This window comes from Nitrospira sp. (assembly GCA_016715825.1).
Taxonomy (GTDB): Bacteria; Nitrospirota; Nitrospiria; order Nitrospirales; family Nitrospiraceae; genus Nitrospira_D.
Genome location: JADJXO010000011.1, coordinates 1 through 55760, shown reverse-complemented (window position 1 = coordinate 55760; position 55760 = coordinate 1). Strand labels below are relative to the sequence as shown.

Below are 55760 nucleotides of genomic sequence, written 5' to 3'. Positions count from 1 at the left end.
TTGATCGATTCGCTGGTTGATCCGATTCTGCGTCTTTCTCTCAGCACTATCGATGGCCCGATCCAGCATCTTGTCGAACAGGCCTTCTGCCTGCACCAGCGAGACTCCACAGAGCAGGCCAGCGAGCAGACCCATAGAGGACGCCAAATGTTTCATTATCCACCCCACATTTCCTTATGTCGTATTGCCGGGAAGCAACCCACAATTTTCCCACTCTAGCATAACGGCTGAGTAGACGCATACCGACTGAATGGAATCAGGAGGAGGCCGTTTGGGTTGAAGAATGAGCAGCCCTGATTTGGTATTTCCCTTCGAAAATGGGGTCCTTCGGGATAGGGTGGAGGGAGGTCCTGTTTCAGGGAGTACTCGAGATGAGTATTATCGTATGGGCTGTCCTCCTTGTCGCGTTCATGTGGGCCCTCGCCTCAGGAAGCAGGGTCCTCCGGTATCTCGCACGAGGTCTTGCCGTAGTCATTGCGTTGGTTGCTGCTGCAGCAGCTTTTGGGCTCATGGCTGTCGGTCATAAAGCGCATTGGACCAGCGACGGACCGGGCATGTTGTTGATCATGATCGGCATTCCGGTGTGCGGCATTGTTGCCTGGTTCTTCGGAATGCTGGCGTGTACTGCGACCTCGAGTCTAGAGGAAGGCGAATTCGAGAACCCTGCCCGCATCAGTTCCCTCGCACACGTCTGGGAACGCTACAAAGCACTGACCAAGCGACCTCACTAGCTGGATCCTCTCTCGATATGCAGGCTGGCAATTCCATAGCCTCTATCAAGGTTTCTATTCGTTTAGCCGATAATGAGGTTGCGGGCTACTTTATCTTTTGCAGAGGAGGGAGCATGTCAAACATCGCTGAGCAGATCGACAAGGCTGTTGGAGCCCATGGTCTCTGGAAAACGAAACTCAGGCAAAATATCGCGGGGACATTGTCACTGAATCCTGCAGACGTCAGTGTCGACAATCGATGTGAATTCGGCAAGTGGCTCTATGGCCTCTCCGGAAGCTCAGCGGCGTCTGACCCGCACTATAAAGAAGTTCTAGACTTGCACAAGGCCTTCCACAAAGCTGCTGCCGAGGTAGTGACCAAAGTGCAGGTTGGGGACAAAGCTGGCGCTGAGGCATCGGTCGGATTGCACGGTGAGTACACCGCCGCTTCCTCTCGACTGACTGCGAAAATGGTGGAGTGGAAGAGGAAAGCGGCCAAAGCGGCCTGATGAAGAACTGAATAGGGAGACCCCCACTACGCTCGTAGAGGGGGTCTCCCAGTCGATCGCGGTCAGCTATGGTGCTCAACTACCGCTAAGAGGCGACAGCACTTTTCCCATTAAGTCAACAGGTAGGGTCTCTCCCCTAACGGAGGCGATAAAGCTTTATCTTTGCGCACTGAGCATGGTTAGACAACCGACCAGTCTATTTCTTGCTCGTCGTTTGCTCGTGCTGTCGGGTGAGAGCCGATCGTAGTTTGTCCTCCTGTTCGGGACTGAGTGAGGTCTTGAGAATCGTTCCCTCGTGCTGTGACACCCTGCTCAGTACCTTCTCTTGATCAGCGCTGCGAATGAGGAGAAAGATCGCAGAGGCCCCTCGTCCGATGGTACTCCCCAAGGATCGAATAAAATTGTCCGGGATCCCATAATCACTGAGGAGGCCGAACTCACTGGCGGCGACGGTGATAGCCCCGCCACCCGCACCACCCGCGAGGCTGCCCAGTAGACCCGCCAGGGGATTCATAAACAAAAGTCCCATCAATCCTCCCCACAATACGCCGAGCGCCACGCCCTGAGTTGTGGCTCCTCCGAAGACATCGACGCACTGTTTCAAATGGACTTTGCCGTCCATATCACGAACGACGATGACCGCGTCCTCTAGATCCAGGATGTACTCAGTTTCCATTGCTCGAAGTTCGTTCAGCACCCGATCAGCCGTACTCGAGTCTTTGAATGCAATACAGACGAGATCACTCATAATTCTGCTCCTTGAAGGCTATAGATTTCAGCGTGAGAGATCAGAGTTGTCTTTCAACCTGGATATCGGAACGGCCTGCCGAAACACCATGAGAGTAGGCATTACTTAACAGTAGGATTGTCTTAAGAGCAAGATGGTTTTCGGAGGGAGCTGGACGAATAGTCATCGCCCCATCCATGTTCTTCGCCCCTTGTTTTTCAGCACCTTGTTCCCTTACTCTCGACCCGCCCTGTTGGAGTAGTCCATTATGTTGCAAGCGGTCACACTCAGTTGCCGACGTGGGGAACGTCGCCTATTTTCCGATCTCACTGTCAAAGTCGAGCCAGGAACGCTTCTGGCCATCGTCGGAGAGAACGGCAGCGGGAAAACCAGTCTGCTGCGCATCTTTTCCAGCCTTTTGCCGCCGGAAGACGGTTCGGTACTCTGGGAGGGCGAGGACATTCAGCAACTCAAGGAACTATACTCCGGGCAATTGACCTATATCGGGCATCTCAATGGGATTAAGGACGATCTCACGCCGCTGGAAAATCTGATGAGTGCCATGGCGCTAGCCGGTGAAGTCTGCTCGCAAACCGAGGCGCAAACAGCCTTGGAAGCGATCGGTCTCAAACGCCCCATTCATCGGCTCCCGTCAAAAGTGTTGTCGCAGGGGCAGAAGCGCCGGGTTGCCTTGGCGCGTCTTTGGCTTTCCACGAGACCGTTATGGCTGCTGGACGAACCCTTCACATCGCTGGATGCGGCCTCGACAGGCATCGTAACACAACGTCTTCACGCGCATTTGCAGCGGGGTGGACTCGGAGTCCTGGTCACGCATCAGGAGGTGGGTCTTCCAGCAGACCGGTTACAACGGCTGAGGCTGACTGGATGAGTCGTTCCAGCATGTGGGGTGCCATCGGCGGAATCGTCCGGCGGGATCTGTTGTTGGCTATGCGCCGTCGATCGGACGCTGCGATGTCGGTCTTCTTTTTAGTCATTGTGGTCAGCCTCTTTCCTTTAGGTGTTGGGCCGGAACCGGCGGTCCTGCGGACGATCGGCCCCGGAGTACTCTGGGTCGCGGCGTTACTGGCCTGCCTGTTGTCCTTAGCGCGGGTGTTTACGGCTGACTATGGGGACGGTACGTTGGAACAGATGGTCCTGGTCCCCCAACCGTTGGCGTTCTTGGTGGTCGGGAAAGTGTTTGCGCACTGGGTCATCTCCGGACTCCCGATCGTCTTATTGTCGCCGTTGCTCGGCCTTCAATTTGGTTTGAGCGGAGAATCGCTGGGAGTGCTCGTGATGTCGCTCTTGCTTGGGACGCCGACGTTGAGTATGATTGGTGCGATCGGCGCCGCGTTAGTCCTTGGCGTTCGTGGGAGTGGTCTACTGGTTGCCCTCCTGGTGCTTCCACTCTATGTTCCAGTCTTGATTTTTGGGGCCGGCGCCGTGACCAGCAGCATGGCCGGGATCGGCGGAGAAGCAAACTTGTCACTACTCGGGGCCTGCCTGGTATTGTCTCTCTTTCTCGCACCGTGGGCCACGGCGGTCGCGTTGCGTATCGCGTTGGAGTAAAACAGTTTCATGAGCACTGGTATCAATTGGGCCAAATATTCCTCTCCCCAGGCTCTCTATCCCCTAGCCGGACGACTCATTCCCTGGTTTTCTGTGGTGGCTGTGGCTCTGATGGGGGTGGGGCTCTACATGGGATTTTTCGTCGCCCCCACAGATTTTCAGCAAGGTGAATCGTATCGAATCATCTTTATCCATGTTCCAGCCGCCTGGATGTCGATGTTCTTGTACGTGGTGATGGCGGTCTGGGCTGGTATCGGGTTGGGGCTCAATGTCCGGCCTTCTTTTATGATGGCTCAAGCCATCGCCCCTACGGGCGCGATGTTTACCTTTCTGGCCCTGTTAACGGGAGCCATGTGGGGAAAGCCGACCTGGGGGGCCTGGTGGGTGTGGGATGCCAGGCTGACATCTGAGCTGATCTTACTGTTTCAGTATGCAGGGGTGATGCTCCTGCGGACCTCGATCGACGATGTGCGTCGGGCTGATCGGTCGAGTGCGGTCTTCGCCTTGGTCGGTGTCGTCAACGTTCCGATCATCTATTTTTCAGTGCAATGGTGGAATACGTTGCACCAAGGTGCATCCGTCAGCATGTCGACAGGGTCGAAAATGGCGGCAACCATGCTCATCGCTATGCTGCTCATGACTCTGGCATTTTGGATGTATAGCATAGCCGTCATTCTCGCTCGGGTGCGATGTATAATGGCTGAACGGGAATCGTTGCCGGCATGGGAAGAAAAGCCGGTCGCGATTCGGAAGGTAGCGGAGGCTCGCTGATGCAGTGGGGGAGCGCGTCGGAATTTTTTGCGATGGGCGGGTATGGAGTCTATGTCTGGACCTCGTATGTCGTCACGGCACTGTGTCTCTTGTGGGAAGTACTGGCTTTGTGGCGTCGACGGGCGGCGGCTCGTGCCGAACATCGTGCGATGTTGCTAGGAGGCAGTGATGAAACCGCGGCATAAACGTTTTGTTTTTATTGGGTTAGGGTTGCTCGCCTTGGGGGTCGCAACCATGTTGGTGTTGAATGCATTTCAAAAGAATCTTGTGTTCTTTTTCACACCCACCATGGTGGCGAACGGCGAGGCTCCGAAAGGCCAAAGTTTCCGGATCGGAGGCATGGTCGAAGACGGCAGCCTCGTCCGCGATGGCGACGGACTGACCGTCCACTTCGTGGTGACGGATACGGCAAAGGGTGTGCCGGTGACCTATAAGGGAATTCTCCCGGACCTGTTCAAGGAAGGAAAAGGCGCTGTGGCGCAAGGGCAGTTGGGAGTCGACGGAACGTTTGTTGCCAGCGAAGTGTTGGCTAAGCACGATGAAAATTACATGCCGCCTGAAGCGGCGGAGGCGCTGGCGAAGGCCAAGGCTTCCGGTGCTCAAGAAAGCAAGACGCTCGTTGTCCCAGAAAGCAAGAAAGATTCACTATGATTCCAGAAATCGGTCACTTTGCATTGATTCTCGCACTCTGCGTGGCCATCGTGCAGGGAAGCCTGCCCATCTATGGTGCCGCGGTCGGAAATTCAGCGCTGATGGCCATTGCCAGGCCTGCGGCGCGTGCCCAATTCTTGTTGGTCTTTATCGCATTTTGTAGTCTCGGGTACGCATTTGCCGAAAAAGATTTCTCCGTGCTGTATGTCGCAGCCACGTCTAATTCGCAGCTCCCGCTGCATTATCGACTCGCTGCGATCTGGGGCGCACACGAAGGATCGCTTCTTCTATGGACCTTCATCCTGACCTGGTGGATGTTCGCCGTTACGCTGTTTTCGAAGCATCTTCCTGAAACCATGCGCTCGCGCATTCTTGGTGTGATGGGCCTTGTCAGTGTCGGGTTTCTGTTGTTCATGTTGACCGTCTCCAATCCGTTTGAACGACTCATTCCTGCGGCAGTTGAGGGACGAGATCTTAATCCGCTCTTGCAGGACCCCGGCATGGTCGTGCATCCCCCGATGCTCTATATGGGCTATGTTGGCTTCTCGGTCGCGTTTGCATTTGCGATTGCCGCATTGTTGGGAGGCAATCTTGATGCCGCTTGGGCTCGTTGGTCGCGTCCGTGGACCACTGTGGCCTGGTGTTTTTTGACCGTCGGTATTGCCATGGGAAGTGGCTGGGCCTACTACGAGTTGGGATGGGGGGGATGGTGGTTTTGGGACCCGGTAGAGAATGCGTCATTCATGCCCTGGTTGGCTGGGACGGCGTTGGTTCATTCGCTGGCCGTGACCGATAAACGAGGCGGGTTCAAGGTCTGGACGGTGTTGCTGGCCATCATGGCCTTTTCCTTAAGTTTGCTCGGGACGTTTCTCGTCCGATCCGGTGTGTTGACGTCCGTGCACGCCTTCGCCACCGACCCAAAGCGGGGTACGTTCATCCTGGCATTCTTGGCCATTGTCATCGGGGGGTCGTTAGCACTGTATGCGTGGCGGGCTCCGCGTGTCGGATTAGGGGGAAGTTTTTCGATGCTGTCGAGAGAGGGTATGCTCCTCGCGAACAACGTATTGTTGATTGCGGCGATGGGGTCGGTCCTATTGGGAACGTTATATCCGTTGTTCTTAGATGCATTGGATCTCGGCAAGATCTCCGTCGGCCCTCCGTATTTCGACTCCGTCTTCGCCCCTTTGATGGCTCCCGCGATCTTTCTGATGGGGATTGGTCCCTTGGTCCAATGGAAGAAGGCCGAATTGCCTGATTTGGCACAGCGGCTCAAGTGGGCCTTTGGGGTGAGCGTGATTACTGCACTCGTGCTTCCGTTTGTCATGGGCAAGTGGACTCCGTTGCTGAGCCTCGGGCTCCTGCTGGCGATCTGGATCGTGACGACAGCCGTGGTCACGTTACGCGACCGGCTCTCTCATGTGACTGGCAATAGCCTTGCTGATCGCATGGGGGGTATCTCTTGTTCCTACTGGGGAATGCTTCTCGCGCACGTCGGGGTTGCGGTGTTTATCGTCGGGGTGACGATGGTGAAGGGGTATGAAACCGAAAGCGATGTGCGCATGAACGTTGGAGAGACGGCGATGATCGGAGGCTATACGTTCCGATTCGACGGAACCGAGGACGTGGTCGGACCCAACTATACGGCCGCCCGCGGCACCTTTCACGTCAGTCGCGATGGCCGTGATACGACGGTCTTGTATCCCGAAAAGCGTCGATATACTGTCCAGAATCAGGTGATGACCGAAGCCGCGATCGATCCGGGGCTCCTGCGCGACCTCTATGTCTCGCTTGGAGAACCGCTTGATGAGGGGGCTTGGAGCGTGCGGCTCTATCACAAACCGTTTGTCGATTGGATTTGGGGTGGGTGTTTCATTATGGCACTAGGGGGTGTTTTGGCTATCAGCGATCGTCGATATCGACTCGCATGGAGGAAAGAGAAGGAGCCCGAGGTTGCTCCAGTCACTCGAACGGCTAGGCGAAAAGTCGCATGAATCGATTTCTGTTACCATTGTCCATCTTTGTCGTGGTCGTCGGATTTTTGGGTGTCGGGCTCACACTCAATCCGCGTGAAATTCCCTCTCCCTTGATCGGGAAAGCGGCTCCCGAATTCTCTCAGCCTCAACTATACGAGCCGGAGAAAACATTCTCCCCAGCTGATCTCAAAGGCAAGGTTTGGCTGCTCAATTTTTGGGCCTCCTGGTGCAGTGGCTGTAAGACCGAGCACCCGGTGTTGATGGAACTGGCCAAGTCAGGGCAGGTGCCGATCTACGGAATAGATTATAAGGATCAACGGGATGAAGCGGTAGGTTGGTTGCAGCGATGGGGCAATCCCTATCCTGTGGTCGGTGTGGATGAGGCAGGACGAGTCGGGATCAACTACGGGGTCTACGGAGTTCCGGAAACCTATGTCATCGATAAACAGGGAATGATTCGGTATAAACAAATCGGTCCGTTGGATCCAGACACCGTAGCCAAGAAGATTCTTCCCCTTGTGCAGCAACTTGAATCGCAATGATCTGGTTGGCATTCATCATCGTATTAGCCTCTGGGCCAGGTTGGGCCGGTGAGGCTCAACCTTTGGGGGACGACCCTGCTGTTGAGACTCGGCTCAAGCACCTTGCCGTGGAGCTTCGTTGCTTAGTCTGTCAAAATCAAACGCTCGCCGACTCGAATGCCCCGCTTGCTGAAGACTTGCGTCGAGAAGTTCGAGAAATGATCGTGAAGGATATGACGGATCAGGAGATCGTCGATTTTCTTGTAGAGCGGTACGGCGATTTCGTCCTCTACCGTCCGCCGCTCAAGGCAACGACGACGCTGCTCTGGGTGGGGCCATTTGTCTTATTGGCGGTGGGTGCGACGGTACTCGTCATCACGTTGCGGCGCCGTGCGCAAAAGGTGGTTGACGCGCCTGTCACGGATGAAGAGCACCGACGGGTCGAACAACTTTTGACAGAGGGAGGCAAGCACTCATGACCGTGGCATTTTGGTCGATCGCGTCGGCCATGACGGTGTTCATTATCGGGCTGTTGTTGAGGCCTCTGTTGAAACGCCCTTCGGCCGTGTCGGTCGAACAGGAGAAAACGTTGTCGGTCTATCGACAACAGTTTGCCGAACTCGAACAAGATCGTGCCGCTGGATTATTGACGGACGTGCAGTACCAAGCGGCGCGGGGCGAATTAGAGCGGCGGGTGTTGGAAGAGACGGACGCGGGACAAGTTCTTGTCCCGAGCTCGGGAGGACTGCTGAATCTCAAGGTTGTCGCGCTCTCGTTGGGAATGATCATTCCAGCTGCCAGTGGGGTGTTGTATTGGACCTTGGGCAACCCAGCCGCGATGACCCACCCGGCGGTCTCTTCCGCAGGGGCTCAGGTGGGAGCCGGAGAAGATGCTCAAATGGCGGACAGCCTCAACGCGCTGATCGAGCAGTTGAGAGCAAAGCTCGAGCAGAGCCCCAATGATCCGATAGGGTGGGGTCTATTGGCGCGGTCCTACATGGCGATGGAGCGATATGCCGATGCGGTGCCAATTTTTGAGAGAGCGACGAAGCTTGATCCTGGTAATGCCAGTCTCCTGGCTGACTTTGCGGACGCTCTCGGGGTTCATCAGGGGCGTAAACTAGACGGAAGGCCTGAGAAGTTGATTCAACAGGCGCTGAAGCTCGATCCGCGTAACGTGAAGGCGCTCATGTTATCAGGGACGATTGCTTACAACCGAAAAGATTTTGCACGCGCCGCCAAGGAGTGGGAGGAGGCGCATCTCTATCTTCCAGCCGACGATCAGGAATCATCCGATCAGTTGAAGGCCAGTATTGCCGAAGCCAAACGGCGACTCGGTGGTGGTCCCAGCATGAACATGTTGGTCGCGAATCCGCCGATGGAAGAAGCCAAGCCTGCCAAGCCAGCGAAGCTGGCTGGCGCATCCCGGGCCATCACGGGAAAGGTGGTACTAGGGCCAAATTTTTCCGGCAAGGGGGCTCTGCCTGACACGTTGTTCGTGTTTGCGAAAGATGTTGCTGGCCCACCGATGCCTGTATCGATCGTGCGTGCATCAAGCAAAGATTTACCGTTCACATTCAGGCTCGACGATTCCACGAGCCCGATGCCCTCACGCAAGTTGTCGGATATCGACACGGTCGTCATCGTCGCGCGCCTCTCGAAATCCGGAAGAGCCATGGCTGAAAGCGGTGACCTCGAAGGCATGAGTCAGCCAGTCAAGCCTGGGGCAGAAAATATTACCGTCGTCATCGATCGAGAACGACCGTAAAGGCTGAAGCACAGGCAGAACTATTCCTGATACATCCAAGAAGTTTCCAGTGTGGTCCGTTCTTCACAAATGGGTAGAAATTTTCTTGACTCTCCCTTAGGCCTAAGCTATATTTTTGCGCCCAAGTGAAAAAACTTTTTTCAACGAGCACGAGCAATGATAAAACGAAACAAAGTGGTACGTAGTTGCTTTTATTTTGAAGGCCAGGGCGCGCTGGTCATCAAACGGAAGGAGTCGAAATGGTGAGCGTGAAGGATGTGCTGAAGTATGCGATGGTCGTCTGCGGCCTGAGTGTGCTGGCCGCACCGGTGGAGGCGAATTTTCCGTCGGTGCCGAAGGAGACGTACGAGGCGTTGAAGTTGGAGCGTTCGGCGTCGCCGAAGGAACTGTACGAAGCCCTGATTAAGCGGTACATGGACCCGGAGCAGGGCGTGGGCAAGGGGAAGTACGGGCAATATTGGCAGCCGATCTCCTTCAGTAAGTATTTCGACCCCCACACCTTCTACAAGCCGCCGCAAGCCGTCAAAGAAGTAGCGAGCCGGCAGGAATGTGTGAAGTGTCACACTGATGAATCGCCGGGGTGGGTCGTGGCGTGGAAGAAGAGCACCCATGCCAACCTGGACAAGATTCGGAAGTTGAGCCCGAAAGATCCGACATACTACAAGAAGGCCAAGCTGGAAGCCGTCGAAGAGAACCTGCGCTCGATGGGCAAGCTGGGGAAGACCGAAAAGCTGAAAGAAGTGGGCTGCATCGACTGCCACTTCGACATCAATACCAAGCAGAAAGCCGACCACCGCAAGGACATCAAGTTGGCCACCGCCGACACCTGCGGCACCTGTCACTTGCAAGAGTTTGCCGAGCGGGAGTCTGAGCGGGACACCATCACCTGGCCAAAGGATCAGTGGCCGAAGGGCCGGCCGTCGCACGCGTTGGACTACAAAGCCAACGTCGAAGTGGACGTGTATGCGGGGATGTCACAGCGGGAAATCGCCGATGGCTGCACCGGCTGTCACGTCAATCAGAACAAGTGCGACACCTGCCATGCCCGGCATGAGTTCTCGGTGGCGGAATCCCGCAAGCCGGAAGTCTGTGCGCAGTGCCATAGCGGGGCCGACCACAACAACTGGGAAGCCTACAACCTCTCCAAGCATGGGTTGAAGTACCAGCGGGATAAAGACCATTGGAACTTCAACGTGCCGATCAAAGAAGCGATGAAGAACGGGGCCGAGACCGCGCCGACTTGCCAATACTGCCACATGGAGTATCAAGGCAAGATCGCGCACAACGTCGTGCGGAAAGTGCGCTGGGCGAACTATCCGTTCGTGCCGGGTATTCGGGAGAACATCAAGACCGAATGGGCCGACAAGCGCAACGATGCGTGGATCAAGACCTGTACCAATTGCCACTCCGAAACCTATGCCCGAGCCTGGATGGAGTTCATGGACAATGGGACCTTCTCCGGCTTGGACAAGTACGACGAAGCGCATCATGTCGTGGAAGAGCAATACAAGGCGGGCCTGTTGACCGGGCAGAAGACCAACCGGCCGACCCCGCCGGCGCCGGTGCAAGACGGCTTTGAACAGTTCTTCCAGATCTATTGGTCGAAGGGGAACAACCCGGCGGCCAATGAGCTGAAGCTGTTCGAAATGGCCGAAGACCACCTGGTGCAGTTGCACGTGAGCTTGGCCCACCAGTACTGGGGCTACACCTATACGGTGGGATGGGCCGCGATGAACCGGGCCTATGTGGAAATCATGGACGACGATACGCGGCTGAAAGAGAAGCTGGAATTGCAGGCCCGCGTCGCGAAGCTGGAAGGGCAGATGAAGCACAGTCTGCTCGATCTGGATAGCGAGACCGGCAAGCTCTCCCTGGGGGGCATTGGCGGCGGCATGATGCTGGCGGGCACCCTGGCGATGGCCGGCTGGCGGCGTCGTCAGAAGTAACCGGCCGTGAACGCGACATCGTCAGTCCACAAGTCGATGTCGCGTCCGTCCCGGACCACCGTCCTCCCGTCACTAGGACTGCTCCTGGTGACGGGAGGGTTCCTTCTGCTCTGTTGGGTGCTCTACCTCTGGGTCAAACCGCTTCCCTCTCCCTATACCTATCGGCTCGTAGAAGAAAGAGTCGGGGCTCAGTTGTCAAATCTTCATCTTGAAGCCTGGCCGGATTTGAAGGTTGGTAAATACGAGCTTCACGTTGCATCCCTTGATAAACCTGTAGCGGTCGCCTACGAAACCAAAAATGCAGTCGGCAACTCCATTCTACTCAACTGGGAGAATCTCGTATCCGAGCCTATTGTGACGGCGTCCGTTGATTTTTCGGAATTGATCACCCTTGCGAGTGATATAGCAAAGCATGTCCCAAAGGACGCGATCATTTTGGGGTGGTGGGATACATCGAGACAGTTGAAGTTGCTATCTGGGCGGGACACGCTGTTCACGTCCTATCTTGCGCAACCGCTTATCGTGCCGTCGTACTGGAAAGATCGTTCAGATGTGATCGCTGAATATGAGCGTCAATTTTGGGGTCCACTCGGATCTGCCGAAGAACAGGACAAATTCAAAATGTTCGCCGATGCACTCTCATCAGAGGCTTCTAAGGGCGCCACCATGTTGAAGGCGGTTGCTGGCTCACGGGAAGCGTACATCATTGTCCATCCAGCGGATCTCTATAAGCTTGCAATGATGTATCCTGAGCGTATTGATCTGGCCTTTAAGGATTTTCCACTGACCGGTAATGTTCATGGGCTTGCGGGGCAGGTGAAAGGGTGGATGAAGGAGAACGGCTATAATACCTATACGCTGCAGTCACTGAATGAAAAATCCGTGCGAGCGTACTTCTTGAATGAAACAGAGAAAGGTAAAGTGTTGCTGTCTCATATGCTTCCTCTCATGAATTCGACGCCGGTTGACTTTGAGGCCTTGCAAGTTGTGCACAAACAAGGGGGGTATTGGGTTTTTAAGATTCCATCCGCTTAGACCTTCCGAGGCGTGTAATCCGAATGACGATGAGGAGGGTAGCAGTCGCGAGTTTCTCCATGGTAAACTATTGCTGCGCCGTTGGTGGAGGGACGACCAGGGTGACTATGCGATTGCAAATAAGGAATGGAAGAAAAGCAGTCGATATTCGTCAGACATTTATCGGAAAGGAGATGCCGTGACTCAACGAATGGTGTTTGCATTTGTCGCTGCAGCAGTCTTTCTAGCGGTCGCTGGAACAGCTTCAGCTCAAGGAACATTTGAAGGTCGAAAGAAATGTTATAACTGCCATAAAAGCCAGGGAGAATCATGGGATAAGACTCTTCACGGGAAGGCAATGGAGTCGCTGAAACCCAACACTCGGAAGGAAGCAAAGCTGAAGGCAAAGCTTGATCCAAAGAAGGATTATACGGCGGATAAAGATTGTGTCGGCTGCCACGTCGACGGGTTTGGACAAGAAGGTGGCTATGTGATTGAGGAGCCTGAGAAGTTCGTGACGAATGTCGGGTGTGAATCGTGCCACGGCGCTGGAAGTGCGTACCGAAAAACCCACCGAAAAGCAGGAGAGGCTTTCGAGAAATCACAGAAGACGATGGATCGAGAAAAGCTTGTTGAGGCTGGCCAGGAATTTGAATTTCAGGAAAAGTGCAATGCCTGCCATCTCAACTACGAAGGGTCAGGCTGGAAGGGTGTGAAGAAACCGTACACCCCATTCACGCCCAAGGTGGACAAGAAATACGCCTTTGATTTTGAAAAATCCGTTCGAAGTGATAAGGCCTTGCATGAGCATTTCAAACTGGCCGGCACCTTCACTGGTCCTCCCACCCCGAAGTTCCACGAGGAATTTCAGAAGACAGCGAAGCCTGCGGTCAAGGCTGACAACGGTGGAGATGACTAGAAATGGCTAAGACTGGGACGTTAATAGCTGGTGCCGCACTTGGGATCGGGCTCATCACCGTTGTCTTTGGTGGTGAGGCTGCGATCTCTCGAACTGAATTTTGCATAAGTTGCCATTCTGAAATCTATCCCTATGAAGAGTTGAAAAAGTCTTCACACTGGGGCGCATTGGGCATGGATCCTGGTTGTAAGGATTGCCATGTGCCTCAAGGATTGGCGAACTTCCATAAGGCGGTCTACACCCATGTGGTGGACGGTGTGCCATTCCTGATTAAGGAATTCACGACCGATTATTCAACTGTGGAAAAGTTTAATGAACATAGGCCGGAGGCTGCCTTTCGAGCTCGGATGAAACTTAAAGAATGGGACAGCTTGACGTGCCGAGCGTGTCATAAGAACACCAAGCCGCCGGGCGCTTCAGCGAAAGCCGCCCATGCGAAGATGGAGAGCGAGGGGGCAACCTGTATCGATTGCCATCAAAATCTGGTCCACAAGAAAGTTCCGGAAAACGACCTCAATGCAAGCCTCGCTCAAGGCCATGCAGTGCTAAAGGAGGTCAAGAAAAAATCAGACGATGACGAGGATGATGACGATTAAGACGTAAAAGAGTAACTTCTCGTTTTCGTAGTGGACAAGCAGCACGGGGCTGGGCCGGTCGTTAGGACGTGGCTCAGCCACGTGCTGCTTTAGGACTAGAACCGGAAATGAGCTAGCCTGGAGCGAAATCGACTATCCGATCAACCCGGCTCGCTTCTATATTCGATCCGGATGTGGTCCATACAGCCTGCCGGAATGGCTTTCCACCATGCCAGTGTCAGCGCGCCTGGCTAATTTCACCCGCCACCGAGATGAGAGGGCCGGGCAGTTTGCAAGATCACGCGCTGCATCTCTATCGTCAGTCTGATGGTGCATCAGAAGATTGGCTCTAGCGATCGTCCACTGTGGAAACGGACGGCCGAGTAGGACCGCTGACTGATTGACTTGCACCAAACCTTCTCGTAGCACACGAAAATACCATCCGGTCAGACCGCTTTTCTGGACACGCAGGGCTAAATCAGGTACGCCCCAGCGTCGGGCGAGCTTCCAGCATGGTTGCCGGGGTTGCGAGACTTCGACGAGAGATTGGCCGATCTCAAAGGTATCTCCGATACATACCTCACCTTCGGACAAACCTTCGGTCGTAAAATTTTCACCAAACGCGCCTGGTGCAAGCTCGGTCACCGAAAGGATTTGCAACCAATATGAGTAATGTTCGATAGGATATACATTGACCGCTTTGTCAATCCCGCCGTGATTCTCAAGGTCTGCCTGTCCATCCCCGTCAAGGTTAAGTCGACCGAGCCAAATGGGATCGTTGATTGGATGTTTAAAGAACCCTGTCGTCCAGGCCTGGCCTGAAGAAATGCCGATGCCTCGGCCCTGCATGGTGCACGGTAAGCCAACCTGAAGAGATGTAATCCGTGCCCGCAACGTCTTGTTCAGGATGTGCTCCGGATTAGTCTGTGAGTCAGTCACTAGATCGTTCCTCGCTGATGGATAAAGGAGCCCCTGGAACAGGTGTGACCCCGTATTCACTGCCCAGATCAAACTATGTTAAGTGGCAGGTATCCCGCTCACTTCTGGATCTGTTCCGACAGGAACCGTTCGAGACCTGCCTGAGCGATAGTTCGAAGTCGGGTCTCAAACCCATCGACATGCTCCTCTGAATCTTGAATCATGTGTTCCAGTAGCTGATGTGTCGTAAAATCTTCAACTTCCGTGCAACGCGCAATCGCGGTGCGGAGTAATTCAACGTCTCCACATTCACAACCGAGGTCCACCTGAAATAAAACTGCGACTTCCTTCCCCATGCGCTAGGCTATCGATCTTTGCTATCGCGGGGGTACCACTTAATATAGAGAATAGGATCGATAAGACCCACGGAGTGTTGAACCTCTTCACTTGCGAGATGACTGTAATGATCGTGCAGCCGTTCGCACCCCCAGTTCTTACACATGGCCGCATGCAGCAGATACTGGTGCACGGCTGTCAACTCAACTTTGAGGACCTGGTTGAGGTAGCCTAGGACTCCGTCTCCGGCTTTCATAATCGTCTCACTCAAGAGTCTTTCTTGATCTGTTCGGCAAGGTAGTTCTCCAATCCAACTTGCTTGACCGTTTCTAATTGAGTTTCAATCCAATCGATATGCCCATCGACATCCTTCGCCATGTCTTCCAACATATGGCGAGTCGTAAAATCAGAGACTTTGGCGCAGTGAACGATCCCTTCGTTAAGTAACGTCAGCATTTCTTGTTCAGCCTTTAAGTCCAGTTTCAACTGTTCGGGTACAGTCTCGCCCACCTGAACCGCGTTCATGCGCTGCACGTTCGGCACGCCTTCCAGATAGAGAATGTGACCGATGAGCTCGTCGGCATCTTTCATCTCGTCGATACTCCGTTCTCGAACTTTCTGTTGCAGTCGTTCATATCCCCAATTGCCACACATCTTGGCATGGACAAAATACTGATTGATGGCAGTTAAGTCAGCGGTCAGGATCTTATTTAAAAGAGTGACGACTCCCTCTTTTGCTTTCATGACTGGCCTCCTTTGCAAGTGGACCCACAAACCTATTCATATTATCAGCACGTCTGCTGATCAGGGTCAACTCGAGCAATAGATTCATTTCGAGTTTACTTCTCAGTTTCGTCACGACGAATTCTCCCGTTCTCAGATACAAAGTCGTACGACGATCGTAGCGCATCCCGCAAGACCGAGCCATCGCTGTGGCTACTTGAAAGAGCCGACCGCGGAATGGTAAATTTTAAAGGTTACCAACCCTCTGCCACCAGATACGGCCAATAACGTTATGATTAAATACGCCACCTATTTACGGTCATTCTTTCTCTTGCTCCTCAGTGTCGCGGGAATCAGTCCGGGTATCGCTGCCGCTCATGGCAATGTCACCATCGAAGAGGATCCTTGTGTGCGAAAAATCGGTGGGAGCATGGTGCATTTCAGCGCGTATCAGCCTCAGATTGAGCCAAAAGCGCAATACTGTACAGATATTCCGGATGTCGGTGATACCTTCCTCGTCGTGGACCTTGTCGATCCAAGCCTCCGCACGCTCCCGGTGGGGGTCAAAATCATTCGAGGCGTTAATGAAAACGAACAGGACGAGACGCAAACGGTCGCTTATTGGAGACCCACATCTCATCCCGATGGAGTTGTCCGGGGTGAGGCGAATCTGGATAAAGGCTTGTATAAAGTGATCATCACGGCAGAGGGCCTCAGCCCGTCTGCCTATTTGTTACGAGTGCAACAGGTTGACTACTCAAAAATTGGCCGGTCCGCCCTCGGCCCGTTAGCACTACTTCTAGTCTTGGGGATCATCGGATATGAGCTTTCCAAGTCAGGCCGATTCCGGGGCTGGTGGGCTGCTCGCCGTCGGTCATAAGCAGTATGTTGACCAATACGTAATCACTCATTATTCCAGAGAGGGAACACCCATGAAACCTTTTCTTTCCAAGAGGCCGACAGTTGGATGTGCGGTATTTGCGTTGACCGTTCTCTTGTCCTCACAGGCCTATGCGCACGGTGGGCTGTCGATGGCGGAAGATATGTGCAAGCTCACGGTTGGACCATACATGATGCACTTCAGTGGCTACCAACCTGAGAACACACAAGATAAACAGTTCTGCGAGGACATCCCGGCGACGGGCCAGACGATTGTCGTACTGGATTATATCGAACAGGAACTTCGTTCTCTACCTGCTGAAGTTCGTATCATCAAAGATACCGGATCCGAGGATGATCTGGAGGGTATTACGGTCCTTCATCTTCCCCCGAAAGTGTATGGAAATGGTTCTATCGACTTCACCCATACCTTCCCGAACCCTGGTAAATTCGTCGGTATCGTGACAGTAGGGGAAAACCATGAACATGTCTCAAAATTTCCCTTCTCGGTCGGCGAGCCGAAATTCTTTTCAAAGTTGCTGAACATTTACATGGTTCCTGTTGTGGCAACTCTGATCGTAGGGGCACTTTTCTATTTCATGCGCGATCGCAAGCCGGAGAAAAAGGCGGCCTCCTGAGCTGCGTGAGAGTCTTATATGATAACGAAGAGGTTAAACATGTCCCGTCACATTCTGATTCGTGCTTGGGTGTACTGTCTGTTTCTACTCGTTGCCGCTCCATTCACGGCGTTGGCTCAGCATGGACATGAATTGGCCCCAGATACCTGTGTCCTCCATATCGGCCCCTATAAGATGTACTTTCACTCCTATCTACCGGATACCTACTATGAGCGGCAATTTTGTCAGGAGTTGCCTGGTATGGGAAATGCCGTGTTGGTGTTCGACTATGTGGAAAAAGAGCTACGCTCTCTCCCGGTTGAAGTCCGTATCATTAGCGATACCGGATCGGAAGACAATCTTGAGGCCGTGACGGTTGCGCATCTCCCGGCCAAGGTCTACCCGACCGGATCCGTCGATGTGAAGCACAATTTTGATAAGCCCGGAAAATTCATCGGGTTGGTTTCGGTCGGCGACAATGGCGAACACGTTTCACGCCTCCCGTTTTCGGTCGGTGAAACGGGAATCATGTCACATCTCTCGCATTACATCATGGTCATTGTCCCTGTTGTGGTAGGTCTCGCGGTGGTCTTGTTCTTCTCCTTTCGAGATCGTCGTAAACCTTCAGCGGCCACGCGTCCTGCGGGAGGCTGATCCAGCTTAGGGCACTCCACGCTAGGCACCCGAGTAAGTACGTCTCTCTCGGGTGCCGTAATTGACATAGGGCGAAATGCGAATCAGGACCTGCCTGCCAAGGACTGGTTCGTTTCCAGGCCTTGCCTAGTTTTAAGGTGATCGCCTACATAGCCACCAGTTATCTAAGCCTCGGTGGTTATTCACATGCTCAGTCGTTCAAGTTGAAACCTCTTTATGGTCTGCTGCTACAGCTGCATATGATGCCCCTGGGCAGTTTTGCCGCGATGGCCGCTGCCAGCTTTGAGCATGTTGGAGACTTGCGTGCACGGCGGATTCTTGCTTCCGAGGCGTCAGGCTGGGCAGCTCGTGGCTTCCTCGTCCAGGAGATCATACGACTCGATTATGAGAGAGCTCCAGTCTCCGCGTGACAATGAGGTTCATTGAGTGTCCCCCTCTTTCGTAGCAGGTCAGAGCTATCATGAATTCAAAGTCGTGTTTTTTGGCGCAATCAGTCATCCATTAAGAAGAAGAAATGCCACGCAGCAGCTTGACCAATCTTGACTTTCTGTCCCTTGCAGGAGTATACGTGCGGACACTAGCCAAGCCAGTGTGGCTGCATTTTTCGTGGCTTTTGGTTGGTCTCACGCGTGATATTTTGCTTGACTCGTCTCGAATATTTGTCAGATACTTGTGCACCTTTTTCGGGTCCTGCCAGCAGGGTACAGGGTACTTAGTTTGCTGGTTGGAAGATCCTTTCGTGTAAATGTGGTATTCAGTGGTCGCGCTCTTTCATTCAACACAAGGAGGTAGAGGATATGGCTGCTGACAGTTCGGGGCGAGGGTATGACATTTCGCAGTGGTACGACTCGCGGCCAGCCAAGCTCGGCTGGTTTGGGATGTTGGCGATCGGCGTGTTTTGGGTCGTGTATCAACGGACCTTCGGGTACTCCCACGGGCTCGACTCCATGACCCCGGAGTTTGAGTCGGTGTGGATGGGGCTGTGGCGGTTTAACATCGTCGCCAACGCCATCTTCTTTGCCGTGGCGGTGGGCTGGATTTGGGTGACACGGGATCGCAACTTAGCGAACCTGGACCCGAAACTGGAGCTGAAGCGGTACTTTTATTTCATGGGGTGGTTGGTGTGCTACATCTGGGGCGTGTACTACGCGGGGAGCTACACCCTGGAGCAGGATGCGGCGTGGCACCAAGTGATCATCCGCGACACCAGCTTCACGGCGAGCCACATCGTGGCGTTCTACGGGACGTTCCCTGCTGTACATCACGTGCGGGGTGTCGAGCTACCTGTATGCGCAGACGCGGTTGCCGCTGTACAGCCAGGCGACATCGTTTCCGTTGGTGGCGGCGGTGGTGGGGCCGATGTTCATTCTGCCGAACGTGGGGCTCAACGAGTGGGGCCATGCGTTCTGGTTTGTGGATGAGCTGTTTGCGGCGCCGTTGCACTGGGGCTTTGTGACGTTGGGCTGGTGCGGGTTGTTCCGGGGCCGGCGGGGCGTGGCGGCACAGATTGTGAGCCGCATGTCGAACCTGGCGGACGTGGTCTGGAACAATGCACCGAAGAGCATCCTGGATCCGTTCCCCAGCCAGGTGGATCCGAATGCGAAGCCTGGCTACTAGGTGATGTTGCAGTCCATATGAATCATGGTCGGCATCCGGGGCTAACTTAGGGGGTGTGATAAAGAACTACCTAGGTTGGCCTCAACCGGCTAAATTGACGGAGGAGCTCAGTTATGTTTAGAACTGATGAAATTATTAAGGCCTCGAAATTGCCGCCGGAAGGCGTCGCAATGTCCCGGCACATTGACTACATTTATTTTATCCCGATTTTGTTCGTGACCATCGTCGGGACGTTTCACATGCATACTGCGTTGCTGTGCGGAGACTGGGATTTCTGGATAGACTGGAAAGATAGACAGTGGTGGCCGATCGTCACTCCAATCACCACGATCACCTTCTGCGCAGCTCTCCAGTATTATAATTGGGTCAATTATCGGCAACCATTTGGAGCTACGCTCTGTATCTTAGCTTTAGGCTTTGGCAAATGGGTCGTCGTCTACACGTCTTGGTGGTGGTGGTCGAATTATCCACCGAATTTCGTCATGCCAGCCACATTGATTCCGAGTGCGTTGGTCTTGGACATCGTCCTCCTGCTGACCAGAAATTGGACCCTGACTGCGGTCATTGGGGCGTGGATGTACGCCGCGCTGTTCTATCCGTCTAATTGGCCAATCTTCGCCTATAGCCACACGCCTCTCGTGGTTGACGGGGCGTTGTTGTCATGGGCTGACTACATGGGCTTCATGTATGTGCGAACCGGAACCCCTGAATACATCCGGATGATCGAAGTCGGATCATTGCGGACATTCGGCGGACACAGCACCATGATTTCTGCATTCTTCGCGGCATTCGCGTCGTCATTAACCTATATTCTCTGGTGGCAGTTCGGGAAGTTCTTCTGTACGTCCTACTTCTACCTGACGGATGACAGACAACGAACGACGAAGGTGCACGATGTTTTTGCATATGCAACATTAGCGCATGCAGATAAGGCTAAATTGTCTGGAGGAAAAGCATGAACGCCAAGCACGTCTTGAAACTATCAATACTGGGCCTCTGCGGGATAGCGACGCTGGCGTTTGCGCCGGGGTTGATTTCCTCCGCATCGGCTCACGGGGAACGGTCTCAGGAACCGTTTCTCCGTATGAGAACTGTGAATTGGTACGACACACAGTGGGTTGGAAAGTCCACTGCGATTAATGATATCGCCTATCTCAAGGGGAGCTTCCATTTATCAGAAGACTGGCCCCGAGCAGTCGTGAAACCTGAGCGGACCTTCCTGAACGTCGGATCACCGAGTTCGGTGTTCGTTCGTCTTAGCTCTAAGATGAACGGGACCCCGATGTTTAACTCCGGTCCATTGGAGATCGGTCGAGATTACACGTACGAAGTCAAGTTGAAAGCCAGGCTCCCTGGCCATCATCATATCCATCCAATGCTTGCGGTGGAACGGGCTGGTCCTGTGGCCGGACCAGGCGGGTGGATGGACATTACTGGTCGATATGAAGATTTTGTGAATCCGGTTAAAACTCTGACCGGTGAAACGTTCGATTCAGAGACCATGGGTTCGATGACCGGAATCATGTGGCACGTGTTCTGGATCTCGATCGGTATCTTCTGGGTGGCTTGGTTTGCCATCAGACCAATGTACCTAGTCCGTGCCAGAGTCTTGGCCGCGTATGGGGACGAGATTCTCCTAGATCCGATTGATCGGAAAGTGGGAACTGCGGTGTTGATCTTCACACTCGTCGTGGTGTTGGTTGGGTATCTCGCTGCAGAAGGACGGCATCCTGTGAGCGTTCCTCTGCAAGCCGGTGAAACCAAGATCAAGCCGTTACCGATTAAGCCGAATCCGTTCTCGGTGGAAGTTACCCATGCGGAGTACGATGTTCCTGGTCGTGCCCTGCGTCTGGTACTCCATGCGACAAACAACGGCACTGAACCGGTAAGTATCGGTGAGTTCACGACAGCTGGAATCCGGTTCCTGAACAAGACCGGCCAGCAACGGAACCTCGATCCAGAGTATCCTGCTGAGCTCGTGGCGCAGGAAGGATTGACCTCGGATCATGATGGACCAATCAATCCTGGCGAGACTGTCGACATCCATGTGGAGTCGAAGGACGTCCTCTGGGAGGTTCAGCGTCTCGTGGATATCCTTCATGACCCGGATCAGCGGTTTGCTGGGTTGTTGATGTCTTTCACCGAATCCGGTGATCGTCTCATCAACTCAATCTCAGCACCGGTCATTCCGGTGTTCACCAAGCTAGGGATGTAGTAGCTCCCTACGTGACGACGCCGATCCGCTCCTATCGAAAGATAGCCAAGCGGGTCGGCGTCTTCTTTTTTTAAGATCTTCCAAGCCTTATCTTTCCATCCGGACATGTGAGTAAAAGATCAAGCAGGTGTGATCTCTTGCCCGACGCTCACCGGTGCTGTATTATCGTGAACGAGCAATTCACCTCTTACGAGCTTACTGGTTGATTGCCATATAATCTACGGTAAGAGTGTCACGCCCTGGCATTGTTGATCCTCGTATGCATTCCTATACAAGCACCAATCGGACCGTGTCATGGTTCACCAATCTTGAACGAGTTGCCCTCCGTCATTTCCCAAAGGCGACGAATGCCGATGAGCATCGGACTCGTGATTACCTAATTGCCGGTATTACGTTTCTGTGCGTTGGGCTCAGTTCACTTTTTGAGATGAGCGCCAGCGTAGAACGACAATACGTATTAGGGACTCTCGCATGGGTATTTCTCGCTGCACTCTTGCTTGGTGAGAATAGAGAAACCAAGGTGCAAGTGATCATTGCAGTCGTATTTGCAACAGTGGGCGAGCATTTTGCCTCTATCTATATGGGTGGCTACACCTATCGGTTTGAGAATGTCCCTGCCTACGTCCCGCCTGGACATGGTATGGTTTACCTTACCGCCGTGGCCTTAGCACGTTCTGGGTTATTTGTGCGTCATCCCAAGAAGATTACCCTCTTCGTGATTGCTGTCTGGGGCACATGGTCGCTTTGGGGGATCAGCGGATATCCTGAGCGAGGGGATGCGGTTGGTGCGCTCTTGTTCTCCATTTTTCTGGTCTGGTTGCTGGTCGGTCGTTCCCCGATGGTCTATCTCGCGGCCTTTTTCATTACAACCTGGCTGGAATTACTTGGAACCGCGGCTGGTGCCTGGCACTGGGCGGCCATCGATCCGTTATTGGGTTGGCAGCAAGGAAACCCGCCGAGTGGCGTGGGAGCTTGGTATTGTCTAGTTGATGCCGTCGCGATCGGCGGTGCTGGTCCAACTTTACGCGCGACCCGGCGACTGTATGACAGGTTCCGCTATAGCGCAGTGTAACGATCGAGAGACGTATTGGCTTGATAGTGAGAATAGTCACCGACGATGACCGTACGAGACGCCTCCTATAATCGGGCAGACCATCAGTAATATACCCGATCCGCACTCCTTCCTTCGCCCTGATTGTACAGATCACCGCCAAGCAACGTCGTTTCCTTCCCTGCAAGTGAATTGATCAGTTTTCGATTAGCAGGAGAATGAGAAGCCCTGTCAGCGAAATTGAGAAACGAAGTCATAATGTAAGTATTTAGTAGTTGACGCGGGAAAGTGCACCTGGTGATAATCCAAAACGAAGCGATGAGATGGCGGCGAAAGGGGGATAATCATGAAGGCAAAGGATGGGGTCGTTAATATCCTAAATAAGATCTTGACGGCGGATCTGACCGCCATCAACCAGTATTTTGTCCATGCCAAGATGTGTGAGAACTGGGGGTATGAACGGCTTTATCATCAGGTGCGGGAGAGCAGTATCGATGAAATGAAAGATGCAGATGAACTCATCGGCCATATTCTCTATCTGGAAGGCGTGCCGAATGTGCAACGCATGAACACTGTTCAGGTCGGTGAGACGGTTGCCGAACAACTGAAATTAGACTTGAAAGCAGAACAGGAGATGCTGGCCCTCCTGAACGAAGGTATCGCGCATTGTAGCAAGGTGGCAGATTTTACAACGCGACACATGCTTGAAGACATGGCGAAAGATGTTGATGCCCATATCGATTGGATCGAAACGCAGCAGGAGACGATCAAGCAAGTGGGGCTGGAAAACTACCTGGCTGAGCAGATCAAGAAGGAATCCTGAGAGGGGAGGCTATGAAAGCAAAAGAAGGCGCTCTTGACATTCTCAATGGGGTACTCAGGGCTGAATTGAGCGCGGTACACCAGTACTTGCTGCATGCAGCACTTTGCAGGAATTGGGGATTCGAGCGCTTGCATGATCATTACAGTCACCTGGCGAACGAAGAAGTCCAGCATTCGAGTGGATTGATCGACCATATCTTATTTCTTGAAGGCACGCCGGACGTGCAACATCTGGATACTATCGCGCACGAAAGCACGGTCGAGGCGCTGTTCCGAGCGGACCTGGATTCTGAACGGGAAGATGCGGACTTGCTCCGAAAGGGAATCGTCCACTGTGCAAAAGCCGCCGATTTTACGACGAGGCATCTCTTGGAGCACATGATTGTGGACACGGAAGAACACATCGACTGGTTCGAAACTCAACTGCGGACGATTGATCAGGTCGGTGTAGAGCGCTACCTTTCAGAGCAGATTAAGAAGTAATCGATATTTTTCTAGGGGGTACCCAATAAAGAAAACTGAATGACTTGGTTGCTGTAGCTATGGGCTCTGGACTCCAAGTCATTTGATCGTATTAGTACTGATCGAAGACTCGACCGGTTATCTCTGATTTAGTTGCAGCCCATTTCGCTCACCCCATAGCGTTTTCAGCCATGCCTTAAGACGTCTGGTCTGCGCTCGGTGGCGCTGAAGACAGCGACACCGAATGCACCACAGCTGAGGATTGTGATGGCAGATCAGTCTGTGGCAGCGCTGGCAGGTCATGACGAATGAACCTGACGGAGAGAGTGATCTCATAGATCCTACCTCTCTCATTGGTATCTACGGGTCTGACAATTCGAGAAGGAGAGTTTATTGGTAGTCTTCATTCAGTGAATTGAGGAAGGCGATCAACGATGCCAGGTCGATCTCTTGGAGCGCGATGCCTTGCAGCTGTTCCGCGCCGTTTCGGAGCGTGCCTGCACGGGCTTGATCCGAAACATCTTTGTAAAACTCGATCACGTCGTCCAATGTGTCGAATTGACCGTTATGCATGAACGGAGCGGAGTGCCCCAGATCGCGTAGCCCCGGGGTCTTGAATCGGGCAATTGCTCGATTCAGGAGGTCGTGTTGAGATGCGGAACAGGGTTGTTCCTCCTCGCAGAGGATGTTTCGGATCTTCTCTTGCGGCTCAGGCATGTCGGGATTGGCGAAAACGTTCCACAAGCCTAGGTCGGTGAACGTTGTTCCGGCAGCAGGAACAGCTCGGAACCGTTCGCTTGCCGTCGGATGTTGTTCGGTCGCCGGGAGATCATCGGCGGTTCGTGCGGCAAGGGTGGGAATGGCCAAATTCAGAAAGGCGCCGTTCCCATGGCCCGGGATGTCATCATATTCCTTCTGGGTTGTCCCCGTGTTATGGGCCTTGAAATCAGTAAAGTTCGGTGCGCTATGACAGGCGACACAGTTGCCGATTTTTCCGGCCGTTCGTTCGGCCGGCGAGGCCGGCAGTGCCGCTGGCTCCGCAAGGAACATCTTCAAGCCGGCCAATTCCTGTGCTCCAAACGAGAACGGCTGAGTATGAAACTGGAATTGGCCATCTGTTCTGTTGGGATTCGAGGTCACAAATTGGAGCATTCCGGCCGATTCACGCGCGTTCACAAGTTGCAGGAGACGTCTGCTGTAGTCGATCGGAGATTCGTTGGAATCCGGAGTTTGAGGGAGGCCGTTGGCCTCCAGGAACACGTCAAACGGAGAGCGGATCGGTGCTCCACTGTCTTCGGTTTGAGAAAAGAGCAGGCCGTTGACATAGGCGGCGACGACTTTGACGACGGCATCGAACACCTCTTGGTCGGTCGCGGAGCTGATCGCCATTCGGAATTCTGTCGTGAGTTGAAACTCCTCTGGTATGGAGGCATCCGTCCCACCGAATAGCACTTGGAAGGGCGTTCCGTCGAACTCCTTGGCCAGATTCCCGGTGCCGTCATCCGAACGAACCACGCGAGCGATATGAGCGATAGCCTGTGCTCGTTCTCCAGGTAACCAGCCAAAATTTCTTCCTGTGAAGGTCGCGGCAACCAGGTCCTCCATGGAGTTGAATTCCGCATCGAAATGGAACAAGACGCCACCTGGTCGATCGAGCGCAGCATTGACGAGGGGAGGAGAATTGCGGACGGCAACTGTCTTGCCGTCCGCTCGGGCCGGGAGGGGGCTGCGGTGCGCCAAATCGGTATAGGTTCGCATGCCGCCTCCCGGCGCATCCAGGAGGTCATCGACAAAATGACACGCCCGGCAATTCATGGAGAGGCCCTTGAACGGCCCCGGGTCGATCGGCGCACCCAGGGTTTCGACCGTATCGACGACGCGGTCGCCGATATTCGCGTCATTGATATTGCCGCCGTTGTCCAGAGCTACTTTGAACGCCTGAGCGAATCGCGTTTCGAGAAACAGCCGTTCACCGACCGATTCCTCGGCGCCAGGCGTTCCCGTGGAGGCGAGAGGGGTCGAAGGGGGCTGGTTGTCGTCTCCGGAGCAGGCAACTGCTCCGATGAGGAAAAGCATCGAACATAAAAAGGCCAGAGAGGTCTGTGTGTGACTTGCCATAGTGATACGACTCATAGAGCACCATTCCTTTTGTTTGGATATTAAGACGGTCGAGCTGGGCGCATTTCTCCTCATGTGGAGAATCCTCGATAACCAGCGTTCCATACCGGTCCTGCTCGTCGGTCTCATCTCACCACGCCATTCAACCTAGGGGGCGGCAAGGGTCCTCGGGAGGCGAGGACCCTTGCCTGGTAAAGTGGGAGGGGTGGGCCTCCCACTTTGAGGCCGGCGCTGGGCGGACGCCGGCTGTGGATCCGATGAGATGAGACTTAGACATGTATGGCATGTCCCTCGGCAAACCGCGTCTCCAACGCACTGACGGCTGTGGGATCAAACTGCGTGCCTGAAGCGACGCGTAGGATTCGGAGTGCGATGCGATCGCGTAGAGATCGTTCCTGGACATGAGGCACCTGGATTGCGTCGAAGGCATCTGCGATGGCCAGGATTCTCGCTCCCAACGGGATCAACTCGCCTCTGAGACCATAGGGATACCCAGAGCCGTCCCACCGTTCGTGATGGTGGGCGATCATCACCGTGGCTTCACGGAGAAATGAAAACGGTTCCAGTAACATCGCCCCAAGGCGAGGGTGATTCTGCATCGCCACGTACGACTCTGGCTCAAGCCATTCTCGTTTGGTTTGTAAACAGGGAGGAAGCATGAGAATGCCGATATCGTGGAGTAGGGAGGCCAACCTGAGCTGATGCAAATTCTCGTCTGCGAGGTGGAGAGTCCGTCCGAGCTCCAGTGCGATCGCAGCCGTGGCCCGTCCATGCCCGGTTTGCCACGGTAGAAGCCGATCTAATTCGTGTGCTACTTGCTGAACGAGAATGCCCTCCAGATCATGACGAGAGGTCGATGGAAGACACAAACGGTCGATCTTCTTGAGCATATGTTGAAGCCTCATCACGGTCGTTTGGGTCACGTCGACCGCATCAGGATCGATATGCATCGCGCCACCTCCAAAAAACGAAGAGCCCAAGACCATCCATGTGATCCTGGGCTCTGGGTGAGAAACCGCTGGCCTCTACATAACACGAGAATTGGTATTGATAGTTACGATTCCCGGCTCTGTTTCCCCCCCATCAACGGTTGTTTGCGTATCCACATTTCATAGAGAGGAACCACCATCATGACCAAGAAGCTGATCGTCATGAGGGTGTCGCCGGCCAACATCGACAGGACAAAAATCGGTGAGACATAGCTGATCAGCCACGGTGATGCGAGATCGAGCATCACACCTCCGAACCCCGCCCAGGTCACGATCGCTTTGAGCGTATGGCTGACGTTGGTCAGGTACATCACGTGAATCAGGATCATGAAGACCACCGGCATCGTAAACAGATGAAAGTGCGTGATCTCCGCCAATTCCCGAAACGACATCGGCTCGCCGAATGTCGCGTCAGATCCACGGTAGTGCTCAGCGATACCTTGCGGTGATAGTTCGGTCATGCTATGTGCCCAAAAAAATGAAAAACAAAACCCAACGAGCATCAAGAACAGGAACAATGTGTATAACAGCCGTATATGGCGATCACTATCACGAAGCTTGAATTTCTGGTTGAAGTTTCGCATGCCGGGGACGCAGGGTCCGCTTCGATTAATTCCCTAATATCGACGTGAAAAAGCCCTTGTCCTTCTTGGCAGTAAACGTATCGCTTCCGATTCCGGCCGGCTTCAGATAGAACTCATCAATCAATACAAGCACGCGTTTGACACCGGCACTGATGGAGCGGACGGACATCGTGGCGCCGGTGATATTGATGATGTCCTTGTTGATCCGGATAGGGTCAAGCACCGTCTTGCCTTCGTATTGCACGTTGAAGCGCTTGCGCCCTACCTCGCTTCCTCTGGCCTCCCGAAACACCAAGAGCTCAACGTCGGAACAAGCGCCGGTAGAATCCACGCCGACCATGTACGTCATATGCTTGTGCTTGCCGATGGTGTTGTGAACCATGGCATAGCCGTCAATCTTATCCCTGGTCTCACCAATGTAGACCTCGAAGGTTTGTTCCGGGAATTTCCATCCGATGCGCTGCTCGATCAGGTCTTTTTTCTCTTGCGTGAGTTCCAGTATCTCTCTGCGAACACGCTCGGACTTTGGCAGCACGATCTTTACGGCCTCCGCTTCGGACATGAAGACTTCCGCATGATTCAGCTCAGCGTCGGTAAGATAGCGCTTCAAATCCTTATCCCATACCTGCTCGGCTCCCACCGAAAAAGGCATGGTCACGCAGAGTGCGGTCCCGATCGCAAAAGCGGTGTAGCTCTTTATGTGACTGCGCATCCCTGCTCCTGCAGCTTGGTGTCAATACGTTTCTGGACGTCGCGCATGACTTCCTCGGAAGGCTCAGTTGGGATCCAGCCGAAAAGCCGCGATCCTCCACGAAATCCCCAACTCTGCCGTTCCTCGATGAAAGAAATTGTGCTCGTGCTATCTACTTGCCTCACCCGTAGGGTGAGGCGGGAACGATCTCTACTGTCGGCCACATCTCGTCGGAAAATTCCATACTGTCTTCCCGGCATCGGAATCTCCAGCCAATGAGTGACGAGCAATCCGGTTGCTTTGTTTGTTGTGTCGATTGAGCGGTCTCTCACAGCCTCCACTGCCGCTTCCCACGCATGCTCATAGGTGCAGGCGGCAAGACGCTCTTGCATCCCGCTCATCGACGCACAACCGGCCAGGCCTCCGAACACACACAGTGGAAGAATACGTATGCCGAGTCGCAGAAGGTTCTTCATGTGCTGAGCTCCCCGCCAAGATAGCGGGGAGCCTCCTTTTACTACGGTTAGAAATAGGTCGCTGCTTGGAATAGGAATCCGTCTCCGTCGATGGGGCTATTAGCCGCACCCAAGTCTCCGGCAGGTGTTAATCCCAGCGCGCCGTTCTGCGTGTTATGTTGCCAGTTGATTTTGAAGACCGTATCTTCAATCGGCCTGAAGTTCAAGCCAACCGTCAACCGATCCAACTCTCGCCGATTACCCAGTGTGTTTCCTCCGCCGAGGGTGCGATTGTCGGTGTCCGTGTCGACTTGCTCCCAACGAACGGTGAATGTGAAGGTCGAGGCATCTGAGAAGTGGCTAGGAGCCAATCTTTTCAAGATATCCGGCATAAAGTGATAGTTCCCTTGAACGTAATACCCGTGCATTTTACCAGGTCCGACTCCGGATCCCGTCACGCCGGTTATGCCGTTGTTGCTGATCCAGGCCCAGGCAGATTCCCCGATGAGCTCAAAGGGGCCTCGCTGGAATGTCCAATCCACTGCAAAGAGATTCATGGCGCTTTGACCGGCGGTTCCTGCCGACGGTCGAAACTGGCTGTGGTAACCGGATGTCGCGACTTCAATCCCGAGCATGGGGCTGAATGCCACACGGCCGACCACACCTTTATTGTCGTCCCGATCTCTCGAGATGCTTCCTCGCGCGCTCCGAACACCGAGGTCCGTAATGGCTCCGGCGGTCGAACTCACGCCGTTGATCGCGTACAGTTCGTAGTCGATCTTCGACAGCGCGGTCGGATACAGGGTCCCGTAGATTCCAGCTCCGGACTCAAACCACGTGCTGGGGATGATGATCCGCGAGACCATCGGGCGATCGACTAGATCGTTCAAAGGCGTATCATGCAACAAGTTAAACTTGCCGACCGGCATGAGCAGAACGCCGCCGCGGAGATTGATCATTTCATTGATCAAATAGTCCATTTGGGCGAATTCAATCTTCATCTCACCGTTTCCCTGTGGGGCATCGGTGCCTCCACGCTCGAGTTCAATTTCTGCCGCAAATTTTACACGGTCGGTGATGTCCGCGTAGATGTACGGCACGAGTCGCTGGTGGCCAAACGTGTTGCGGCTCGGATTATCGAGATTTTGACGCGAGAGGATGTTGTACCCCATATCCACGTAGCCGCCGAGCACTGCTCTAGGGGTGCTCAAGAACGGTTTAGCATAGACCAGTTTCCCCGAGCCTGTGGAACCGAAGCCGAGAGTATTCTTTTCCTCCCCTGGACGTCCGACTGCAATATCGGTCATCGGCCCAGCGGGCACCGGATATTGTTTCGGGAAAGAACTTTCTCCCTGAACCGCACGGGATTCACGTTCTTGGGCTTTCTGCAATGCTTCTTCAAGTCTCTTCACTCGTTCCTCAAGGCTCTCTTCTGCGAAGACCGGCGCCACGGCCAGTACGACGATCGAAACAGCCCCGAGGATTGACCGCATCTTCATCGGTATCCTCCCTCATGAGTAAGGTTATGGTCTGACTCGGGACTCGATGGTCTCTGGTCTTCGGACAAAAAAACATCTATACAAACTGAAAGGATGTAACGACAGCCCCTCCTTTCTTGGAATAACTTAGAACGGTGCGGTTCCCCAGCCTTCGATCGAAGAAAAGGGAATGATGATGATGCGCTTACACCGCTTGCACTTCAGTTCCAGGCCTTGTCCACCCACCTTGGCGATCAGCTGTCCGCACTCACAGCGTGTCTCAAGGCTCTGACCGTGTTGAAGTGCGGGAGCTTTTGCGATGGCCATGATCCTTGCCGTTCGTTAGTAATGAAATTGAGAACGATTATTAATATCTCAGCATAACAATCACTGTCAAGAGGCAAGTTTTGGTGAGGTTCGACCGACTCAGCATTCCGGAGCAACCATGGCATATAATTTCAGCATGGCTTGTGAGCTCGGTAGGCGCTGCACAGTCTTGTGGGTCCTCATCATTATTCCGATGATGTGGGCCTGCGCGATAACCGTGCCGTCTTCGGTCGACTCGGCTCAAGTCAGAGGCAGTCTGGTCGTGGGGCGCGTCGTGACGGCTCTCACCGGGGACTGGCCTCGACGATATTTGCCGCAGATTCGGTTTTTTGAATTAGAGAAACAGGACTCCGGAGAGCGCTTTCAGGTCGAGATCATGTCACCAGATCGACACTTTGCCGTGGATTTGCCGCCCGGAAGGTATCGACTCACCCGAGTGCAGGTCAGCGAAGGTCCGTTCGCGTCCATAGCTGACGTGGACATGGTGTTTTCTGTCGACGCTGGTGGCATCACGTATGTCGGAACATGACGATTCGGAATCGATTCACCCCGCTATGGACGAATGCTCGTCGTGTCTGTGGTGGCTGATCCTGAGGAAACAGCGGGGATCCAGGACTTTCTCGATGAGCAGTATCCGATGTTCGATAGGCGGGCGATAGTTAACATACTTCCACAACCCTCACGGGTGGAAGCGCGACTCTTTGAAGTCATGCCCTACCCTCGATATCCTAGGATGTTTCGCCGGCAGTGGTGGTGAGAGGTCGATCGTGATGAACGCAGCTGGAGCATGTGCCGTGCGCGACAAGACGGTGTTTGGTCTCGTCGTGGCCTTGCTGGCAGGTTGCGTGGCAACACACCCTGTGTCTGAACCCGTCGTTTCCAAACGCGCTCAGATGCACATGGGCACCCTGGTCACCCTCACCGTTGTGGCTACTGATAGCCGTATGGGAGATCGAGCGATGCAAGCCGGATTTGATGAGGTCAAACGGCTTGAGCAATTACTGAGCACCTGGCGCGCTGACAGCGAGCTCTCTCACGTCAATGCTGAGGCTGGGCGTTTTCCTGTGAAGGTGAGCCAAGAAGCGTTGGATCTGGTGGTCCGCTCTTTGGAAATGGCGAAACTGACTCATGGCGGGCTCAATATCGCACTTGGTCCTGCGATTGAAGCATGGAGCGTCACGGACCAGGCACATATTCCCGATGACCATGAATTGCAGCAGCTACAACCCCTCGTCGATTGGACAAACATTCGAATCGATAGAGAGGCAAGAACTATTTTCCTGCCGCATGAAGGCATGCGTCTTGATGTCGGTGGGATTGGAAAGGGATATGCAGCTGATCGGGCCGTCGAGGAGATGAAGCGGGCTGGTGCGAGAGGGGGAGTTGTCGCCATATCCGGTGATATTAAGGCATTTGGCATGCTTCCGGAAGGTAATGGGTTTCCTGTCGGGATCAAGCATCCTCGCGAGGAAGGCGAGCTGATCGCGGTCATTGAACTGAAGGATGAAGCCATCTCCACTGCAGGGGACTATGAGCGATTTTTCGTGCGAGACGGAGTCCGGTATCACCATATCCTGGACCCGCAGACCTTGCAGCCGGCACGCGCATGTCAGAGTGTGACGATTGTGGCCAAGGAAGGGACGGTGGCCGACGGATTGGATACAGGGGTTTTTGTGTTAGGGCCTGAGAAAGGAATGGCCCTGGTAGAGGGTTTGCCTGATGTTGAAGCCATCATTATCGATGCTGAAGGAACAATGACGGTGTCGTCAGGGCTCCAGGATCGACTCCATGTTCCCTGAGATCAAGGTAAAGGATCACCGAGCCGTCTTCAGATCGTAGTTGATCGAAAATTTCACCGGCATCTGGGCACGGTCCAATGGACGAGAAAGAGTGATGGGTGGGCCGTTCGTCACATCTTCCACGGCAACTTGATCGAGCGCGGCGTGCCCCGAACTCTTGACGACCCGCACATCGCTCAACAGCCCATTTTCGTGAAGTATTGCAGTCAGCGTGACCTTCCCCTGTATCCCTTCGGTTCGGAGCATCGCCGGATATCGTTTGTTTAGGTCCGCGATCCACTGCGCCATGAGAACAGCGAGCCATCCATAATCAGCTTTGGCTGACGCGAGTTGGTTCGGCGCTGTGAGGGGAGCAAGGGAGGAATCCGTGAGTGCATCCACCGGAGTGGTCACAGCATTGCGAGTAGGTGGTTCCTGTTCCGACACGGCAGCTGGGAGATGCTCCGGAAGACGGTCAGGAGACAAGGGAGGTGAGAGAATCGGCGCTGGACCTGATGGAGTTGACTCCTGATGGAGGGGTTGCTCTTGAAAGGATTCCAGTGAGGACATGGTTGGCGTTGCAGCAGCTGGTGTCCCTACTCCTGGTTCAATCGGCGGGGCGGCTGGGGGGACACGTTTCGTTGCCGGAAGAGGTCGCCGAATCTCCGAAGCCCCTGGAGTTGTCGGTTGAGCGGTGGGATCGGATTGCCCCGAAGTCGAGAGCGGCGTCATCATCGCAACGTCCCACTGAAAGGGTTCAGACTGAGGGGCGAGCTCCAGGTGTCGAACGAAGAATAATGCAGCCATGGCCAGGGCTGCGTGCAGCAGGCATGAGACGAGCCAACTTGCCGCCACCGGCCCTCTGGGATGGGGAAGGGGAACCGAGTGACCCCTCACAGTCGAATGACCTCCAGGCTGACGTGTTGAAATCCTAAGCCACGAATCTCGTCGACCAAGGCGACAAATTTCTCCAGCAAGGTGACTTTGTCCGCCCGCACAACCACCGCTGATTCACGAGGTTGAGCACCGAGCGCCGTCGGGAGGCCTCCATCCGGAACCGGCGCATCATTGACAAACAGGCTCCCATCAGCGGTCAGTGAGATCACGACCGGAACGTCCTTTCGATCACCCACTTCCTTCGCCTTGGCTAAGTTGACGGGAACTTGCCCGGTGCTGATGAACGTGGCCGTGGTCAACACGATGACGAGGAGGACCAACATGACATCCACCAGCGGGATGACGTTGATCTGATCAATATTCCGGTCCATGTTGGGCCTTGTACTCGGTCAAGAGCTCCGTGACGCGCCGACGCAGGACGTTGTTCATCACGACACAGGGAATCGCGACTAACAGTCCGACGGCGGTCGCCTTCAAGGCTAGACTCAAGCCGATCATGATGGTGTTGACCGCCATCGTACCCGATGTCCCCATGGTATGGAAGGTTAACATGATACCAAGGACGGTTCCGAGGAGGCCGATATACGGAGCATTGGCGGCAACGGTGCCGATAATCACAAGCCGCTTTGTGAGCGTGATTTCCAACAACTGCGCATTGGTGAACTGAGACAGATTGACTTGTCGATAGAACAGCCATCGTTCGATGGCCACGGCAACGGACCAAAGACTCAGCACGAGCAGCAGACCGATCACGCCGTAATCAACGACGTTCTTCAACGCGTCCATCTCGACTCCTTACATAGAAGATGTGGGCTTAATCCGGTGGGTTGGGAGCCGGAATACCGTTTCATCCATGCCAGATCTTGGGGGAAGCTGTCAATTGGCACAGGCATGAGTGTGATCGCAGTGCGTCTTATGGGCGAAGCGGTTCATCGGTTGGAAAGAGGACGGTGTGGGTGGCAGAGACACGCAGTTCGACGGCAGTCCCTTCCTGGTAGACGCTGGTTGAACCTTCACTGCTATGTACGACCTGGCCGGACGGAAGTTGGACCGTATACAAATTTTCCGAGCCTCGGAACTGTCGCGCTACGATTCGGGGCTCGGCGGCTGTATTGGGTACCAGGTGAATATCATCCGGGCGGATCATCACCATGACATGCGATCCCTCGGCACTGCTGATGGTATTGGGAAACTCTCCCAGTTCGGTATGCACGAGGCCTTGTCGAATCTCTCCAGTGACAAAGTCGGCTTGACCGACGAAATCAGCCACGAACCGAGTTGCTGGGAGATGGTAAATGAGCTCCGGAGCATCTAATTGTTCAATCTCTCCTTGGTTGAGGACGGCGATGCGATCGGCCATCGCAAATGCTTCCTCGTGATCATGGGTGACCAGGATGGTGGTCGTCTTGGTTCGGCGGAGGAGACCATGGAGGTCTTGCCGCATGCGGCTTGCCATGTCGGGATCGAGATTGCTGAACGGCTCGTCCAAGAGGAGCAAGACGGGATGCTGCACCAACGCTCGTGAGAGTGCCACGCGTTGCTGTTGTCCGCCGGATAATTCATGTGGGTATCGGCGGTCCAATCCTTCCAGGCCGGTCAGCCGAAGCATTTCCTGGACTCGACAGGTTCGTTCCGCCCGCGGAAGAGAATGGAGCCCGAAAGCGATGTTGTCGGCCACTCGCAAGTGTGGGAACAGCGCATATTCCTGGAAGACCATGCCGACACGACGGTCTTCGGTTGGCACCGTTTCGCTGGATGAGGAGACCAATCGGTCGGACAGAAAGATCTGTCCGGATCGGACAGGTTCGAAGCCGGCGATGGCTCGCAGGATGGTGGTCTTCCCGCAGCCGGACGGTCCGAGAAGACAGAGAATTTCTCCTTCTCGAATGGAAAAAGAAATATCCTTGATGGCGGGCCGGCTTGGGTCGTAGGCGCAGGATACCGACCGGAGCTCCAAGATAAACGAAGTCGGCCGGTACTGAAGGACATGATCATCAGGCTCGGCGGTCTTCATATGGGTTGTGTGAAGTGATGGATCCATCATGAACTTATGCCGCCCTCCAATCGCGAGAGAGCAGCAAAAACAAGGCCGGCAACCCGACCAGTACGATCAAGAGGGCTGATGGGGCCGCCAGCTGATAATACTCCTCACTCGCTTCCAGCCACACTCGGATCGCCAAGGTGTCAAATCCAACAGGTCTCAACAATAACGTCGCCGGGAGTTCCTTCATAGTCTGGAGAAAAACAAGGACCCAGGCTACGATAACACCGTTACGGATCAGCGGCAGCGTGACTCGCCTCCAAGTGTCTCGAACCCCAAGCCCCAAGGTCCTGGACACTTCTTCAAGGTTGGGCGTGATCTGCTGAATCGATGGTTCGAGTGATTGCAGACCCGCGGGGAGGAAGTGTAGGACGTAGGCGACGATCAGGACGAGCACGGTTCCGTAGAAAAACGGCAGAATTTTCAAGAAGAGCACCAACACAGCGAGGGCTGCCACCGGGCCTGGCAGAACATAGCCTGCATAGGCTGCTTGCAGACAGCCAAGATTGAGCCAGGTCGGCTTCCGGCTTGCAAGGTAGGCGAGGGGGAGCCCAACCATCACGGCGGCTGTCGCTGCCAGACCGGATAAGAGGGTGCTGTTCCACACAAATCCAAAAAAACGAGTATCCAGAATAGCCAGTGCCTCAGGGGAGAGGCTCCATGTCACCAAGAGGTAGGCAGGAATACTGAAGGCCAGAGCGACGACGGAGGCCAGGCAGGTCGTCAAAATCCCTGCAGAGAGCCACCCGCAGGGCACCCGTTGGGGGGCCCGATAGCGCCCTGAGGTCTGATAGAACCGGCTCTTTCGTCGAAACCAGCGTTCGGTCAACAGGAACAGCAGTGCCAGGACCACCAACAAGATACTCAGGATACTTGCAGCTTGATTGTCGGACCTGCCGGTCATCTGCTGAAAGACGGCATAGGTCAGCGTTTGAAAGCGTAGGAGGGAAACAGCACCGAAATCTGAGACGACATACAGCACTACCAGCGCAACACCGGCCACGATGGAGGGGCGCAACAACGGCAAGGTGACTCTGAACATCGTGCGCAGTGGTGATGCGCCGCAGCTACGGGCCACTTCCTCAAAGGACACATTGAAGCTCAAGAGCGCGCTGCGTGTGAGGAGATACACGAACGGAAACGTGTCGAGTGCCATCACGAAGGTGATGCCCCAAAAACTTTGCGGAGAGACAATTCGTGCTTGCGGTCCCGCCATCATTTGCCATAGCTGTTCGACAGGACCGTTGTATCCCAAAAGATAGTTGTACACATAGGCGAGGACATAAGTCGGCATCGCCAGGGGAAGTACGAGGGCGACTTCCCAGAAACGGCGTCCGGGAAACTCAAATCGGGTGACCATCCATGCCGTCATGACCCCTATTACGAGGGTCAGCACGGCCACCGCACCGGCCAACGACACCGTGTTGAACAAAAGTTCGGGGACCCGTGTCGTCCAGAGCCGCTGCCAGACTACGACGTCGGCTGAGAAGGCCAGCGTGGTGACGTAGCCCAACGGCAACAAGATCAGTGCGGCGCTGGCCATCACCATCAATTGCAAGGCTGAGGCAGATGATCGGGGTACAGGAATCACGAATCTGCTCGAAGGGTTATCGCATTCCGACTTGTTCAATGAGCAGCATCGTAGGCTCTCGCAGTTCGGCGAGCTTGCTCAGAGGCACCAGCGCTGCTCGGAAACTTTTCCGTTCAGGGAGTGCCGGATCACCCTTCACTTCAGGATGGAGCGGGTATTCCTTGTCGAGGTCGGCAAACATTTTTTGGCCGGCCTGGGCGACGAGAAATTCCACCAGCAGCTTTGCATTGTCGATGCGGGTTGTGTGCTTCAGGATTCCGATGCCGGCCACATTCATGATGGTTCCCATCCCGCCGTCCTGTTGATCGGGCATTGAGACTCCCAGTGGAGCCGTCGGTTGGGTCGCGAGATGTCGATAGACGTAGTAGTGATTCACGATACCCAGCGCCACTTGCCCTTTGGCGACCGCGTCGACGATTTGGGAACTCTTTTGGTAGACCTGTGTGCCGGCGTTCTCTCGGAGTCCTTCAAGGAATGTTTTGGTGGCATCGTCGCCAAGGCTCGCCCGAATGACCGACACACCTGCTTGGAGGTATTCGCTGCCTGCGTTCGGAATCGCGATCTTGTTCTTCCAGGACGGATCGGCCAAGTCCAGTAGCGACTTGATCTGATCAGCTTTTATGAGGGTGGTGTTGTACACGATAATCCAGAATCGTCCGGATAAGCCGATCCAGCTGTTATCCGCCGCGCGGAATTGCGATGGAATGGCTCGCTCGACCTCCCGCATGCTCAAGGGGCGAAGGAGTCCAGCGGTACGGGCGATCTCTAGACTGCCGGCATCGTTGGTGACAAACACATCGGCCGGACTGCGGTCGCCTTCCGCCTTCATCCGATTCACGAGCTCGGTTGTGCCCGAGGACAGCAAGTCGATCTGAATACCGGTCTTCGCGGTGAACGCGTCCAGGACCGGTTTGATCAGTCGTTCGGCTCGCCCAGAATAGACAGTCAACTTATCGGCGGCAGAGACATCGGGAGAAGGTGCGAGCCACAGGATTAAAACACTCCCCATGACAAAGACGAAGCGTGTCAGGACACCGATCGTGCGAAGGGGGCATCGTGTATGCATGATGATCCAGTTGTGTAATGGTTAAGGGGGACTCTTGAAATTGATAAACCGTCTCAAAAAGAATACCAGAAAGACTCGCAGGGGTCAATGGCGGCAGCGAGAGCAGAGTCCGTAGAGTTCAAGGCGGTGGGTTTGGATCGTAAAGCCGTTTCGTGTCGCGACTTCCTCTTGTAGACGCTCGATATCACAGTTTTCGAATTCCACGATTTTCCCACACCCGGTGCAGATGAGATGATCGTGGTGGCCTTTGTGTGAGACGTTATCGTACTGCGTCTGAGTCCCAAAGTGCCGGGCCTGGGCGAGACCTGCTTCACAGAAGAGGTTGAGTGTGCGGTAAATAGTCGCCAGCCCCAAATGGGGATCTTTCCGCGCCAGCTGGTGGTACAACTCCTCAGCCGTAATATGTTCTTGCTTGAGAAATGCGTCAAGGATCAATTCACGTTGGCGAGTAAACTTCAGCTGGTGCTTCCCCAGGTGCTCCTTGAGGATTTCCATTTCTTTGGCATGTTTCGACATGGCGAGTAGGCTAAGCCTCCGTGGTCGGAATTAAAGACGAAATCCAAGAGCCGGTCAAGCGCGTTTTTACGACCTCTTGAGATTGGTAGACTTTGACGGCTGCGGTGGCCGTTGTCTATAGTGAAAACATTCACGGTTCTCTTGTGAGGAGCCTTTGCGACTACCCAGTCAGATTGCCGTTGACCGAGCTCTTCTCCTCTACGTGCTGCACGTGGCTGAATCGTATGGTCCACTGAGCGATGTGAAATTACAGCAGCTCTGCTTTCTCTGCGAACTTCAAACCTTTGCGAAGGGACTCAAAGCGTTCCACTTTGAATTTTTCCGGTTCGCCTATGGGGCGTTCAGCAAAGATCTCGACAACGATTTGACATCTCTTCGCCGAAAAGGGCGCATCGAAAATTTTACGATCTCGGATCAAGCCAAAGAGGAGGCGATCCCGCTGCTGCTCGAGGCCATACAAGGGGTGGAGGCCAACGAGAAAGTCAAAGAGATTCTCGATGCCGTTGTTGCGACCTATGGGCTACAAGATAGTGGCACCATCACGGCATCGGTCGAAGCGGTTCAGCTCAGCACCCCGCAAGATCCTGACCTGAAGATTCCAATTCGGGATATCGTCTTTCACACCACGTTGCTTGTCCCGCACCGGATCGACGTGCAGGCTGAGTTTACCGTGGCCCCAGCCGTGCTCCCGAAACTCAATGCAGTGTTGGGCTATGACAGTCGGCCCGTGGTCGACGCTCAGAGCTGGTAGAGTTCACCGTACTTCTTTTCGACATACTGTAGGAAAGGCTCGGGGTTGATGGCGGAGCCTGTCACACGCTCTGCGAGATGGGCCGGTGTAAACATGCGGCCCCAGCGATGGATTTTTTGCTCAAGCCATCGGCGCAAGCCCATCAGTTGACCGGCCGCGATCTCATCCTCCAAGTGCGGAATCTCCAGCTTGGCTTGCTCGAAAAATTGGACCGAGTACAGATTGCCGAGTGTATAGGTAGGGAAATACCCAAAGGCGCCGAACGACCAATGCACATCCTGCAGCACGCCTTCTGCGTCCGTTGGGGGGACGATGCCCAGATATTCCTCCATCTTCCGATTCCAAATTGAGGGGAGATCCTCAGGCTGGGTCTTGCCTTCGATCAAGCCTTGCTCGATTTCGAACCGCAGCATGATGTGGAGATTGTACGTCAGCTCGTCCGCTTCCACGCGAATCAACGAGGGTTGAACGCGATTGATCGCGGCATAGAACTGCTCCATCGTGACGCCATGGAGCTGGTCGTGGAAGGTGTGCTGCAAGACCGGATAGAAGAAACGCCAAAAGGGACGCGATCGGCCCACGCAATTTTCCCAGAGGCGTGACTGGCTTTCATGGATGCCCAGTGATACAGAATCGCCCAGTGGTGTGCCGAAATATTGTTGATCGAGCCCCTGGTCGTACAATCCGTGCCCTCCCTCATGGATGCAACTGAAAAGGCAGGATTGGAGCTCCTGTTCATGAACGCGCGTCGTCACGCGCACATCCGTCGGGTGGAACGAAGTGGTGAACGGGTGAGCGGAGAGATCGAGCCGACCGCGCTCAAAGTCATACCCCATGGCCGTTAGTACCAGACGACCGAATTCCAGCTGCCGCGCCTGGTCATAGGCGTGATGCAAAATGCCGTCGTCGATCTGAACCCGGCTCGCTGTGATTGTTTTCAGCAACGGCACCAGACGGGACTTGAGTGTCGCAAACACCGGCTGGAGTCCAGCGATCGTCGCGCCAGGCTCATAGACGTCCAAGAGCGCGTTGTAGGGGGAGTCGTGATAGCCGAGGTAGTGAGCTTCCTCACGTTTGAGATCGAGCACGGTCCGGAGGTTCGGCAGGAACATCGAAAATTTATTTTGCGCTCGTGCCTCGACCCACACTTGTTGAGCGAGGGAACATTCACGGCTCAACTTCACCACAAAATCCGAGGGGAGCTTTTTGGCGCGGCTGAAATCCCGCCAGATCTCCCGCAGGAGTGATCGCGACGGCTCATCCCATGTTTCCCCCTGCGTGGTGATTGCCTGGCCGGTGGCAGGATCCACCCACTGAGAGAGGAGGGCCTGCACATCCGAGGAGACCAGCTTCTCATGGGCGATGCCTTGGAGCACCGCAATCTGTTCAGCCCGTGCTTCGCCTCCGCCGGTGGGCATGTAGGTTTCCTGATCCCATGAGAGGACCGCGGCAGCGCTATTGATACGCTGAATATCCAGCAGTTTGGTCGTGAGGGGTTCTAAGGTGCTGCGTGTCTTCAAGTCGGTCTCCTTCGCTATACTACGATCCATTCGCTGGTTGGTGTCTTGAGCAGTGTACGCAACGGCCGCAGTGTTTTTCAAATTGGTGAAAGGAGCCCCATGAATCAGCTCATCCAATCCGAGATCGAAGCCTATGCCGAAGCCCATTCCATGCCGGAGTCTGCCGTCTGCCGGGCCCTGCGCGAAAAAACCCAGCGGACCATGGAGTATCCGCAGATGTTGGTTGGTCCGTTGGAAGGGGCGTTTCTGAAAATGATGACGCAGCTGGTCGGGGCGAAGCGCGTGCTCGAAATTGGAATGTTTACCGGCTACAGCGCGCTTTGCTTTGCCGAAGCCTTGCCGGCTGATGGAACCGTGATCACGTGTGAGATCAATGAGAAGTCGGCCTCGGTTGCTCGACCCTATTTCGCGCAGACTGCGGTTGGCGGCAAGATCAGTATCCGCATGGGCCCTGCGCTCGACACGATGAGAGAGCTGACCGGTCTGTTCGATCTTATTTTTATCGATGCCGACAAGACCAATTATCTCAACTATTACCGGCGTGCGCTCGACCTGCTTGCGCCGAACGGCGTGATCTTGATCGATAACGTGCTTTGGAGCGGCGAGGTGCTGAAGCTGCCGCCACCGGATGAATCGACCGCGGCGATTCAGGAACTCAATCGAGCGGTGTCAAACGATCCGCACGTGACCGCCGTGCTCGTCACGATTCGAGATGGGATTCTGGTGGTGAGAAGGGCAAGGTAGAACCGAAACGGTGTTTCGACATGCGTGGTGGGAAGCAGGCTCTGATCTATCAAGGACTGGCCCGCGCTGGGTTAGATCAACCCGACCATGGTGGTGCGAAACGCACGCAGATCATCAAGGCGTGTCGAAATGATCTCGTAGACTTGCACATAGTCGATCTTCCAGTAGACGTGGACCAACAAGTTTCGGAATCGTGCCATCTGCTGCAGGCGGTTCGAAAGATCTGTGGGAATGAGCCCGGCTTTCTCAAGTGAACTGAAGCAGCTTGCGTACTCTTCCGGCACATGATTCAGCCGCTTCGCAGATACATGGAAGCAGAGCGCCAGCGCTGCCTCAATGGCGATCAGCAATCGATAGCAGGCGACATCGAGCGTGTCTTGACTTGAAAGGAATGTCTCACGAGGCAGACGACGCAGCTCCTCGAGCCGGCTCAACGACGCATCGATTTCGGCACAACGAGCCCGAATGAGATCCGGATTGAGAGTCATGCGGCGAAGGCATCCTTTGTGCTGCTGCGAAGCAGTGGAGCCAGATCAAGATACCGCCGGGCCACATCCTCGAGCATATCGGTTAAGAAACCTTCGTCTCGACAGAGCAGGAGTCGTCCTCGCAAGACATGGTAGAGAAATGACAGAGGTGCGGTATTGATCACCCGAATATCGACTGGTAGCCTGACTGCCGCAGTCAGTTTCGCAGAAAGCATTTCCACGATCTGTGCCTGCTGCGCAACGGCTGCGTCGTCAAGAAAGAGTCCGATGTCCACATCATGGACCCGGTCTGACTCGAGGACGGACCCATAGAGATAGGCAAATCGTATGCCCAACTCTTGGCTGAGCTCACTGGGGAGCTGAGAGAACAACGCTTCACGCTGCTCCGGACTGATGGTGTACGTCACAGTTTTCATAGGCTCCTCAATGACCGGTCCCATCTTACATCGACGGCAAGAGGAGGACAAGAAACGCCCGCGTGAATGCCCGATAATCCCCACAGACACAGAAGCCCCAGTTTCCGCACTCCTCTTGCCTATGATATCTGTACGGATACAGATCGTATCTGGTTCGATACCTTGTTATGGCAACAGCTTTCCATCGCCGGTGTCTCTACTCCATATCGGAACAGCTCTATTCACTGTGCATGCACGGGTTTACCATGGTGGATGTGCTTGTTTTGTGAAACCGCGTGGGCAGGCATCGACATTGCTTTCGTAGGAATAGCGATAAGACAGATAGGACGATTCACACGTATGATGCGAGGCGACCATGCTGAAGAAGCCAAAAGATCATGAACAGATGCGGGCCGAAATGGGGACCCTTATTGACGCGCTGGAGTTGCCGGAGCTGAACAAGCAGTTTCTCCGGGCGCGCTGGCTGGAGCAGGTCATCTGGATGGATGAGAAGGCCTGGGAGTCCGTGCTGCGGCATAATATCTTACGGCTCACGACGATCATCGGCGGCGTGATCGTGCCGGCGTTGGTGAGTTGGAACGTTGGAGTTGGTGTCGGCGCTGATCTGGTCAAAACGCTCACCGTGATCGTCAGCCTTGTGGTGGCGCTGAGCGCGGCCGTGGAAGAGTTCTTCCACTATGGCGAACGGTGGCGCCACTACCGGCGCATAGTCGAGGCGCTCAAGAGCGAAGGCTGGCAGTTCTTTCAGCTGAGTGGGCCCTACGCCAACCAAACTCATGTACTGGCCTATCCGGCCTTCGCCGCGCGCGTTGAGGAGCTGAGTCGGGAAGAGGTCGAGACGTACATGACGCAGGTATTCAAGGCAATAAAAGATGAGGATGATAAGACACCTTCTGTGAAGTAAGATTGAAAATTGAACGGGCTTATTGGGAGGAATGTTGCGTGAAACCCCATGCTTTTGTCGCTATGCCGTTCGGTACCAAGAAGGACAGTCAAGGTGCGGAGATCGACTTCAATCATGTTTATGACGAGTTGATCAAGCCGGCTCTGGAAACTGCAGGGGTTGAAGTATTCCGGTCCGATAAAGATGAGCGAGCCGGCGACATTCGCACGGATATGTTTCAGGAGCTGCTCATCGCTGATCTGGTGGTTGCCGACCTCACTCTCGACAATCCGAATGTTTGGTACGAACTCGGTGTACGTCATGCGCTGCGAGCCCGGGGTGTCATCTTGATCTGCGGAGGACAGGTGACGACGGCATTTGATCTCTACACCGATCGCAAGCTCCGTTACAGCATTAAAAACGGCAAACCAGATTTGGCAACGATTGAGCAGGATAAGAGGAGCCTGACCGACATGGTCATGGCCACCATGGAATCGTGGCGCGACCGCAAGGTGAGTCCAGTCTATCATCTTCTACCAAATCTGCAGGAGCCTGATTGGAAGTCGCTTCGCGTCGGCGACGTGCAAGAGTTTTGGGATCAACATGAGGCGTGGGAGCAGCGTATTGCCTTGGCACGAAAAGCCGGACACATCGGTGATGTGTTGGTGCTGGCTGATGAGGCACCGGTGGCTGCTTTTCGCGTGGAAGCTTGGATCACGGCCGGTCAAGCGCTGCGTAAGGCTGAACATTTCACGTTTGGATTAGAACAGGTCGAACGGGGACTTTCGTTGGAACCGCGGAATCTTAAGGGTCTCCTAGAGAAGGGGATCTGCCTTCAGCGGCTTGCAATGGAAGGCAAGTCGGGATATTCATTAGACCGTGTGCGGTCTCATTATCATGAGGTGCTCAAGTCTTTTCCGAACGATCCTGAGACGTGGGCCTTGCTCGGCCGAGTGGATAAAGATGCGTGGGTCGCGTCGTGGCATCGACCAGGCAACAGTCCGAAACAAATGAGAGAGGAAGCTGCTTACGAGGATGCACTACTGCGGGCCGCGATCGAAAGCTATTCTATGGCCTATCGCCGTAATCCTGGTCATTTTTACTCCGGTATCAATGCCCTCACGTTAATGCATTTGTACCAATATTTGACGAGCAATCCACGGTACGACAAAGAAATGGCGACCATGGCTGGGGCCGTGCGATTTGCCGCTGAATGTCCGCAGAATGATGGGCAACAGTTCTGGGCCCTTGCCACCCTCGGCGATCTAGAAGTCCTTGTCGGGAAACCAGAAACCACGAAGGCTGCCTATAAGGACGCGATTGCCAAGAATGAACAAGATTGGTCTTCTTTGGAATCATGCTTGATGCAGTTGCAGCTATTTAAGGACATAGGATTCCGATTGGATTGTGTGGAGGCTGGACTTGCCGTCTTTGGCCGAGCCTTACAGAAACTCACGAAGCCGGAAGACCGGTGGAAGCCAAGGCACGTGTTCCTCTTCAGTGGCCATATGATTGATGCTCCGACTAGACCGACTCCAAGGTTACCCAGCTCAAAGGAGCCGGTTGCAGCTCGGAGGACTGCCGACGCGATTGAAAACCTTGGCGCGGGCCCAGAAGATCTTGCGTTGACTCTTGGTGGCTGTGGTGGGGATCTCTTGTTCACCGAGGCCTGTCAGCAGCGAGGAGTAAAGGTGCAGTGGCTGCAGCCATTCGATGAACCAACTTTTATACAAAAATCAGTGGTGTGTGGTGGTGAAGCATGGCGAGGTCGTTATCTGGATGTACAGGCTAAACTCACCATGGAAATTCGGTCAACCTCGGACCAACTCGGTCCTCCACCGAAGGGTGTTGATCCTTACGAACGCTGCAACCTCTGGCTACTCTATACAGCCTTGTCCTATGGGATCAGGAAAGTACAGTTTGTTTGTCTCTGGGATGGTGGTGAGGGCGATGGCCGTGGCGGCACTGCACATATGTATGGAGAAGTGAATCGCCGAACCGGACAAGTCACCTGGATCGACACCAGAATTCTCTAGCGTGCTGGGCTGGGACGGTGAAGGCTATGGCTCATACTCAATGTGCGTAAATAGCCTCCTTGCTCGACGGTTTGAGATCCTGTACAAAGACGAGGTTACCCAGGAGGCTAAGGTATGAAGATACCCGTTTTTGTCTCTTGTCCTACGACGCTGTCAGAAACACAACAGGCATCGAAAAAGCTGATTCTTGATTTGTTAGATGGGCTGGAGCTTGAGCCTCGAGCTGTTGGAGTATCAGATTTTGCAACCCAATTCCCACTCCGCGAAGTTGCAGTTCTCGCGAGACATTGTTCTGGTGGTGTCATCCTTGGCTTTGAGCGATTTCGAATAGAGAAAGGGATTCGGAAATATAGCACCAAGGATCCGGAGGAAGTAACGAGCCTAAGCTTTCCTACACCATGGAACCAGATAGAAGCAGGTATTCTGTTTTCATCTGGTCTTCCACTTCTTGTTTTCAAAGAGGCTGGGATAGATGGTGGCATATTCGATTTAGGAGTATCGGATGTGTTCCTTCATGAAATGCCTAGGTCAGATCACAGTAAAAGCCAACTTTCTTCTGTGTTTCTTAAATGGCAGGCTGATGTGCGTAGGCATTACTATGAGTACTGCTTTTAGTGACAGGGCATATTGTGCTTCTACTCTCTTGAGTGACACCACCAAAGATTGCCAGACTTGAAGCTCAGGCTGAACGAATTTCGCATGTACTGGTTGTACCCATTTCGATACAGAGCTGTATCAGTTTAGATTCACCAGTCAGTGGCTTGCCGCCTCACCAGAATTCTTCGTTATCTCTTCACAACTATTCGTGAGCCTCAAAATCCTGTATCCTTCCGCCTGTAGTTCAGCCTAGGCATGACCTCGTGCGCCGCTTCTTCCATGAACGAGGCGTGGCAAGCGGCTTGCTCAGTGGGATGATGAGATCGAATCGTGCGAGTCTTCCCGTCTACACTGTGCGACATGCAGCCACAGAAAGGAGCGTCTATGGCAAAACGAGCGGTGCTCATCGGGATCAATAAGTATCAGGTTCCAGGGTCTGATCTGAATGGGTGTGTCAATGACGTAAAGAATCTGAGTGGGGTGCTGAAAACCTATTACGGTTTTACGGAGAAGGATATTACAACCCTCACCGACCTCAAGGCCACTAAGAAGGCCATGCAGGCGGCAATTCAGAAACTCATCAAGAGCGGGAAGAAGGGCGACACCTTGTTGCTCCATTACTCAGGGTACGGATCGAATGTTCCGGATAATAATGGTGATGAAGCGGACAACCGTGATGAGATCCTGTGTCCCACGGATTTGAATTGGAAGGACACCTTCCGTGATGATTCGCTTCGCAAAGCGTTCAACAAGCTACGCAAGGGTGTCAACCTCACCGTCATCATGGACTGTTGCCATTCCGGCACGATCACTCGGATTATCACGCCCCCCGATGTGCCAAGAAGAGAACGGTTCCTCCCCTGTCCCCTTGATCTGATGGCAACCGAGTCTGGCCGGAGACTGCGAGGCACACTTCGTGGTCAGCTGGGGAAAGCTCCACGCGGACGGAAGCGAAAAAGCGATATCGTTCACGCCGATATTCCCGAGATGTTGATCTCGGGCTGCCGCGCTACGCAAACGTCGGCCGACGCCCATATCGGAGGAACGTATAACGGGGCTCTGACTTATTACCTCGTTGAGTCGATCAAAGAAGTCGAAGGCACGCTGACCTATCGCGAATTGCACCAACGCACCATGGCCAAACTGAAGGCGGAAGACTTCGATCAGGTTCCTCAACTAGAAGGACAGCGCACCTCGTTCAATCGCCAATTTCTCAGCTAGAACAGCCAGCGGCCCAGCGGCTTGATGGCCGCCGGGGCACGCAGAAGTCTCGTGCCAACTACCCACGTTTTCTTGGCAGAAAGGATTCGCCTATGAGCTCAAAGCAGCGAGGGACCAAATCAAGCGATGCGGATCGGTGGGTCCACGATATGGATTGGGATGAGTTTGAGGCACAGCTATCCCGCTCCACACGTGGTGGAAAATCACGAGCGGTGTCTGACCAGGCCTTGCGGGATCACTTTGGCCAAGAAAAGTTTGACCGGCTCAAGCAGCTGGCGGAGCGGGTTCGGGTGGTTCGTCGAAAACGGGAGCCACTGCGGGGCAATATCATCTTCATTCCCGGCATCATGGGGTCTGAGTTGACAGTCACGGAGGATGGGGATGATGACCTCATCTGGGTTAGTTTTCCTAGACTGATCTGGGGAGGCATCGAGAAACTCCAACTCACCAAGGATGGGATGCAGGAAGCGGATTCACAATTGCGGGTGCAACCCAGCGGGCTCGATAAGGACAGTTATGCAGAGGCGGTGCTGTGGCTGAAAGCCTACTGGAACGTCGAGCCGTTTGCATACGATTGGCGGAAAGATATGGATAAGGCTGCCGAATGGCTCAAAGACTTGGTCGAATCGAAGTATAAGGACCAGCCAGTTCATCTGGTGGCCCATTCGATGGGAGGCTTGGTATCACGGAATTTCATTCGGCTCTATCCCAAGGTTTGGAAGGCCATGCTGGAGCCGAAGAAGGTGCAGGGTGGCCGGCTCATCATGCTGGGCACACCGAACTACGGGTCGCACGCGATTGCCAATGCGATGGTGGCCGGAGACAAGCTCGTACGCCGATTGGCGGCGGCAGACCTGCACCATAACTTGAACGAGGTCCTTGAGATCTTGAATGGATTCGTGGGGAGTTATCAATTGCTTCCGTCGCCTACCAAGCTTCTAGCGTCAGAGCAAAAACTCTATGAGAGCAGCATGTGGGGCCGCTATCCCATCGTCAATGCGCACCTGCAGCGGGCCAAGAAGTTCCATGCGGATCTTGAGGCGGCTGTGACGATCGACCCTGACCGTATGGCGTACATCGCTGGCTGTAATCAAGAAACTCTGGCCGGTGTGAGGATTGATGGTCCCGGCCAGTTCGAGTTTGACGTGACCTTCAAAGGCGATGGCCGCGTCACCCATGCGTTGGGATTGTTGCCCGGTGTGCCGACGTACTATGTCGATGAAATCCATGGTGATCTCCAGAAACACGAGCAGGTGCTCGAAGCCGTCGATGAGATCTTACGAACCGGCAAGACCGGCGCACTCAGTACAGAGCCGGTTGCCGCTCGAGCTGTCCGTTCCATGACCTCTGCTCGAGTCCGTGCCGTTCGGGACCGTCAAGATGCTGAGCAGATTCGGCAGATAGCCGAAGCGACTAAAGCTGACCGAAGTACTGCGGCCGAGCGCCGTCGAGCCGAGACCTTGCTGAGGCAAGCCATCATGGTCCAGGCGCCTCCGGGATCCAGGACTGCGACCGATGGAGCGACCACGAAGACTGCTGGAGGACGCAAGAAAACAGCTCCGCCACAGGAGCCCATCGCCCTGAAGGTCGAGGTGATCCATGGGGACATTCGTGACATCAAGGCGCCAGCAGTCGTGGTAGGCCATTACCGAGCGGTGCCGCCGGTGCGGGCCGTGGGCGCGTTAGATGAGGCCCTCGACTTCTGGATTTCCAAGGCGGTCAAGCGGGGCATCATCGGCGGAGGACTGGGCGAAGTGTTTCTCATCCCCAGCACGCACAAGTCACTGGCCGCTGATTCGGTCATCTTGGCTGGCATGGGGGAGTATGGGCGGTTCAATCGTGAAGACGTGGATCTCTTGTTTGCCAACGTCACGTACGGTGTCACGGCGTTGGGATGGCGTGAGTTTGTGACGGTCGTCGTCGGATCCGGAGAGGGCAATTTGTCTCTAGAGCAAGCGATCGTCGGTATGTTGGCAGGAGTGGGGTCGGCGCTCCGACGGCTTGAGGGGCACGGGCAGGGGCAGCTTGAGACCCTGCGGATTGTTGAGAAGGACAAGACCCGCTTCAAGACGATTCACGGGCTATTAGAAAGGATCGCCAAGAATCAGGAGGGCGGTCTGAAGCTGAAGGTCATTCCAAGAGAGGTGCGTGAGCGAACCCATCGCCAGACGAAACCGCAACCGGAACGGTTCGACCAGATGGAAGGCAGCCGCGTGACAATCGAGCGGGATCGTGATCAGTTCCGATTCGCCGCCATCACCAAACAAGCGGTGATCCCGGTTCGGGAAATCACGGTTAACTCCTCATACGCGGACGGGGCGGCTGACCTTCTCAAGGAATCACGTACCCTGGAGGAGCAGCACAAATATGGGAAGTTGCTGCATAGCTATCTCATGCCGGACGATTTTCAGGACATGATCGACATGACGCCGCTTACCCTGATCGTCGACCGATCGACCGCAGCCTTTCCTTGGGAGATGGCAGCCTTCGAGCGGCATGGGAAGGTGGTGTTCTACGGACCGGGGCGGCAAGCGACTCGCCAATTTCGGACCACCTTGTCTGGTGCGCCGGGACTCGTTGCTGCGCCCATTCCAAACCGTCTCCGGGTCCTCGTCATTGCCGACCCAGCGCCGGAGGCCGACCTGCAATTGCCGGGTGCGCGTGAGGAAGGGCGGGCGGTTGTGAAGATCTTACGAGAGATGAAAGAGGAGCAGGGTCTGGACATCACGATCGAACAACGGATCGGGGCGAATGAATGTGATCCGGTTGAACTGCTCGCCTTGATCCTGAGCGAGGAATTCGACCTGATTCATTACTCGGGCCATGGCGACTTCGACGAGAAAAATCCGGCGAAGAGTGGATGGATCTTCGGTAAGGACAACATTCTGTCGGCCCGAGAGATTTTCCGGGCCAGGCGTGTGCCACGGCTCATCTTTGCGAACGCCTGTTTCTCCGGTGTCATTCGATCAGGCACACCCTTTACGCTGCAGGAGTCCAATCGCAACCTTGCCGGGCTGGCCCAGGCGTTTTTCGAGCGAGGTGTTCAGAACTACATAGGCACCGGTTGGCCCGTGGACGATGCCGCAGCCTTGGAGTTTGCCAGGGTGTTCTACACGGAAGCGCTGTTCGGTGATGAGTTAGGGATCTCTTTATCGAAGGCCAGAGAGGCGATTATCACAAGGGGATCTACGTGGGGAGCCTATCAACATTATGGCCAAGCTACCGCGACACTTGTTGCCAAATCACAGAAGAAACCAGCCTGTGAACAGTAGGCTTGAGGAGCCCTGGAGTGGGCTGGTGGGGATATTCTCTCGGATCGGTCGAGCCCATGTGCATTATGCTGGGTTTGCGTGCGGGGCGCTTAGCGCCCCGCACGGGGAAGAGCCGATCACTTCGTCGATGCCGCTTGCGCGACATCCAGGACTTGCACGTCGAAGTGGAGCGTCTTGCCGGCGAGTGGATGGTTGAAGTCGAGCACGACGGTGTCGTTCTTCACTTCGGAGATACGCGGAAAGACTTTGCGCCCATCGGGGGTTTTCCCTTCCAGCTGTGCTCCTACCTTGTGTGAATCCGGTGGCACGGCTTTTTTGTCGATCTCCTGGAACGCGTTCGGGTCGACGGCGCCATAGCCCTCCGCTGGGGCGACGGTGAACTGCTTTTTCTCGCCGACAGCCATGCCTTCCAGTTGTTTCTCAACTCCAGAAATGAGCTGATGACTGCCTTGGGTGACTTTCAACGGTTCCCCGCCGACATTGGTATCGACGACGGATTGATCTTCCAGCTTAAGGGTGTATGCCAACGTGACGTGTGTTCCGTTCGAGACGGTCATGGGCGATGCTCCTTTCTTGTGGTCTCCCGCAGAGGCACAGGCAACGGTCAGAAAAAGAATGGCGCAGCAACCAGAGAGTGTCTGAAGTAACAGGGTCGTATGTCTCACAAGCGACCTCCTTTATGAAGGGGTTGGTGGATAGACTGGAAAGGGTCGCGGGACGAATGAGCGCAGGGGGCGATCAGTTCCAGACTAAGTTGTTTGGATTTTGTTCACGCTAGCACATCTGCAAGGAGGGTACTACTGGAAATATCCCTAGTGTTTCATTCTGGGCCGTAGGCAAGAACCTACAGGTGATCTGACTGAGTGGGCTAGGTGGGACACTGGTACCGCAGCCATGGGGTGATGGATGAGCTGTGTATCAGCCATCACCCCAGCAGGGCGCATTTATTCCGATCGCGTATAGGTGATCTCCATCATCTTCGTTTCTTTCTGCCCGTGGTGCGCGCCGTACATGACGAAGGTCTGATGATCGGCGTCGATCAGCTTCCAGACGGCGCGATGGCTCATCTGGCCTCCGCCCGGTTCGGGATGTGAGCCTTTCAGTGTGATTGTCTTGCTATCAGGACTCGCCGTTCCCTCCATGATAAAGATACCGGTTCCCATGGTGTCCATCCATGCCGTCACGTATGTCTTCCGGATGTTGTCATACGCGTCGATGCCGATGCCGTTAAACGGCTGTCCCATCATCTGGCCGTTGAATTCCTGATAGAGAAATCGTCCATCCAGCAACATCTTCATTTCCGCCGTGCCGATGGATTCCGTCGGCGGCTTGCCCGGCTCCATCCACTCTTTGGTGGTCGTGGTCCAGCTGCCGGCTAATGTGGCAAACAGCTTGTGCGGCTCACCGGGCGTGGCCGCCTGCTTCCAGAGCTCCATCATGGCTTTTTCATCCATGGGTCTCTCGTGTTGCTTCTCCTTGGCGAGGACGGGCGAGATGCTCAACGTGATGCACAGCGTGCCAATAGCAAGCGTCATAGACTGCATGATGGCCTCCTTGTGGTTGGTACTTCAATAACGATCTAGAATCCTGAGCCAATCTCTTTTATCTATCGACGATCAACCTCCAGCCATGGCTCCCACGATCAACAATGGTTCGGTTCCGTTCACGACCGTGTCTGGTAGGGGAGTATCCGCTGAGATGTGCGACAAATCCTGTTCGCAGGCAAAGAACCGGATGAACGGCCGACGCTGCTTGGTGACATGATCGCGGATCGTTCCTCGGAGCATGGGATGCCGAGCCTCCAATGAATTGAGGACGGAGTCGATAGTCGCCGGACTGACGAGGTCCAGCATGACCTCGCCATTCACCCGCGCCAAGGTTCGCAAATGTTGAGGAAGAATCACGTGTATCATTTCGTATCATCGCTGATGAGTGACAAGTTTCATGTTCAACGTTTCAAGCTGTGCAGAAACCTCAAACCCTTGACCGATACGCTTCACGAACGACGTTTCACGCTTCACGTCATAATGTTTGTACTTCCACCGACAACACAGACGGCAGATCTCGCACAATCAGTTCCCAACTGTCTTCACCATCGGCCGAGCCATAGACCTGTCCACCGGTTGTCCCGAAATAGATGCCGCAGGGGTCGAGCTGATCGACGGCCATGGCATCACGCAGAATGTTGACGTAACAATGCTCTTGCGGAAGGCCTATGGTCAGCGGTTCCCACTCATGGCCTCCCGTGCGGCTTCGATACACACGCAACTTGCCGTCAGGCGGATAGTGTTCGGAGTCACTCTTGATCGGAACGACATAGACCGTGTTCGGTTCATGCGCATGCACGGCGATGGGAAATCCGAAATCACTCGGCAGGTTGCCGCTGATTTCATTCCACGATTCTCCACCATTGTCGCTCCGCAGGACATCCCAATGTTTCTGCATGAACAGCACATTCGGGCGTGATGGGTGCATCGCGATAGAATGCACGCAGTGACCGACGTCCGCATCCGGATCGGGCAACTCGTACTTCGACAGGAGTCCCTTGTTGGTGGGCCGCCAGGTCTGCCCGGCATCATCGCTGCGGAACGTACCGGCAGCCGAGATGGCGACGAACATGCGGTCCGGCTGTCCGGTGTTCAACAAGATGGTATGCAGGCACATCCCGCCTGCGCCTGGTTGCCACAGTTGTCCTTTTACGCTCCGCAGTCCGGCCAACTCCTGCCAGGTCTTTCCGCCGTCGGTGGATTTGAAGATCGCCGCGTCTTCCACACCGGCATAGACCGTATCCGGATCGGTCAGTGACGGTTCAAGGTGCCACACCCGCTTGAATTCCCACGGACGCTGCGAGCCATCGTAATGCTGGTGTGTCGTGAGTGGCCGGCCCGTATCAGAGGAGCTGTCGTACGCAAACATATTGCTTTCACCCTTCGGCATGCCGTCCGGTCCCATGAGGTCTTCCGGTTTTGTCCCAGGAGGATTCCAGGTCTTGCCGCCGTCATCCGATCGCTGGATGACCTGGCCGAACCAACTACTTGTTTGCGAGGCGTAAATCCGATCTGGATCGACAGGCGAGCCTTTGAGGTGGTAGAGCTCCCATCCACCGAAGTGAGGACCATCAACCTTCCATCGTTTCCGCTTGCCGTCCGATGTCAGGATGAACGCACCCTTTCTTGTTCCGACCAATAGCCGTATGGTGCTCATGGGGTTCTCCTTATCTTCAGTGCTCCTATCGCGCAATCAAGAAGACTAGCTTTGAGCTTGGTCGAGATACGCTTCACGTTTCACGCTTCACGAAGGTTTGGCAGTCCTGAGATCTCGATGAGTGGCCGCCCTTCTACCGTTTCAAGACATACCATAGTCGTCGGAGGTTACAAAAATCGACAGGGCTAGGATCACGTTGAAAGATCAGAATGTTCTCTCGTCTTGTCTTACGGTTCCTCAGGGCTTCGTGAAAGAATAGTCGCGATGGACTGAGACATGGAGATTACAGGTAAGCCGGCGTCCATGGGTTCCGCGTTCCACGTAGCAGCAATGGCTTGTTTGATCGCCTGCGGTGGAGCGTTGATCGTCCCAAGAAACGCTTGGTGAGGTCGGTCTGATCGGTACTCCGGTTGTCGCGATGGGTGCTTGAGGTAGCGTGCGATGAGATCGGCACCCATGCCGTGCAGAATCGTTCCGTGAAAGAGCAGCGATTTTCCGGTTCGTCGCTGCGCATTGCCGGAAATTTTCCTGTCGCCGATTGCGAGGTCACTGATACCCAGGAAGGCTGTGGTCGGCTCCCACCGACGAAGTGCCGCCGCCATCCGCTCCAGAATCAGTCGATTGGTGGTGCGAATATTCGCAAGGTCTGGATGCCAATCCAGCGGCAACACCAAGGCATACGAGAGGCAACCTGGTCCCTGCAAGACGGTTCCTCCGCCGCTCGCGCGTCGAAGGAGAGGCAGGCCGTCTTCGAGGCAGGTCGCCAGGTCGACATCATCGGCCGCGCGAGAAGCGCGGCCTAACACGACGAAGAGACGGTCGCTTTCCCAAAAGCGAAGCACGGGGTTTCCACCCCGCTCATCCAGTTCCTCCAGTAAGACTTCATCGAGCGCAATATTTTCGACTGGAAGGGGAAGGGTCAGATCGAGCAAGCGGAGCGTCGACACCTTATGACCGCTTGGGGATGAAGAGGTGCGTGGGCGAACCGTGAAACGACTCAGCTGCTTCCATGACTGTTTCGCTCAACGTCGGATGTGGATGGATGGAGGCCGCGAGGTCCTCGGCGACCGCGCCCATCTCTATAGCGAGGACACCTTCGGCGATCAACTCACCTGCGCCGATGCCGCACAGTCCCATCCCGAGGACGCGACTGGATTCTGGATCGAGCACAAGCTTGGTGAGGCCTTCATTGCGGCCTAATGTCGTCGCGCGTCCTGAGGCAGCCCAAGGGAATCGTGTAACTTTGACCGCTTGTCCCGAGGCCTTGGCCGATTCTTCGGTCAATCCGCACCAGGCGATTTCAGGATCAGTGAAGACGACGGCTGGGATTGCCGCGGCATCGAAGGCGGTTTGTTTTCCAGCGATGACGCGAGCAGCGACCAACCCTTCATGTGAGGCTTTGTGTGCGAGCATCGGTTCGCCTACGACATCCCCGATGGCAAAGATCGTCGGTTCGGCCGTGCGCATCTGCCGATCAACTTGGATGAAGCCGTTTGGTGTGAGCGCGATCTTAGTGTGTTCCAGCCCAAGTTGGCCGGTGTTCGGTTTACGGCCCACGGCAACAAGCACGCGATCGAAGGTCTCGGTGCTGGTTCCTTGAGAGTCTGTGAAGGTCGCAACCAGACCGTCTTCCCGTGGCTCAAGTTGTTCCACGGTGGTGTTCAGTTTGATGGCTTTGAAGCGGCGCTGCATCCGCTGATTGAGCGGTCGCACAAGATCGGCATCGACGCTGTTCAATAGGCGCGGCAATGCCTCGACCACGGTGACTTTAGAGCCGAGGGCCTGATAGACCGTGCCTAACTCGAGGCCGATATAGCCTCCGCCGACGACGAGCAGGCGCGGGGGAATCTCCTCCAACTGAAGTGCACTCGTGGAATCCATGACGCGTGGATCGTTGAGCTTCAGCGATTTCGGGATAGTCGGTTGCGAGCCGGTTGCGAGGATGGCATGAGCGAACGAGAGTTCACCTGGTGCGTTGGAGCCGGAGAGCTGAAGGGTCGTCGCATCCTTGAACCTAGCCCGTGCCTGGATGACGTCGACCTTCCGGCTGCCGGCCAGTGTCCGCACACCCTTTGTGAGTTTGCCGATGATCGTCTGCACCCGGCCACGAAACGCCTCCAGGTCCACGCGAGGTTTCTCGAAATGAATGC

At 54.7% G+C, this 55760-nt stretch carries 61 protein-coding genes and 1 pseudogene (1 of these 62 running past the window's edge); 33 read left to right on the top strand and 29 right to left on the bottom strand.

What is annotated here, in order from left to right; translation table 11 throughout:
* Positions 1 to 156 carry the 5' portion of a hypothetical protein gene (locus IPM58_16315; protein MBK9308603.1) on the bottom strand. 303 nt of this gene lie to the left of the window's left edge, so only the first 156 of its 459 coding nucleotides appear in the window; its start codon is at positions 154 to 156; its stop codon lies beyond the left edge, outside the window.
* A gap of 215 nt (positions 157 to 371) precedes the next feature.
* Between IPM58_16315 and IPM58_16310 the strand changes: the two genes are divergently transcribed.
* Together IPM58_16310 and IPM58_16305 are read left to right on the top strand one after the other, a co-directional pair.
* Entirely contained in the window at positions 372 to 731 is a 360-nt protein-coding gene (locus tag IPM58_16310; GenBank protein ID MBK9308602.1) for a hypothetical protein, read from the top strand.
* A gap of 113 nt (positions 732 to 844) precedes the next feature.
* Entirely contained in the window at positions 845 to 1219 is a 375-nt protein-coding gene (locus IPM58_16305; protein MBK9308601.1) for a CZB domain-containing protein, read from the top strand.
* A 196-nt stretch (positions 1220 to 1415) separates the two neighbouring features.
* On the opposite strand, the gene IPM58_16300 is transcribed toward IPM58_16305, so the two are convergent.
* Positions 1416 to 1967 carry a DUF1269 domain-containing protein gene (locus IPM58_16300; GenBank protein MBK9308600.1) on the bottom strand — a complete coding sequence of 184 codons (552 nt, stop codon included), beginning with the start codon at positions 1965 to 1967 and terminating at the stop codon, positions 1416 to 1418.
* A 247-nt stretch (positions 1968 to 2214) separates the two neighbouring features.
* On the opposite strand from IPM58_16300, the gene ccmA reads away from it, so the two are divergent.
* The 13 genes from ccmA (at position 2215) to IPM58_16235 (ending at position 13674) form a co-directional block, all read left to right on the top strand.
* Positions 2215 to 2835, top strand: a complete 621-nt coding sequence (gene ccmA, locus IPM58_16295; GenBank protein ID MBK9308599.1) for a cytochrome c biogenesis heme-transporting ATPase CcmA — start codon at positions 2215 to 2217, stop codon at positions 2833 to 2835.
* Positions 2832 to 3515, top strand: a complete 684-nt coding sequence (gene ccmB / locus IPM58_16290; GenBank protein MBK9308598.1) for a heme exporter protein CcmB — start codon at positions 2832 to 2834, stop codon at positions 3513 to 3515. Before ccmA ends, ccmB begins: the two co-directional genes overlap by 4 nt.
* Before the next feature lie 9 nt (positions 3516 to 3524).
* The gene (ccsA, locus tag IPM58_16285) at positions 3525 to 4286 is read left to right on the top strand and encodes a cytochrome c biogenesis protein CcsA (GenBank protein ID MBK9308597.1); all 762 of its coding nucleotides are present in this window, start codon (positions 3525 to 3527) and stop codon (positions 4284 to 4286) included.
* Complete coding sequence (gene ccmD / locus IPM58_16280; GenBank protein ID MBK9308596.1) at positions 4286 to 4471, top strand: heme exporter protein CcmD; 186 nt, start codon at positions 4286 to 4288, stop codon at positions 4469 to 4471. Before ccsA ends, ccmD begins: the two co-directional genes overlap by 1 nt.
* A complete protein-coding gene (ccmE, locus tag IPM58_16275; GenBank protein ID MBK9308595.1) occupies positions 4455 to 4937 on the top strand; it encodes a cytochrome c maturation protein CcmE in 483 nt (160 codons plus the stop codon). Before ccmD ends, ccmE begins: the two co-directional genes overlap by 17 nt.
* Positions 4934 to 6928 (top strand): heme lyase CcmF/NrfE family subunit, encoded by a 1995-nt coding sequence (locus tag IPM58_16270; protein MBK9308594.1) that lies wholly within the window; start codon positions 4934 to 4936, stop codon positions 6926 to 6928. Before ccmE ends, IPM58_16270 begins: the two co-directional genes overlap by 4 nt.
* Positions 6925 to 7452: a DsbE family thiol:disulfide interchange protein gene (locus tag IPM58_16265; GenBank protein MBK9308593.1), complete on the top strand. Its 528-nt coding sequence runs from the start codon at positions 6925 to 6927 to the stop codon at positions 7450 to 7452. The genes IPM58_16270 and IPM58_16265 overlap by 4 nt, the downstream gene beginning before the upstream one ends.
* Positions 7449 to 7910 (top strand): cytochrome c-type biogenesis protein CcmH, encoded by a 462-nt coding sequence (locus IPM58_16260; protein ID MBK9308592.1) that lies wholly within the window; start codon positions 7449 to 7451, stop codon positions 7908 to 7910. Before IPM58_16265 ends, IPM58_16260 begins: the two co-directional genes overlap by 4 nt.
* On the top strand, positions 7907 to 9199 hold the full coding sequence (gene ccmI / locus IPM58_16255) for a c-type cytochrome biogenesis protein CcmI (GenBank protein ID MBK9308591.1): 1293 nt from the start codon (positions 7907 to 7909) through the stop codon (positions 9197 to 9199). Before IPM58_16260 ends, ccmI begins: the two co-directional genes overlap by 4 nt.
* A gap of 242 nt (positions 9200 to 9441) precedes the next feature.
* Positions 9442 to 11145: a hydroxylamine reductase gene (locus IPM58_16250; GenBank protein MBK9308590.1), complete on the top strand. Its 1704-nt coding sequence runs from the start codon at positions 9442 to 9444 to the stop codon at positions 11143 to 11145.
* 6 nt (positions 11146 to 11151) lie between these two features.
* Positions 11152 to 12180 carry a hydroxylamine oxidation protein HaoB gene (gene haoB, locus IPM58_16245; protein MBK9308589.1) on the top strand — a complete coding sequence of 343 codons (1029 nt, stop codon included), beginning with the start codon at positions 11152 to 11154 and terminating at the stop codon, positions 12178 to 12180.
* A 190-nt stretch (positions 12181 to 12370) separates the two neighbouring features.
* Positions 12371 to 13078, top strand: a complete 708-nt coding sequence (locus IPM58_16240) for a cytochrome C554 (protein MBK9308588.1) — start codon at positions 12371 to 12373, stop codon at positions 13076 to 13078.
* 2 nt (positions 13079 to 13080) lie between these two features.
* Positions 13081 to 13674, top strand: coding sequence for a NapC/NirT family cytochrome c (locus IPM58_16235; protein ID MBK9308587.1), 594 nt, complete (start codon positions 13081 to 13083; stop codon positions 13672 to 13674).
* A 156-nt stretch (positions 13675 to 13830) separates the two neighbouring features.
* Here the strand turns inward: IPM58_16235 and IPM58_16230 are convergent, their stop codons facing one another.
* The 4 genes from IPM58_16230 to bfr (IPM58_16215) form a co-directional block, all read right to left on the bottom strand.
* Positions 13831 to 14502: an MOSC domain-containing protein gene (locus IPM58_16230; protein ID MBK9308586.1), complete on the bottom strand. Its 672-nt coding sequence runs from the start codon at positions 14500 to 14502 to the stop codon at positions 13831 to 13833.
* Positions 14503 to 14690: 188 nt separating this feature from the next.
* Positions 14691 to 14927 (bottom strand): hypothetical protein, encoded by a 237-nt coding sequence (locus tag IPM58_16225; GenBank protein ID MBK9308585.1) that lies wholly within the window; start codon positions 14925 to 14927, stop codon positions 14691 to 14693.
* Positions 14928 to 14935: 8 nt separating this feature from the next.
* Positions 14936 to 15163 (bottom strand): hypothetical protein, encoded by a 228-nt coding sequence (locus IPM58_16220; GenBank protein MBK9308584.1) that lies wholly within the window; start codon positions 15161 to 15163, stop codon positions 14936 to 14938.
* Positions 15164 to 15174: 11 nt separating this feature from the next.
* Positions 15175 to 15651: a bacterioferritin gene (gene bfr / locus IPM58_16215; protein ID MBK9308583.1), complete on the bottom strand. Its 477-nt coding sequence runs from the start codon at positions 15649 to 15651 to the stop codon at positions 15175 to 15177.
* A gap of 271 nt (positions 15652 to 15922) precedes the next feature.
* On the opposite strand from bfr (IPM58_16215), the gene IPM58_16210 reads away from it, so the two are divergent.
* The 9 genes and pseudogenes from IPM58_16210 (at position 15923) to bfr (IPM58_16170) (ending at position 23968) form a co-directional block, all read left to right on the top strand.
* Complete coding sequence (locus IPM58_16210) at positions 15923 to 16510, top strand: hypothetical protein (GenBank protein MBK9308582.1); 588 nt, start codon at positions 15923 to 15925, stop codon at positions 16508 to 16510.
* Between the two features lie 52 nt (positions 16511 to 16562).
* On the top strand, positions 16563 to 17147 hold the full coding sequence (locus IPM58_16205; protein MBK9308581.1) for a hypothetical protein: 585 nt from the start codon (positions 16563 to 16565) through the stop codon (positions 17145 to 17147).
* A gap of 39 nt (positions 17148 to 17186) precedes the next feature.
* Positions 17187 to 17780: a hypothetical protein gene (locus tag IPM58_16200; protein ID MBK9308580.1), complete on the top strand. Its 594-nt coding sequence runs from the start codon at positions 17187 to 17189 to the stop codon at positions 17778 to 17780.
* A 797-nt stretch (positions 17781 to 18577) separates the two neighbouring features.
* A pseudogene (locus IPM58_16195) lies at positions 18578 to 19397 on the top strand (methane monooxygenase/ammonia monooxygenase subunit C).
* Between the two features lie 113 nt (positions 19398 to 19510).
* Positions 19511 to 20356, top strand: coding sequence for a methane monooxygenase/ammonia monooxygenase subunit A (locus tag IPM58_16190; GenBank protein MBK9308579.1), 846 nt, complete (start codon positions 19511 to 19513; stop codon positions 20354 to 20356).
* Complete coding sequence (locus tag IPM58_16185; GenBank protein ID MBK9308578.1) at positions 20353 to 21612, top strand: methane monooxygenase/ammonia monooxygenase subunit B; 1260 nt, start codon at positions 20353 to 20355, stop codon at positions 21610 to 21612. Before IPM58_16190 ends, IPM58_16185 begins: the two co-directional genes overlap by 4 nt.
* 379 nt (positions 21613 to 21991) lie before the next feature.
* Positions 21992 to 22684: a hypothetical protein gene (locus IPM58_16180; GenBank protein ID MBK9308577.1), complete on the top strand. Its 693-nt coding sequence runs from the start codon at positions 21992 to 21994 to the stop codon at positions 22682 to 22684.
* 325 nt (positions 22685 to 23009) lie between these two features.
* A complete protein-coding gene (bfr, locus tag IPM58_16175; protein ID MBK9308576.1) occupies positions 23010 to 23486 on the top strand; it encodes a bacterioferritin in 477 nt (158 codons plus the stop codon).
* Between the two features lie 11 nt (positions 23487 to 23497).
* Positions 23498 to 23968 (top strand): bacterioferritin, encoded by a 471-nt coding sequence (gene bfr, locus IPM58_16170; GenBank protein ID MBK9308575.1) that lies wholly within the window; start codon positions 23498 to 23500, stop codon positions 23966 to 23968.
* A gap of 369 nt (positions 23969 to 24337) precedes the next feature.
* Here bfr (IPM58_16170) and IPM58_16165 read toward each other — a convergent pair whose 3' ends face one another.
* From IPM58_16165 to IPM58_16135, 7 genes are all read right to left on the bottom strand, one after another.
* Positions 24338 to 26080, bottom strand: a complete 1743-nt coding sequence (locus tag IPM58_16165; protein ID MBK9308574.1) for a hypothetical protein — start codon at positions 26078 to 26080, stop codon at positions 24338 to 24340.
* Between the two features lie 254 nt (positions 26081 to 26334).
* Positions 26335 to 27015 (bottom strand): HD domain-containing protein, encoded by a 681-nt coding sequence (locus IPM58_16160; protein MBK9308573.1) that lies wholly within the window; start codon positions 27013 to 27015, stop codon positions 26335 to 26337.
* Positions 27016 to 27119: 104 nt separating this feature from the next.
* A complete protein-coding gene (locus tag IPM58_16155) occupies positions 27120 to 27638 on the bottom strand; it encodes a hypothetical protein (protein MBK9308572.1) in 519 nt (172 codons plus the stop codon).
* A gap of 25 nt (positions 27639 to 27663) precedes the next feature.
* The gene (locus tag IPM58_16150; protein ID MBK9308571.1) at positions 27664 to 28350 is read right to left on the bottom strand and encodes an FMN-binding protein; all 687 of its coding nucleotides are present in this window, start codon (positions 28348 to 28350) and stop codon (positions 27664 to 27666) included.
* Complete coding sequence (locus IPM58_16145; GenBank protein MBK9308570.1) at positions 28335 to 28805, bottom strand: hypothetical protein; 471 nt, start codon at positions 28803 to 28805, stop codon at positions 28335 to 28337. Before IPM58_16145 ends, IPM58_16150 begins: the two co-directional genes overlap by 16 nt.
* A gap of 47 nt (positions 28806 to 28852) precedes the next feature.
* Positions 28853 to 30283, bottom strand: coding sequence for a hypothetical protein (locus IPM58_16140; protein MBK9308569.1), 1431 nt, complete (start codon positions 30281 to 30283; stop codon positions 28853 to 28855).
* A gap of 126 nt (positions 30284 to 30409) precedes the next feature.
* Positions 30410 to 30589, bottom strand: coding sequence for a hypothetical protein (locus IPM58_16135; protein MBK9308568.1), 180 nt, complete (start codon positions 30587 to 30589; stop codon positions 30410 to 30412).
* Between the two features lie 118 nt (positions 30590 to 30707).
* Between IPM58_16135 and IPM58_16130 the strand changes: the two genes are divergently transcribed.
* Together IPM58_16130 and IPM58_16125 are read left to right on the top strand one after the other, a co-directional pair.
* Positions 30708 to 31118 carry a hypothetical protein gene (locus IPM58_16130; GenBank protein MBK9308567.1) on the top strand — a complete coding sequence of 137 codons (411 nt, stop codon included), beginning with the start codon at positions 30708 to 30710 and terminating at the stop codon, positions 31116 to 31118.
* 241 nt (positions 31119 to 31359) lie between these two features.
* Positions 31360 to 32388 (top strand): FAD:protein FMN transferase, encoded by a 1029-nt coding sequence (locus IPM58_16125; protein MBK9308566.1) that lies wholly within the window; start codon positions 31360 to 31362, stop codon positions 32386 to 32388.
* 15 nt (positions 32389 to 32403) lie between these two features.
* Here the strand turns inward: IPM58_16125 and IPM58_16120 are convergent, their stop codons facing one another.
* The 7 genes from IPM58_16120 to IPM58_16090 form a co-directional block, all read right to left on the bottom strand.
* On the bottom strand, positions 32404 to 33174 hold the full coding sequence (locus tag IPM58_16120; GenBank protein ID MBK9308565.1) for a TonB family protein: 771 nt from the start codon (positions 33172 to 33174) through the stop codon (positions 32404 to 32406).
* An 86-nt stretch (positions 33175 to 33260) separates the two neighbouring features.
* A complete protein-coding gene (locus IPM58_16115; GenBank protein MBK9308564.1) occupies positions 33261 to 33635 on the bottom strand; it encodes a biopolymer transporter ExbD in 375 nt (124 codons plus the stop codon).
* The gene (exbB, locus tag IPM58_16110) at positions 33619 to 34050 is read right to left on the bottom strand and encodes a TonB-system energizer ExbB (GenBank protein ID MBK9308563.1); all 432 of its coding nucleotides are present in this window, start codon (positions 34048 to 34050) and stop codon (positions 33619 to 33621) included. Before exbB ends, IPM58_16115 begins: the two co-directional genes overlap by 17 nt.
* 127 nt (positions 34051 to 34177) lie before the next feature.
* Positions 34178 to 35278 carry an ABC transporter ATP-binding protein gene (locus IPM58_16105; GenBank protein ID MBK9308562.1) on the bottom strand — a complete coding sequence of 367 codons (1101 nt, stop codon included), beginning with the start codon at positions 35276 to 35278 and terminating at the stop codon, positions 34178 to 34180.
* A 34-nt stretch (positions 35279 to 35312) separates the two neighbouring features.
* Positions 35313 to 36896, bottom strand: coding sequence for an iron ABC transporter permease (locus IPM58_16100; GenBank protein ID MBK9308561.1), 1584 nt, complete (start codon positions 36894 to 36896; stop codon positions 35313 to 35315).
* Positions 36897 to 36912: 16 nt separating this feature from the next.
* Positions 36913 to 37962: an extracellular solute-binding protein gene (locus IPM58_16095; GenBank protein MBK9308560.1), complete on the bottom strand. Its 1050-nt coding sequence runs from the start codon at positions 37960 to 37962 to the stop codon at positions 36913 to 36915.
* An 84-nt stretch (positions 37963 to 38046) separates the two neighbouring features.
* On the bottom strand, positions 38047 to 38478 hold the full coding sequence (locus IPM58_16090; protein ID MBK9308559.1) for a transcriptional repressor: 432 nt from the start codon (positions 38476 to 38478) through the stop codon (positions 38047 to 38049).
* Positions 38479 to 38632: 154 nt separating this feature from the next.
* On the opposite strand from IPM58_16090, the gene IPM58_16085 reads away from it, so the two are divergent.
* Entirely contained in the window at positions 38633 to 39229 is a 597-nt protein-coding gene (locus IPM58_16085) for a hypothetical protein (protein MBK9308558.1), read from the top strand.
* On the opposite strand, the gene IPM58_16080 is transcribed toward IPM58_16085, so the two are convergent.
* On the bottom strand, positions 39217 to 40779 hold the full coding sequence (locus IPM58_16080) for a carboxypeptidase M32 (protein ID MBK9308557.1): 1563 nt from the start codon (positions 40777 to 40779) through the stop codon (positions 39217 to 39219). The two genes, IPM58_16085 and IPM58_16080, sit on opposite strands and share 13 nt — an antisense overlap.
* A 69-nt stretch (positions 40780 to 40848) precedes the next feature.
* Between IPM58_16080 and IPM58_16075 the strand changes: the two genes are divergently transcribed.
* On the top strand, positions 40849 to 41493 hold the full coding sequence (locus IPM58_16075; protein MBK9308556.1) for a class I SAM-dependent methyltransferase: 645 nt from the start codon (positions 40849 to 40851) through the stop codon (positions 41491 to 41493).
* A gap of 71 nt (positions 41494 to 41564) precedes the next feature.
* Here the strand turns inward: IPM58_16075 and IPM58_16070 are convergent, their stop codons facing one another.
* Positions 41565 to 41981 carry a DUF86 domain-containing protein gene (locus IPM58_16070; protein ID MBK9308555.1) on the bottom strand — a complete coding sequence of 139 codons (417 nt, stop codon included), beginning with the start codon at positions 41979 to 41981 and terminating at the stop codon, positions 41565 to 41567.
* Positions 41978 to 42397 (bottom strand): hypothetical protein, encoded by a 420-nt coding sequence (locus IPM58_16065; GenBank protein ID MBK9308554.1) that lies wholly within the window; start codon positions 42395 to 42397, stop codon positions 41978 to 41980. Before IPM58_16065 ends, IPM58_16070 begins: the two co-directional genes overlap by 4 nt.
* Before the next feature lie 355 nt (positions 42398 to 42752).
* On the opposite strand from IPM58_16065, the gene IPM58_16060 reads away from it, so the two are divergent.
* The 5 genes from IPM58_16060 to IPM58_16040 all read left to right on the top strand — a co-directional run bounded on the left by IPM58_16060 (position 42753) and on the right by IPM58_16040 (position 50406).
* Complete coding sequence (locus IPM58_16060) at positions 42753 to 43301, top strand: DUF4231 domain-containing protein (GenBank protein MBK9308553.1); 549 nt, start codon at positions 42753 to 42755, stop codon at positions 43299 to 43301.
* A gap of 38 nt (positions 43302 to 43339) precedes the next feature.
* Positions 43340 to 45316 (top strand): DUF4071 domain-containing protein, encoded by a 1977-nt coding sequence (locus IPM58_16055; protein MBK9308552.1) that lies wholly within the window; start codon positions 43340 to 43342, stop codon positions 45314 to 45316.
* A 114-nt stretch (positions 45317 to 45430) separates the two neighbouring features.
* Positions 45431 to 45931 (top strand): hypothetical protein, encoded by a 501-nt coding sequence (locus IPM58_16050; protein MBK9308551.1) that lies wholly within the window; start codon positions 45431 to 45433, stop codon positions 45929 to 45931.
* 366 nt (positions 45932 to 46297) lie between these two features.
* Positions 46298 to 47134, top strand: coding sequence for a caspase family protein (locus tag IPM58_16045; protein ID MBK9308550.1), 837 nt, complete (start codon positions 46298 to 46300; stop codon positions 47132 to 47134).
* 92 nt (positions 47135 to 47226) lie between these two features.
* Positions 47227 to 50406, top strand: coding sequence for a CHAT domain-containing protein (locus tag IPM58_16040; GenBank protein ID MBK9308549.1), 3180 nt, complete (start codon positions 47227 to 47229; stop codon positions 50404 to 50406).
* A 116-nt stretch (positions 50407 to 50522) separates the two neighbouring features.
* Here IPM58_16040 and IPM58_16035 read toward each other — a convergent pair whose 3' ends face one another.
* The 6 genes from IPM58_16035 to IPM58_16010 form a co-directional block, all read right to left on the bottom strand.
* The gene (locus IPM58_16035) at positions 50523 to 51071 is read right to left on the bottom strand and encodes a peptidylprolyl isomerase (GenBank protein MBK9308548.1); all 549 of its coding nucleotides are present in this window, start codon (positions 51069 to 51071) and stop codon (positions 50523 to 50525) included.
* A gap of 279 nt (positions 51072 to 51350) precedes the next feature.
* Positions 51351 to 51950, bottom strand: coding sequence for a DUF1579 domain-containing protein (locus IPM58_16030; protein MBK9308547.1), 600 nt, complete (start codon positions 51948 to 51950; stop codon positions 51351 to 51353).
* 72 nt (positions 51951 to 52022) lie between these two features.
* Positions 52023 to 52319, bottom strand: a complete 297-nt coding sequence (locus IPM58_16025) for a MoaD/ThiS family protein (protein MBK9308546.1) — start codon at positions 52317 to 52319, stop codon at positions 52023 to 52025.
* A gap of 109 nt (positions 52320 to 52428) precedes the next feature.
* Entirely contained in the window at positions 52429 to 53610 is a 1182-nt protein-coding gene (locus IPM58_16020; GenBank protein MBK9308545.1) for an exo-alpha-sialidase, read from the bottom strand.
* A 227-nt stretch (positions 53611 to 53837) separates the two neighbouring features.
* The gene (locus IPM58_16015; GenBank protein MBK9308544.1) at positions 53838 to 54557 is read right to left on the bottom strand and encodes a lipoate--protein ligase family protein; all 720 of its coding nucleotides are present in this window, start codon (positions 54555 to 54557) and stop codon (positions 53838 to 53840) included.
* 1 nt (position 54558) lies between these two features.
* Positions 54559 to 55760: dihydrolipoyl dehydrogenase (locus IPM58_16010; GenBank protein ID MBK9308543.1), on the bottom strand; the 1202-nt coding region annotated here is incomplete at its 5' end.

Bases quoted from the DNA above. Each gene is read 5' to 3' on its own strand.
- IPM58_16310 (MBK9308602.1), top strand. From the start codon at position 372: ATGAGTATTATCGTATGGGCTGTCCTCCTTGTCGCGTTCATGTGGGCC.
- IPM58_16305 (MBK9308601.1), top strand. From the start codon at position 845: ATGTCAAACATCGCTGAGCAGATCGACAAGGCTGTTGGAGCCCATGGT.
- IPM58_16300 (MBK9308600.1), bottom strand. From the start codon at position 1,967: ATGAGTGATCTCGTCTGTATTGCATTCAAAGACTCGAGTACGGCTGAT.
- ccmA (MBK9308599.1), top strand. From the start codon at position 2,215: ATGTTGCAAGCGGTCACACTCAGTTGCCGACGTGGGGAACGTCGCCTA.
- ccmB (MBK9308598.1), top strand. From the start codon at position 2,832: ATGAGTCGTTCCAGCATGTGGGGTGCCATCGGCGGAATCGTCCGGCGG.
- ccsA (MBK9308597.1), top strand. From the start codon at position 3,525: ATGAGCACTGGTATCAATTGGGCCAAATATTCCTCTCCCCAGGCTCTC.
- ccmD (MBK9308596.1), top strand. From the start codon at position 4,286: ATGCAGTGGGGGAGCGCGTCGGAATTTTTTGCGATGGGCGGGTATGGA.
- ccmE (MBK9308595.1), top strand. From the start codon at position 4,455: ATGAAACCGCGGCATAAACGTTTTGTTTTTATTGGGTTAGGGTTGCTC.
- IPM58_16270 (MBK9308594.1), top strand. From the start codon at position 4,934: ATGATTCCAGAAATCGGTCACTTTGCATTGATTCTCGCACTCTGCGTG.
- IPM58_16265 (MBK9308593.1), top strand. From the start codon at position 6,925: ATGAATCGATTTCTGTTACCATTGTCCATCTTTGTCGTGGTCGTCGGA.
- IPM58_16260 (MBK9308592.1), top strand. From the start codon at position 7,449: ATGATCTGGTTGGCATTCATCATCGTATTAGCCTCTGGGCCAGGTTGG.
- ccmI (MBK9308591.1), top strand. From the start codon at position 7,907: ATGACCGTGGCATTTTGGTCGATCGCGTCGGCCATGACGGTGTTCATT.
- IPM58_16240 (MBK9308588.1), top strand. From the start codon at position 12,371: ATGGTGTTTGCATTTGTCGCTGCAGCAGTCTTTCTAGCGGTCGCTGGA.
- IPM58_16235 (MBK9308587.1), top strand. From the start codon at position 13,081: ATGGCTAAGACTGGGACGTTAATAGCTGGTGCCGCACTTGGGATCGGG.
- IPM58_16230 (MBK9308586.1), bottom strand. From the start codon at position 14,502: ATGCAGGGCCGAGGCATCGGCATTTCTTCAGGCCAGGCCTGGACGACA.
- IPM58_16225 (MBK9308585.1), bottom strand. From the start codon at position 14,927: ATGGGGAAGGAAGTCGCAGTTTTATTTCAGGTGGACCTCGGTTGTGAA.
- IPM58_16220 (MBK9308584.1), bottom strand. From the start codon at position 15,163: ATGAAAGCCGGAGACGGAGTCCTAGGCTACCTCAACCAGGTCCTCAAA.
- bfr (MBK9308583.1), bottom strand. From the start codon at position 15,651: ATGAAAGCAAAAGAGGGAGTCGTCACTCTTTTAAATAAGATCCTGACC.
- IPM58_16210 (MBK9308582.1), top strand. From the start codon at position 15,923: ATGATTAAATACGCCACCTATTTACGGTCATTCTTTCTCTTGCTCCTC.
- IPM58_16205 (MBK9308581.1), top strand. From the start codon at position 16,563: ATGAAACCTTTTCTTTCCAAGAGGCCGACAGTTGGATGTGCGGTATTT.
- IPM58_16200 (MBK9308580.1), top strand. From the start codon at position 17,187: ATGTCCCGTCACATTCTGATTCGTGCTTGGGTGTACTGTCTGTTTCTA.
- IPM58_16190 (MBK9308579.1), top strand. From the start codon at position 19,511: ATGTTTAGAACTGATGAAATTATTAAGGCCTCGAAATTGCCGCCGGAA.
- IPM58_16185 (MBK9308578.1), top strand. From the start codon at position 20,353: ATGAACGCCAAGCACGTCTTGAAACTATCAATACTGGGCCTCTGCGGG.
- bfr (MBK9308576.1), top strand. From the start codon at position 23,010: ATGAAGGCAAAGGATGGGGTCGTTAATATCCTAAATAAGATCTTGACG.
- bfr (MBK9308575.1), top strand. From the start codon at position 23,498: ATGAAAGCAAAAGAAGGCGCTCTTGACATTCTCAATGGGGTACTCAGG.
- IPM58_16165 (MBK9308574.1), bottom strand. From the start codon at position 26,080: ATGAGTCGTATCACTATGGCAAGTCACACACAGACCTCTCTGGCCTTT.
- IPM58_16160 (MBK9308573.1), bottom strand. From the start codon at position 27,015: ATGCATATCGATCCTGATGCGGTCGACGTGACCCAAACGACCGTGATG.
- IPM58_16155 (MBK9308572.1), bottom strand. From the start codon at position 27,638: ATGCGAAACTTCAACCAGAAATTCAAGCTTCGTGATAGTGATCGCCAT.
- IPM58_16150 (MBK9308571.1), bottom strand. From the start codon at position 28,350: ATGCGCAGTCACATAAAGAGCTACACCGCTTTTGCGATCGGGACCGCA.
- IPM58_16145 (MBK9308570.1), bottom strand. From the start codon at position 28,805: ATGAAGAACCTTCTGCGACTCGGCATACGTATTCTTCCACTGTGTGTG.
- IPM58_16140 (MBK9308569.1), bottom strand. From the start codon at position 30,283: ATGAAGATGCGGTCAATCCTCGGGGCTGTTTCGATCGTCGTACTGGCC.
- IPM58_16135 (MBK9308568.1), bottom strand. From the start codon at position 30,589: ATGGCCATCGCAAAAGCTCCCGCACTTCAACACGGTCAGAGCCTTGAG.
- IPM58_16130 (MBK9308567.1), top strand. From the start codon at position 30,708: ATGGCATATAATTTCAGCATGGCTTGTGAGCTCGGTAGGCGCTGCACA.
- IPM58_16125 (MBK9308566.1), top strand. From the start codon at position 31,360: ATGAACGCAGCTGGAGCATGTGCCGTGCGCGACAAGACGGTGTTTGGT.
- IPM58_16120 (MBK9308565.1), bottom strand. From the start codon at position 33,174: ATGGCTGCATTATTCTTCGTTCGACACCTGGAGCTCGCCCCTCAGTCT.
- IPM58_16115 (MBK9308564.1), bottom strand. From the start codon at position 33,635: ATGGACCGGAATATTGATCAGATCAACGTCATCCCGCTGGTGGATGTC.
- exbB (MBK9308563.1), bottom strand. From the start codon at position 34,050: ATGGACGCGTTGAAGAACGTCGTTGATTACGGCGTGATCGGTCTGCTG.
- IPM58_16105 (MBK9308562.1), bottom strand. From the start codon at position 35,278: ATGAAGACCGCCGAGCCTGATGATCATGTCCTTCAGTACCGGCCGACT.
- IPM58_16095 (MBK9308560.1), bottom strand. From the start codon at position 37,962: ATGCATACACGATGCCCCCTTCGCACGATCGGTGTCCTGACACGCTTC.
- IPM58_16090 (MBK9308559.1), bottom strand. From the start codon at position 38,478: ATGTCGAAACATGCCAAAGAAATGGAAATCCTCAAGGAGCACCTGGGG.
- IPM58_16080 (MBK9308557.1), bottom strand. From the start codon at position 40,779: ATGGATCGTAGTATAGCGAAGGAGACCGACTTGAAGACACGCAGCACC.
- IPM58_16075 (MBK9308556.1), top strand. From the start codon at position 40,849: ATGAATCAGCTCATCCAATCCGAGATCGAAGCCTATGCCGAAGCCCAT.
- IPM58_16070 (MBK9308555.1), bottom strand. From the start codon at position 41,981: ATGACTCTCAATCCGGATCTCATTCGGGCTCGTTGTGCCGAAATCGAT.
- IPM58_16065 (MBK9308554.1), bottom strand. From the start codon at position 42,397: ATGAAAACTGTGACGTACACCATCAGTCCGGAGCAGCGTGAAGCGTTG.
- IPM58_16060 (MBK9308553.1), top strand. From the start codon at position 42,753: ATGCTGAAGAAGCCAAAAGATCATGAACAGATGCGGGCCGAAATGGGG.
- IPM58_16050 (MBK9308551.1), top strand. From the start codon at position 45,431: ATGAAGATACCCGTTTTTGTCTCTTGTCCTACGACGCTGTCAGAAACA.
- IPM58_16045 (MBK9308550.1), top strand. From the start codon at position 46,298: ATGGCAAAACGAGCGGTGCTCATCGGGATCAATAAGTATCAGGTTCCA.
- IPM58_16040 (MBK9308549.1), top strand. From the start codon at position 47,227: ATGAGCTCAAAGCAGCGAGGGACCAAATCAAGCGATGCGGATCGGTGG.
- IPM58_16030 (MBK9308547.1), bottom strand. From the start codon at position 51,950: ATGCAGTCTATGACGCTTGCTATTGGCACGCTGTGCATCACGTTGAGC.
- IPM58_16025 (MBK9308546.1), bottom strand. From the start codon at position 52,319: ATGATACACGTGATTCTTCCTCAACATTTGCGAACCTTGGCGCGGGTG.
- IPM58_16020 (MBK9308545.1), bottom strand. From the start codon at position 53,610: ATGAGCACCATACGGCTATTGGTCGGAACAAGAAAGGGTGCGTTCATC.